Source organism: Oscillospiraceae bacterium (genome assembly GCA_022483045.1).
In the GTDB taxonomy this organism is placed as follows: domain Bacteria; phylum Bacillota; class Clostridia; order Oscillospirales; family Acutalibacteraceae; genus Caproicibacterium.
On record JAKVOA010000001.1, the window covers coordinates 658880 to 716550 of the forward strand.

Annotated in this window: 54 protein-coding genes and 2 riboswitches (2 of these 56 running past the window's edge); of the genes, 37 read left to right on the forward strand and 17 right to left on the reverse strand. The window is 52.6% G+C overall.

Annotation, left to right across the window (positions count from 1 at the left end; all coding sequences use genetic code 11):
* The 5 genes from LKE53_03170 to dhaM all read left to right on the forward strand — a co-directional run.
* Positions 1–147, forward strand: partial view of a xanthine permease gene (locus LKE53_03170; GenBank protein ID MCH3971761.1) — the final stretch only. It extends 1287 nt beyond the left edge of the window; the window shows 147 of its 1434 coding nt (coding positions 1288–1434); the start codon falls outside the window, past its left edge; it ends in the stop codon at positions 145–147.
* A gap of 293 nt (positions 148–440) precedes the next feature.
* Entirely contained in the window at positions 441–1055 is a 615-nt protein-coding gene (locus tag LKE53_03175) for an N-acetyltransferase (protein ID MCH3971762.1), read from the forward strand.
* Positions 1056–1214: 159 nt separating this feature from the next.
* Positions 1215–2204: a dihydroxyacetone kinase subunit DhaK gene (gene dhaK / locus LKE53_03180; protein MCH3971763.1), complete on the forward strand. Its 990-nt coding sequence runs from the start codon at positions 1215–1217 to the stop codon at positions 2202–2204.
* Between the two features lie 27 nt (positions 2205–2231).
* The gene (dhaL, locus tag LKE53_03185; GenBank protein MCH3971764.1) at positions 2232–2858 is read left to right on the forward strand and encodes a dihydroxyacetone kinase subunit L; all 627 of its coding nucleotides are present in this window, start codon (positions 2232–2234) and stop codon (positions 2856–2858) included.
* Between the two features lie 15 nt (positions 2859–2873).
* Positions 2874–3254, forward strand: coding sequence for a PTS-dependent dihydroxyacetone kinase phosphotransferase subunit DhaM (gene dhaM / locus LKE53_03190; GenBank protein MCH3971765.1), 381 nt, complete (start codon positions 2874–2876; stop codon positions 3252–3254).
* Between the two features lie 92 nt (positions 3255–3346).
* On the opposite strand, the gene LKE53_03195 is transcribed toward dhaM, so the two are convergent.
* Both LKE53_03195 and LKE53_03200 read right to left on the reverse strand, forming a co-directional pair.
* On the reverse strand, positions 3347–3925 hold the full coding sequence (locus LKE53_03195) for a folate family ECF transporter S component (GenBank protein MCH3971766.1): 579 nt from the start codon (positions 3923–3925) through the stop codon (positions 3347–3349).
* 78 nt (positions 3926–4003) lie between these two features.
* A riboswitch (THF riboswitch) is annotated at positions 4004–4109 on the reverse strand.
* A gap of 74 nt (positions 4110–4183) precedes the next feature.
* Entirely contained in the window at positions 4184–5008 is an 825-nt protein-coding gene (locus LKE53_03200) for a tRNA 2-thiocytidine biosynthesis TtcA family protein (protein ID MCH3971767.1), read from the reverse strand.
* Positions 5009–5176: 168 nt separating this feature from the next.
* Between LKE53_03200 and LKE53_03205 the strand changes: the two genes are divergently transcribed.
* Together LKE53_03205 and LKE53_03210 are read left to right on the forward strand one after the other, a co-directional pair.
* The gene (locus LKE53_03205) at positions 5177–5968 is read left to right on the forward strand and encodes a deoxyribonuclease IV (protein ID MCH3971768.1); all 792 of its coding nucleotides are present in this window, start codon (positions 5177–5179) and stop codon (positions 5966–5968) included.
* 82 nt (positions 5969–6050) lie between these two features.
* A complete protein-coding gene (locus LKE53_03210) occupies positions 6051–7136 on the forward strand; it encodes a Xaa-Pro peptidase family protein (protein ID MCH3971769.1) in 1086 nt (361 codons plus the stop codon).
* 114 nt (positions 7137–7250) lie between these two features.
* Here LKE53_03210 and LKE53_03215 read toward each other — a convergent pair whose 3' ends face one another.
* Entirely contained in the window at positions 7251–7775 is a 525-nt protein-coding gene (locus tag LKE53_03215) for a spore maturation protein (GenBank protein MCH3971770.1), read from the reverse strand.
* Positions 7768–8274 carry a spore maturation protein A gene (locus tag LKE53_03220; protein ID MCH3971771.1) on the reverse strand — a complete coding sequence of 169 codons (507 nt, stop codon included), beginning with the start codon at positions 8272–8274 and terminating at the stop codon, positions 7768–7770. The genes LKE53_03215 and LKE53_03220 overlap by 8 nt, the downstream gene beginning before the upstream one ends.
* A 247-nt stretch (positions 8275–8521) precedes the next feature.
* On the opposite strand from LKE53_03220, the gene LKE53_03225 reads away from it, so the two are divergent.
* A complete protein-coding gene (locus LKE53_03225; protein MCH3971772.1) occupies positions 8522–8785 on the forward strand; it encodes an AbrB/MazE/SpoVT family DNA-binding domain-containing protein in 264 nt (87 codons plus the stop codon).
* 142 nt (positions 8786–8927) lie between these two features.
* Here the strand turns inward: LKE53_03225 and LKE53_03230 are convergent, their stop codons facing one another.
* The gene (locus tag LKE53_03230) at positions 8928–9113 is read right to left on the reverse strand and encodes a hypothetical protein (GenBank protein MCH3971773.1); all 186 of its coding nucleotides are present in this window, start codon (positions 9111–9113) and stop codon (positions 8928–8930) included.
* A 129-nt stretch (positions 9114–9242) separates the two neighbouring features.
* The gene (locus LKE53_03235) at positions 9243–10025 is read right to left on the reverse strand and encodes an RICIN domain-containing protein (GenBank protein ID MCH3971774.1); all 783 of its coding nucleotides are present in this window, start codon (positions 10023–10025) and stop codon (positions 9243–9245) included.
* Positions 10026–10308: 283 nt separating this feature from the next.
* On the opposite strand from LKE53_03235, the gene LKE53_03240 reads away from it, so the two are divergent.
* Both LKE53_03240 and LKE53_03245 read left to right on the forward strand, forming a co-directional pair.
* Positions 10309–11526, forward strand: a complete 1218-nt coding sequence (locus LKE53_03240; GenBank protein MCH3971775.1) for a class I SAM-dependent rRNA methyltransferase — start codon at positions 10309–10311, stop codon at positions 11524–11526.
* A gap of 138 nt (positions 11527–11664) precedes the next feature.
* On the forward strand, positions 11665–12519 hold the full coding sequence (locus LKE53_03245) for a mechanosensitive ion channel family protein (protein ID MCH3971776.1): 855 nt from the start codon (positions 11665–11667) through the stop codon (positions 12517–12519).
* 185 nt (positions 12520–12704) lie between these two features.
* Here LKE53_03245 and LKE53_03250 read toward each other — a convergent pair whose 3' ends face one another.
* A complete protein-coding gene (locus LKE53_03250; protein ID MCH3971777.1) occupies positions 12705–13493 on the reverse strand; it encodes a biotin--[acetyl-CoA-carboxylase] ligase in 789 nt (262 codons plus the stop codon).
* Positions 13494–13656: 163 nt separating this feature from the next.
* On the opposite strand from LKE53_03250, the gene LKE53_03255 reads away from it, so the two are divergent.
* The 7 genes from LKE53_03255 to LKE53_03285 all read left to right on the forward strand — a co-directional run bounded on the left by LKE53_03255 (position 13657) and on the right by LKE53_03285 (position 20054).
* A complete protein-coding gene (locus LKE53_03255) occupies positions 13657–13860 on the forward strand; it encodes a DUF951 domain-containing protein (GenBank protein MCH3971778.1) in 204 nt (67 codons plus the stop codon).
* A gap of 81 nt (positions 13861–13941) precedes the next feature.
* Positions 13942–15024 carry a peptide chain release factor 1 gene (gene prfA / locus LKE53_03260; protein MCH3971779.1) on the forward strand — a complete coding sequence of 361 codons (1083 nt, stop codon included), beginning with the start codon at positions 13942–13944 and terminating at the stop codon, positions 15022–15024.
* A gap of 19 nt (positions 15025–15043) precedes the next feature.
* Positions 15044–16063, forward strand: a complete 1020-nt coding sequence (locus tag LKE53_03265; protein MCH3971780.1) for a threonylcarbamoyl-AMP synthase — start codon at positions 15044–15046, stop codon at positions 16061–16063.
* Complete coding sequence (gene coaE, locus LKE53_03270) at positions 16056–16658, forward strand: dephospho-CoA kinase (protein MCH3971781.1); 603 nt, start codon at positions 16056–16058, stop codon at positions 16656–16658. The genes LKE53_03265 and coaE overlap by 8 nt, the downstream gene beginning before the upstream one ends.
* Positions 16655–17359, forward strand: a complete 705-nt coding sequence (locus LKE53_03275; GenBank protein MCH3971782.1) for a lytic transglycosylase domain-containing protein — start codon at positions 16655–16657, stop codon at positions 17357–17359. Before coaE ends, LKE53_03275 begins: the two co-directional genes overlap by 4 nt.
* 17 nt (positions 17360–17376) lie before the next feature.
* Positions 17377–18789, forward strand: a complete 1413-nt coding sequence (locus tag LKE53_03280) for an aminopeptidase (protein ID MCH3971783.1) — start codon at positions 17377–17379, stop codon at positions 18787–18789.
* An 80-nt stretch (positions 18790–18869) separates the two neighbouring features.
* On the forward strand, positions 18870–20054 hold the full coding sequence (locus tag LKE53_03285) for an iron-containing alcohol dehydrogenase (protein MCH3971784.1): 1185 nt from the start codon (positions 18870–18872) through the stop codon (positions 20052–20054).
* 68 nt (positions 20055–20122) lie between these two features.
* Here LKE53_03285 and mgtA read toward each other — a convergent pair whose 3' ends face one another.
* Both mgtA and pta read right to left on the reverse strand, forming a co-directional pair.
* Positions 20123–22825 (reverse strand): magnesium-translocating P-type ATPase, encoded by a 2703-nt coding sequence (mgtA, locus tag LKE53_03290; GenBank protein ID MCH3971785.1) that lies wholly within the window; start codon positions 22823–22825, stop codon positions 20123–20125.
* A gap of 317 nt (positions 22826–23142) precedes the next feature.
* Positions 23143–23302, reverse strand: a riboswitch (M-box (ykoK) riboswitch).
* 171 nt (positions 23303–23473) lie between these two features.
* Positions 23474–24448, reverse strand: coding sequence for a phosphate acetyltransferase (gene pta, locus LKE53_03295; protein MCH3971786.1), 975 nt, complete (start codon positions 24446–24448; stop codon positions 23474–23476).
* A gap of 418 nt (positions 24449–24866) precedes the next feature.
* Here pta and LKE53_03300 point away from each other — a divergent pair, with 418 nt between their 5' ends.
* The 6 genes from LKE53_03300 to LKE53_03325 all read left to right on the forward strand — a co-directional run bounded on the left by LKE53_03300 (position 24867) and on the right by LKE53_03325 (position 33546).
* Positions 24867–25892: a LacI family transcriptional regulator gene (locus LKE53_03300; GenBank protein MCH3971787.1), complete on the forward strand. Its 1026-nt coding sequence runs from the start codon at positions 24867–24869 to the stop codon at positions 25890–25892.
* Positions 25893–26218: 326 nt separating this feature from the next.
* Positions 26219–27625, forward strand: coding sequence for an ABC transporter substrate-binding protein (locus LKE53_03305; protein MCH3971788.1), 1407 nt, complete (start codon positions 26219–26221; stop codon positions 27623–27625).
* 166 nt (positions 27626–27791) lie between these two features.
* Complete coding sequence (locus LKE53_03310) at positions 27792–28637, forward strand: sugar ABC transporter permease (GenBank protein ID MCH3971789.1); 846 nt, start codon at positions 27792–27794, stop codon at positions 28635–28637.
* Positions 28637–29509 (forward strand): carbohydrate ABC transporter permease, encoded by an 873-nt coding sequence (locus LKE53_03315; protein MCH3971790.1) that lies wholly within the window; start codon positions 28637–28639, stop codon positions 29507–29509. The genes LKE53_03310 and LKE53_03315 overlap by 1 nt, the downstream gene beginning before the upstream one ends.
* A gap of 44 nt (positions 29510–29553) precedes the next feature.
* Positions 29554–31194, forward strand: a complete 1641-nt coding sequence (malQ, locus tag LKE53_03320; protein MCH3971791.1) for a 4-alpha-glucanotransferase — start codon at positions 29554–29556, stop codon at positions 31192–31194.
* Between the two features lie 24 nt (positions 31195–31218).
* Entirely contained in the window at positions 31219–33546 is a 2328-nt protein-coding gene (locus tag LKE53_03325; protein MCH3971792.1) for a glycogen/starch/alpha-glucan phosphorylase, read from the forward strand.
* A gap of 376 nt (positions 33547–33922) precedes the next feature.
* Here LKE53_03325 and LKE53_03330 read toward each other — a convergent pair whose 3' ends face one another.
* Positions 33923–34354, reverse strand: coding sequence for a DMT family transporter (locus LKE53_03330; protein ID MCH3971793.1), 432 nt, complete (start codon positions 34352–34354; stop codon positions 33923–33925).
* Positions 34355–34560: 206 nt separating this feature from the next.
* On the opposite strand from LKE53_03330, the gene LKE53_03335 reads away from it, so the two are divergent.
* A complete protein-coding gene (locus LKE53_03335; GenBank protein MCH3971794.1) occupies positions 34561–34818 on the forward strand; it encodes a DUF4315 family protein in 258 nt (85 codons plus the stop codon).
* On the opposite strand, the gene LKE53_03340 is transcribed toward LKE53_03335, so the two are convergent.
* On the reverse strand, positions 34808–35077 hold the full coding sequence (locus LKE53_03340) for an acylphosphatase (GenBank protein ID MCH3971795.1): 270 nt from the start codon (positions 35075–35077) through the stop codon (positions 34808–34810). The genes LKE53_03335 and LKE53_03340 overlap by 11 nt on opposite strands.
* Before the next feature lie 183 nt (positions 35078–35260).
* Between LKE53_03340 and LKE53_03345 the strand changes: the two genes are divergently transcribed.
* Positions 35261–35479, forward strand: coding sequence for a hypothetical protein (locus LKE53_03345; protein ID MCH3971796.1), 219 nt, complete (start codon positions 35261–35263; stop codon positions 35477–35479).
* Positions 35480–35500: 21 nt separating this feature from the next.
* Positions 35501–38500, forward strand: coding sequence for a L,D-transpeptidase (locus LKE53_03350; protein ID MCH3971797.1), 3000 nt, complete (start codon positions 35501–35503; stop codon positions 38498–38500).
* Positions 38501–38652: 152 nt separating this feature from the next.
* Here LKE53_03350 and LKE53_03355 read toward each other — a convergent pair whose 3' ends face one another.
* From LKE53_03355 to LKE53_03380, 6 genes are all read right to left on the reverse strand, one after another.
* On the reverse strand, positions 38653–39804 hold the full coding sequence (locus LKE53_03355) for a cysteine desulfurase (GenBank protein MCH3971798.1): 1152 nt from the start codon (positions 39802–39804) through the stop codon (positions 38653–38655).
* An 8-nt stretch (positions 39805–39812) separates the two neighbouring features.
* Entirely contained in the window at positions 39813–40256 is a 444-nt protein-coding gene (gene rnhA, locus LKE53_03360; GenBank protein MCH3971799.1) for a ribonuclease HI, read from the reverse strand.
* A 162-nt stretch (positions 40257–40418) separates the two neighbouring features.
* Positions 40419–41078, reverse strand: a complete 660-nt coding sequence (locus LKE53_03365; protein ID MCH3971800.1) for a redox-sensing transcriptional repressor Rex — start codon at positions 41076–41078, stop codon at positions 40419–40421.
* A 93-nt stretch (positions 41079–41171) separates the two neighbouring features.
* Positions 41172–42380, reverse strand: coding sequence for an NADP-dependent isocitrate dehydrogenase (locus LKE53_03370; GenBank protein ID MCH3971801.1), 1209 nt, complete (start codon positions 42378–42380; stop codon positions 41172–41174).
* Positions 42381–42418: 38 nt separating this feature from the next.
* Positions 42419–43174 (reverse strand): conjugal transfer protein TraX, encoded by a 756-nt coding sequence (locus tag LKE53_03375; protein ID MCH3971802.1) that lies wholly within the window; start codon positions 43172–43174, stop codon positions 42419–42421.
* A 5-nt stretch (positions 43175–43179) separates the two neighbouring features.
* Positions 43180–45117: an aconitate hydratase gene (locus tag LKE53_03380; protein ID MCH3971803.1), complete on the reverse strand. Its 1938-nt coding sequence runs from the start codon at positions 45115–45117 to the stop codon at positions 43180–43182.
* Between the two features lie 448 nt (positions 45118–45565).
* Between LKE53_03380 and infC the strand changes: the two genes are divergently transcribed.
* The 11 genes from infC to smc form a co-directional block, all read left to right on the forward strand.
* On the forward strand, positions 45566–46150 hold the full coding sequence (gene infC / locus LKE53_03385; protein ID MCH3971804.1) for a translation initiation factor IF-3: 585 nt from the start codon (positions 45566–45568) through the stop codon (positions 46148–46150).
* A gap of 39 nt (positions 46151–46189) precedes the next feature.
* A complete protein-coding gene (gene rpmI / locus LKE53_03390) occupies positions 46190–46393 on the forward strand; it encodes a 50S ribosomal protein L35 (protein MCH3971805.1) in 204 nt (67 codons plus the stop codon).
* 76 nt (positions 46394–46469) lie between these two features.
* Positions 46470–46823 (forward strand): 50S ribosomal protein L20, encoded by a 354-nt coding sequence (rplT, locus tag LKE53_03395; GenBank protein ID MCH3971806.1) that lies wholly within the window; start codon positions 46470–46472, stop codon positions 46821–46823.
* A gap of 70 nt (positions 46824–46893) precedes the next feature.
* On the forward strand, positions 46894–47715 hold the full coding sequence (locus LKE53_03400) for an RNA methyltransferase (GenBank protein ID MCH3971807.1): 822 nt from the start codon (positions 46894–46896) through the stop codon (positions 47713–47715).
* Complete coding sequence (dprA, locus tag LKE53_03405; GenBank protein MCH3971808.1) at positions 47708–48853, forward strand: DNA-processing protein DprA; 1146 nt, start codon at positions 47708–47710, stop codon at positions 48851–48853. The genes LKE53_03400 and dprA overlap by 8 nt, the downstream gene beginning before the upstream one ends.
* Positions 48854–49077: 224 nt before the next feature.
* Entirely contained in the window at positions 49078–51213 is a 2136-nt protein-coding gene (gene topA / locus LKE53_03410; protein MCH3971809.1) for a type I DNA topoisomerase, read from the forward strand.
* Between the two features lie 15 nt (positions 51214–51228).
* Entirely contained in the window at positions 51229–52572 is a 1344-nt protein-coding gene (gene trmFO / locus LKE53_03415; protein MCH3971810.1) for a methylenetetrahydrofolate--tRNA-(uracil(54)-C(5))-methyltransferase (FADH(2)-oxidizing) TrmFO, read from the forward strand.
* Between the two features lie 27 nt (positions 52573–52599).
* Positions 52600–53634 (forward strand): phosphate acyltransferase PlsX, encoded by a 1035-nt coding sequence (gene plsX / locus LKE53_03420; protein ID MCH3971811.1) that lies wholly within the window; start codon positions 52600–52602, stop codon positions 53632–53634.
* Positions 53631–54317, forward strand: coding sequence for a ribonuclease III (gene rnc, locus LKE53_03425; GenBank protein ID MCH3971812.1), 687 nt, complete (start codon positions 53631–53633; stop codon positions 54315–54317). The genes plsX and rnc overlap by 4 nt, the downstream gene beginning before the upstream one ends.
* The gene (locus tag LKE53_03430) at positions 54314–55291 is read left to right on the forward strand and encodes a radical SAM protein (GenBank protein ID MCH3971813.1); all 978 of its coding nucleotides are present in this window, start codon (positions 54314–54316) and stop codon (positions 55289–55291) included. The genes rnc and LKE53_03430 overlap by 4 nt, the downstream gene beginning before the upstream one ends.
* A 24-nt stretch (positions 55292–55315) precedes the next feature.
* On the forward strand, positions 55316–57671 hold the 5' portion of the coding sequence (gene smc, locus LKE53_03435) for a chromosome segregation protein SMC (protein ID MCH3971814.1). The gene runs 1217 nt beyond the window's last position; 2356 of the gene's 3573 nt are visible here — the first part of the coding sequence; the start codon lies at positions 55316–55318; its stop codon lies off the right edge, out of view.

A 57671-nucleotide genomic window follows, 5' to 3' on the forward strand; every position in this document is an offset into this window, starting at 1 on the left:
TTTAACGGCAATATCCCGTTTTTCGGTATGCAGGTTCCCTGCATTGCCGGTGCTGCCATTTTTGGCATTGCGCTCAATCTGCTTTTGAGCATTGGTGACAAAAAGAGAGCTGCAGGAGCTTCTGAAGAAGCCTCCGCAAAAGAATAAGCACTTCTGCATATTTGCGCCCCGCGGGAACTAACCCCCGCGGGGCTTTGCGTTTTCTGTAGTTCACTGTACAAAAATTCCGTACAGAAAAATATACGAATGTTACAAAAGGGGACTGCACTTCTTGTTTGCGGAAAATTCTGTCCTTGTAACTTTCTGCCGAATGTTATAGAATAAAATAGAAAGCACAGCAGGGAAAGCGGGCTGCGGCCTTGGCCGCCCCGTGGGAAAAGCCCCTGCGCCGCAAAAACCCCTGACGTGCGGGTCTTTCGGCAAAAAACAGGAGGTACGGCATGGATGTAACAATCAGAAAAGAAGCTCCCGGTGACCGCTACGCCGCGGAATATATGACCAAAAAGGCATTCTGGAACCTGCACTTTCCGGGCTGCAGTGAGCATTACCTGGTGCACCGCCTGCGTCGCGACGCCGCCTATCTACCGCAGCTTTCGCGTGTGGCAGAGTACAAAGGCCAAATCGTCGGCGCCATCTACTGCGCAAAGGCTTTTGTGCGCAGCAGCGAGGGAAAACAGCTGCCAGTCTTGACCTTTGGTCCGCTGTGTGTCGAGCCGGATTTTCAGAAGCGGGGTATCGGCGGACAGCTGCTCCAAACCGTTATGCGTCTTGCCGGTGAAGCCGGGTGGAAAGGCGTTGTCATTTACGGTGAAACTTCGTACTATCCGCGTTTTGGTTTTGCTGCGGGAACCCGCTTTGGCATCACGGACGAAAAGGGCGAAAATCCCTCTGCGCTGATGGCTGCTGAGCTTATTCCCGGGGGCCTCGCAGAGATTTCTGGGCAGTTTTACGAGCCATCGGTCTACATCAATCTGCCGCAGTCGGAGGTAGACCAATACGATAAGCTGTTTCCGTATCTAGAAAAACGGGTGCTGCCGGGGCAGTGGAAACTGTAAAAAAGCGGCGCTTCCTCCTTGCTTTCAGCAACTTTCATCATAATACTGCTGTTTTACTTGCAATAAATTATGTAATGTGCTATATTCTGCTTGTGGATTTCTCTTTTTTGTGGGGAAAATAATATACGGAATGAAATGAAGAAAGAAGGAAGCACAGCGATGAAAAAGTTCATCAATGACGTTTCACAGGTCGAAAATGAAATGATCAAGGGCATGGTAAAGGCCTACCCTGAGTATCTGCGCCAGCTCCCGGGCGGCAATGTTGTCGTTCGTGCAAAGAAAAAAGAGGGCAAAGTTGCGCTTATCAGCGGCGGTGGCAGTGGGCACGAGCCTGCCCACGGCGGCTATGTCGGCACCGGCATGCTTGATGCTGCAGTGCCTGGCCCGGTCTTTACTTCACCGACACCAGACCAAATCTATGAGGGTATCAAGGCCATTGCCACCAACAAAGGCGTCCTGATGGTCGTAAAAAACTATACCGGCGATGTTATGAATTTTGAAATGGCCGAGGAAATGGCACAGGCAGACGGTATCTCTGTCAAGCACGTTGTCACCAATGACGATGTTGCCGTAAAGGACAGCCTCTTTACTGTAGGCCGCCGCGGTGTGGCTGGCACTGTTTTTGTGCACAAGATAGCCGGCGCTAAAGCAGAGGACGGCGGCACGCTTGACGAGGTACAGGAAACCGCACAAAAAGTGATTGATAATGTGCGCACGATGGGCGTCGCCATTTCCCCGTGCACCGTTCCGGCGGCGGGAAAGCCAGGCTTTGAGCTGCCCGAAAACGAGATGGAAGTCGGCATCGGCATTCACGGCGAGCCGGGCACGCACCGCGAGCCAATCAAAAAAGCGGACGAAATTGTCGACATTCTGTTAGACCATATTTTAGCTGACCTTGACTACACCAGACACGAGGTCGCCGTTATGGTCAATGGCTCTGGCGGCACTCCACTCATGGAGCTTTTCATTATCAACAATCATGTACATGATGTGCTGGAAAGCAAGGGCATCCATATTTACCGCACCTTTGTGGGCAACTTTATGACCTCTATCGAGATGCAGGGCTTCTCTCTGGCTCTCCTGCGCCTGGACGACGAGACAAAACAGCTGCTGGATGCCCCTGCGGACACACCGGCATTTAAAGTATAAAAGTTCATTTAAGAAAGGCAGAACATCATGGCAGACAGCAAACAAGTACTCAGTATTATACAGGCGATCGGTGAAAAAATCGAGAGCGAAAAAGATTATCTTACCGAATTGGACCAGCCCATCGGAGACAGCGACCACGGTATCAACATGGCCCGCGGTTTTGCCGCCGTCGAAAAAAAGCTGCCGACTTTGGCGGGAAAAGACATTGGATCTATTTTAAAAGCCGTTGGCATCACGCTGGTTTCCACGGTTGGCGGGGCTTCCGGTCCGCTGTACGGCACAGCCTTTATGCGCGCTGGCATGGCGGCGCCTGGCAAGCTGGAAATTGACATGGACGATTTTCTCAAAATGTTGGACGCCGCAGTGCAGGGCGTTGAGCAGCGCGGCCACTCCACAACCGAAGAGGCCACAATGATTGACGCCATGGTGCCCGCCTTAACGGCGATGCAGCAGGCCGCTGCCCAGGGTAAAGATGCAAAAACCGTCCTGGAGGCCGGCACAAAGGCTGCGTGGGCCGGCGTAGAGCATACCAAGGGACTGGTTGCCACCAAAGGTCGCGCAAGCTATATGGGCGAGCGCGGCATTGGCCACCAGGATCCCGGTGCCACCTCCTTTGCCTATGTTATGGAAACCATTTCCAGCAGTCTTGCATAAAGGAGGTACGGATTTTTGGTAGGAATTGTAATTGTATCGCACAGTGAAAATCTGGCGAAAAGCGTGGTCGAGCTGGCGCACATGATGGCGCCCACCGCCAAGTTTGCGCCTGCCGGTGGTCTGGAAGACGGCACGTTTGGTACCAGTTTTGAGCGTGTGCAGGCGGCCATTGAGTCAATCTGTTCCGACGACGGCGTCGTGGTGCTGATGGATATGGGCAGTGCCGTTATGACTACGGAAATGGTACTGGAAATGATGCCCGACAAAAAGGTTGTCATGGCCGACTGCCCGCTGGTCGAGGGCGCAGTCACTGCCGCAGCAGATGCCGCCGGCAATATGCCGCTTGAAAAGATCATGAAAGATTTGTCTTCGCTTTTCACAACGCACAAGTTTTAGTTGACCTACAGCCAATGAAAATAGAAAAAGGGCATTTTCCGCAAAACACGGAAAATGCCCTTTTTGTGCGCCGGGGAGAGAGGCGCTTTTTGTCAGTTGTGTCCGGCATAGGCGCTGCGCCGCGCAAAAACGGTCTGGTATGCTTTCAAGGCTACTTTGCACACAAAGTAGAGCATCAGCACCTCTACTGGCAGCAGCACCAAATTCTTTACAATGCGCAGCGGCAGAATCGCCACAAACGATTTGCCGTATACCATGGAGTTCCACAGGGTGTTCATCAGAATATTGCTGAAAACGGTGACAATACTTTTCGCCGCAATCACGCGCGGCAGACGCAGCGGCGTGTGATACAGCAGTACGCCGTACACACAGGCACTAAACATACCCGTGAGCATATAGGGCGGAAAAAAGACGCCAGTGGGGTGCATAAAGTACCCCAATACGTCACCGGCTGCGGCGGTCAGCATAGCCACGCTCGGGCCAAAGAGCATGCCGGTCACAGCGGTTGTCAAAAAGGAAAAGCTGATCCGCAGAAAGGGCAGCACGTCAATGCTCAGCCCGGCCAGAACGGTATGCAGTGCCAGCAGCAGGGCCGCAGTTACCAGTGCGGGCAGGCAGTGCAGTTCCGTGGCAGAGTCGCGGAACAGAGAGAAAAATTTACTTTTTTGCATAAAAATACCCCCAGGTTGCAGCGCGCAGAAAGGCACAGTCAGATGTACCCATCAGGTGCTGCATATCAGGAGGTATGCAGCAGCGGGATGCGAAAAACACACCGCAAGTGAAAAAGTCTCACTTTTCGTCCTGCCGACAACTCCCCGTTCGGCGGGCACTTTACGCGTGATTTCCTACTCTGCTTTGCTACAGTTTTTATTGAATAGGCATAGTATAATCCCAAAACAGGAAAAATGCAAGAGAAATAACGAATTTAATCATTTGTCGTAGGTATCCAAAAAGCTGTGCACTTGCCCGTTCTGCCGCCAACTAAGCACAGTATCTAGGTTAACCCCCTGTGCACTGCGGAAGATGTTGGTGTCTACTTGCGGGTTTTCGCGGCGCAGCGCAGCAATCAGCGCCTTTACCTCGGCACGTTTGCCGCCGCCGTTTGGCTTGTGTGCGCCCTCTTCAGTGAAGCGGCAGGCACACTGCAGAAACTGCAGGCTGTTGTAGTGCTTCCAGGCGATGATATCGCGCTCGCGCACGTAGTACAGCGGGCGAATCAGCTCCATACCGGCAAAGTTTTTGCTGTGTAGTTTGGGCATCATGGTGCGCATTTCGGCGCCGTACAGCATGCTCATGAGAATGGTCTCGATGACATCGTCAAAGTGGTGCCCCAGTGCAATCTTGTTGCATCCTAGTTCCTGCGCATAGCGGTACAGGTACCCGCGACGCATGCGTGCACACAGGTAGCAGGGCGACTTGGTGTCTTTGGCCGTCACCCGGAAAATGTCGCTTTCAAAAAGCTGTACCGGAATGTGCAGCAGCTCGCAGTTCTGCAGCAGCAGCGCACGGTTTTGTGCATTGTAGCCCGGGTCCATTGCCAAAAACTGCAGAGAAAACGGAACCTCCGTGTACTTCAGCAGGTGCTGCATACAGCAGGCCAGCAGCACGCTGTCTTTGCCTCCCGAAATGCAGACAGCAATTTTGTCCCCCGGGCGAATCATCTGGCAGTCCTTTACAGCGCCAATAAAGCGGTCCCAAATCGGTTTGCGGTATTTTTTGATGATGCTGCGCTCAACTTCCTGGTATTTCTCCATTGCAATTATCCTTACATCTTTCTATAATAAGTGTACCGCGCTTGTGCGGCAGTTCTATTGTAGCTTTTTTGGCGCGGCAGTGCAACTTTTGTGCGGCGAAGAAGCAGGAAAGAGGAATACAGAATGTTTTTGGGCACACATCTTTCCGCCTCAGGCGGATTTTTGCACATGGGTAAAGAGGCGCTCTCCATTGGCGCCGATACATTTCAGTTTTTCACACGCAATCCGCGCGGCGGCAAAGCCAAGGCGCTCGACCCGGCCGATGCGGCCGCGCTGTGCAGCTTGTTGCAGGAACACCATTTTGGGCCGATTGTCGCACACGCACCCTATACCATGAACGCCTGCGCCGCCAAGCCGGAGGTGCGCGATTTTGCCATGCGTGCCATGAAAGACGACCTTGCACGCATGGAGTACCTGCCGGGGAACTACTATAATTTTCACCCCGGCAGCCACGTGGGGCAGGGGACAGAGACCGGCATACACAAGATTACTGAGCTGCTTAATGCTGTGCTGACCCCGCAGCTGCACACAACCGTGCTGCTAGAGACCATGGCGGGCAAGGGAACCGAAGTTGGCCGCAGCTTTGAGGAGCTGCGCGCCATTTTAGACGGCACCGAGCTTTCCGACAAAATGGGCGTTTGTCTGGATACCTGCCATGTGTACGATGCCGGCTATGACATTGTAAATGACCTTGACGGCGTATTGGAAAGCTTTGACCGCGTCATTGGCCTCAAGCGCCTTAAAGCAATTCATTTGAATGACAGCAAGAATCCTTATGCAAGCCATAAGGACCGCCATGCGTCTGTAGGAGAGGGCAGCATCGGCTTCCCTGCATTGGTGAGCGTGCTGCAGCATCCGGCGCTGCGCGGGCTCCCCTTCATTTTGGAAACACCGCAGGACCTTGCCGGACATGGCAGAGAAATTGCTCGGCTGCGCGCACAGCTGCATACGCAGGCGTGAAAACTTTCATATTTTCCTTTACAAATTGTCGGTTCGTTGTATACTGAAAGAGGTTCGTTTAGCTTGTGAAAGAGGGATGGGTATGATAAAAATTCATCAGAAACGCCTAAAAGTGGTTACGGAAAATATGAAGCGCGAGGGCCTGCCGCAGATATTGGTTTCTTCCACAGCCTCGGTTTATTATTTGACCGGCCTGTGGGTAGAGCCGATGGAGCGCCTGCTTGTGCTCTATATCCGTGAAGACGGCGAGTGCGCAATGTTTGGCAACGCGCTGTTTGGTCTTACGCCCGGCGGGGACGCGCCGCTTTACGTACATACAGACGCGGACGACCCGCTCAAAGACTTAATCAAGGTTGTACGCCCGGGAGTACTGGGAATTGATAAAACATGGAGCAGCAACCATCTGCTCAGCCTGATGCAACAGCGTCCGGATGTTGCTCCGCGAGTAGGCAGTGCCCCAGTGGACGAAGCGCGCATGCACAAAGATGAAGAAGAAATTGCGGCACTGCGCAGTGCTTCTCTGATCAATGACGAGGTCATGCAGGCTTCCCTTGCTGCGGTCAAAGAGGGCGCCGCCGAAAAGGAAATGGCTGCCTTTGTTGAGCACCAGTTCGCCCTGCATGGCGCTGACCGCTCCACCGAGGGAATGATTACCTCCTTTGGTGCCAACTGTGCCGACCCGCACCATTCCCCTGACAACACCTTAGTTAAGCGCGGTGACTCTATGGTGTTTGATATTTACATTCCCATTCAGCGCTATTGGTGCGATATGACCCGCACCGCGTTTTTTAAAGAAGTGAGCGAAGAAGACCGCAAAATCTATGAAACGGTGCGGCAGGCAAATCTTGCCGCCGAAGCTATGATTCGCCCGGGCGTTAGAATGTGCGACATTGACCATACCGCCCGGCAGATTATTGAAGATGCCGGTTATGGTCCCTACTTTACCCATCGCTTGGGCCATGGCCTTGGTATTGACTGCCACGAGCCGCCGGACAATGGCGCCGCTTGCCAGCTGAAAGCTGAGCCGGGCATGGTGTTTTCCGTGGAGCCGGGCATTTACTTGCCCGGTAAAATGGGTGTGCGCATTGAAGATTTGGTTTTGGTTACGCCCACAGGCTGTGAGGTACTGAATCACTATAATAAAGATTTGCAGATCCTCTGCCGCTAAGTGCAGCAGACAGCAAAAAACAGGGTTTCCGTTTTGTGCGGAAGCCCTGTTTTTTAGTACGAAGGGTTACAGAATTTTACTGGGAAAATGCGGCCGCAAATTTTCTATTTGGTTTTATCTGTAAAAGAGGAACTGCACTGCCAGCGGGGCAGCCAAGCAGGCTGCAAGGTCGCCTGCCAGTGCTGCGGGCAGGGTGTGACGTGTTTTATGTACACCGATACTGCCGTAATAGACGGCAATACAGTAGAAAGCAGTTTCGGTGCTGCCGGAAAGTACCGAGGCAACGCGCCCTGTGTAGCTGTCCGCACCGTACTGCTCAAAAATCTGCGTTAAAATTGCCGTCGAGCCGCTGCCGGAAACGGGCTTCATCAGCACCAGCGGCGCCACAGCAGGCGGCAGACCCAAAAGGTTCGTCAGGGGAGACAGCGCCTTTGCCAGCAGGTCCAGTGCACCAGAGGCCTGCAGCATGGCGACGCCGGTGATCAGGCCGATGAGCGTCGGCAGAATGTCAATACTGGTTTTTAGTCCTTGTTTTGCCCCCGTGAGGAATGCGTCAAAGACCGGCACCTTTCGGAAAAGGCAGAAAACAACAATCCCCACCGCAGCTGCCGGTAAAATCAGCGTACCAAGTTTATCCACAAAAGCGCCTTTCCAGCAGCTTTGCCGCGGTTACAGCGGCGAGCAGTCCGCAGACCGAGGTGACCCACACTGCAGGCAGAATATCAAACGGCTGCGCTGCACCGTATTTGCCGCGCAGCGTCGCCAGAAATGTAGGTACCAGCTGCAGCGAGGCGGTGTTGAGCACTACAAACAGCACCATGGCGTTGTCGGCGGTGCCATCGGGCGCGGTGCTTTCTTTTTTTAGCTCCTGCATAGCGGCCAGTCCCAGCGGCGTTGCGGCGTTGCCCAGCCCCAGCAGATTGGCGGTGATATTCATGCACATGGCGCCAAAAGCGCCGCCATGCTTGTTCTTGGGAAACAGACGCCCCAACACAGGCGAGAGCACCTTTGCCAAAAGGCGGGTCAGCCCGCCCGTTTGGGCCGCATGCAGCAGGCCGGTCCAAAAACACATCATGCCCAGAGTGGAAAAACATAATTTTACTGCAGTGGAAGTTCCATACAATATTGACTCTGTCAATTTATCGACACGCCCTGTGCAGATTGCACAAGCAAAACTGAGTATCAACATGCCTGCCCAAATGAAATTAAGCGTTTTTACCACCTCTTTACTCATGTATACTGCAAAAAAAATGAATTATTCGAAAATTTTTTAAAAAAATGAATTGTAAATATTGACTTCTTTTGTCGAATCGACTACTATTATGAAATGAGGGCATTACATTCTTAACATTTATTGTCTTTTACAACAGAAAGGAAGTCAACTAATGAAATCTACGGGGATTATGCGTAAGGTCGACGAGCTTGGCCGCATTGTTCTGCCAAAGGAACTGCGGAAAGCCCTCGATATTAAAGAGAAAGATCCGCTGGAAATTTTCGTGGGCGAAAGCGGAGAAATTATCCTGCGCAAATATCAGCCTGCCTGCATTTTCTGCAACGGCATGGATGGCATTATCACCTATAAGGGCCATAATGTCTGCCGCCACTGCATGGAAAAGCTTGCCCGCCGCCTTGCGGAGGACGACGACTAATTTTATTAGCCGCAGCTTTTTGCGGGGGCTGTCAGGGCTAGGCAGTTTCTGCAGAAAGCAGGAACCAACAAAAACCTCAAAAAGGGCCACTGTTCCGTTTTTTTAAGACGGACAGCGGTCCCTTTTTATGCTGTTTTGTGCTTCAGTGGTCACCACGTGTCAGGTTTTCCGCGTAGCTGCGCATACTTTCAAAGGAATTTACACGAAACGCGCGGGTGCTCATCTGCTCGCGCACCGGCGGGGGCAGCTCCTCAAAGTAAGCCTTGGCCTGCGGCTCTTCCCTCATCAGTGTAAACATGTCGCGGTACGTTTTGTTTTGCTGTTCCATATTTGTCACCTCTGCCAGTAGTGTTTCCGCCCACAGGGAAAATATGAAAGGTTCAGCTGGAAAGTACAGAAAAATAAGCAGCCTGCCGCAGGAATTTCCCGCAGCAGGCTGCTCTATAGAAAATTGAAATTATTTCTTTTTCTTGTTTTTCTTTGCAGTGCTCTCAGCTGTGGTCAGTGTTTTCTGCGGCGCTGCCGGTTTCACCATCGCTTTTGGTGCTTCCTTGACAACGGGGAAAGAGGACTTCACGGCCGGTGTTTCTTTAGCTGCTGCAGGTTTTGCGGCGGTTTTTGGCGCTTCTTCGGTGGCTGTGGGCTTTGCAGCCGGCACAGTTTTTGGTGTTGCAGCAACTGTTGGTGCAGCGGCCTTTTTCGCAGCGGATTTGTGAGCAGTGGAGCGGCGGGCGCGCTTTGCTGCCGGCGCCTTTTTCTCTGGCTTGTCCTCAGGCAGAGCAGAGAACTTCCATTCCTGGTTTTCACCGTCTACTTTTTCCCAAATCTGCAGGTGTGCGCCGATTTCGCTGGAAATGCCGACTACGTCGACACAGCGGCCGCTTGCCTTGGAAACAATCTTGTAGTACCCCACCGAGGCAGGCTCCAGAGTCCACAGCTGGGTGTCTGTGTCGCAGGCAGCCCACTGGTGCAGCCAGCTGCCGTTTTCGGTGCCGCCGTCCACAATATCCAAGTAGCGGTTGGTTGCGGTATTTAAAATACGGCAGTAACCATTAGCGGCGGGGGTCACTTTCCAAACCTGCTCTGCTGCTTTCTGGTCAGGGGTTTCCATTGTCAGCAGGGCGCCGTCATCTGCATTGCGGTCCTCTACACTCATTGCATTGCCGCTTTGGCGGGAAAGAATTAGATAAGAACTGCTGCGGGAAGTAAACTTTTCAGTTGCGGTCTTTTTTGCTGCCATAAACGTAAACGCTCCTTTTTCCAGATGATAATTCTACAAAAACAATATTTTCTCTATCTCTCTGTTTACAAATTCTGTAAAGCTTAATGTAATTATAGCATCAATCGAATTGAAGTCAACATTCGCACGGAAAAACGGCGATTTAATGGCAATCGCTAAAGAAGAGGGGGCGCTTTTTGTTGCAATTTTCATCGATATCCGCTATCATAGCTAAAGCAGCAGCCACAAAAATCGGGCGGGCTGCGTTTCTTTCACCTTTTTTAAAAAACCTAGGGGGCACAAAATGAAAGACAGGGGCTTTGTGCAAGTTGTCGTTTCCAAAAAAGCAGAGGCGTCCGTAGTAAACGGACACCCGTGGATTTATGATACAGAAGTAACACCCATTGGCGCGGTGCCGCAGGATGGCGCCTTAACCGATGTTCTTTCACAGAAAGGGCGCTTTTTGGGTACAGGCTTTTACAACAGTCACAGCAAAATTCGCGTACGGCTGATTTCCCGCAACGCCAACGATACTTTTGACCAGGCGTTTTTCACCCGCCGTGTGCAGTATGCGTGGCAGTACCGCAAGACCGTTATGGGGCCAGATACCGACTGCTGCCGCGTAATTTTCGGCGAAGCGGACCAGTTTCCAGGCCTTACAGTAGACCGTTTTCACAATATATTGGTCGCCCAAACACTTTCTTTAGGGATCGAGCGCATAAAGCCTATGGTGTTTCATGCGCTGTACCAGGTGCTTACTCAGGACGGCCAGCAGATTGACGGCATTTACGAGCGCAATGATGTCGCTATCCGCGAGCTTGAGGGAATGCAGCAGGGGAAGGGCTTTTTTTCGCTGCCGGGTGTTCCCCTGCCCCAAAGCACCAAAACTGAGATTACCGAAAATGGCATTCGGTATATCGTCGATTTTGAAAACGGACAGAAAACCGGCTTCTTTTTAGACCAGAAGTACAACCGCCGCGCGGTGGCCCGTTTGGCAAAGGGCCGGCATGTACTGGACTGCTTCACGCACACCGGTTCGTTTGCCCTAAACGCCGCAAAGGGCGGCGCCGCGCATGTGCACGCGGTGGATATTAGCGCCGATGCTGTAGCTATGACCAATGAAAATATCCGTCGCAACGGAATGCAGAACGTGGTCGACTGTGAAGAGGCCAATGTCTTTGACCTGCTGCCTACGCTGCAGCCAAAACAATACGATTTTATTATCTTAGACCCGCCTGCTTTTACAAAAAGCAGGCGCACTGTGCACTCTGCTGCGCGCGGCTATAAGGAAATCAATCTGCGCGCCATGCGGCTTCTGCCGCGCGGGGGTTACCTTGCCACCTGCTCTTGTTCACACTTTATGACCGATGAGTTGTTTCGTAAAATGCTGCACGATGCTGCCGCGGACGCGGGCGTTTCTCTGCGTCAGATTGAGGCGCGCCAGCAGGCACCGGACCACCCGTTTTTGTGGAACGTGCCAGAAACCGACTACTTAAAATTCTATTTGTTTCAGGTCGTATAATCATCTATTTATCATACAGAATCAGAAAGTGCTGTATATCGTCATGATGTCCTTTTGCGCCAGAGGCCGTTAGGCCAAGTTTCGCAGCTTGAGTACGATTTGTGTATGAATACAATTAATAAAATGCAGGAGGAAGCCATGAACACACTCAGCTTTTGGAGCAGCTTTTCGCAGAGCGCCTTGACATTTCTGCCAAAGTTTTTAGAGGCCGCTATTGTCTTTGCCGTGGGCTGGTGGCTGAGCAGTCTTGTCCGCCGCCTTTGCAAAAAAGCCCTGCAGCGGGCAGACCGTGGCACTGCTGTGGCTTCATTTCTTTCGTCTGCTGCTTCGGTGGCAATCAGGGTCTTGGCAGGCATTATGGCGCTGTCATCGCTGGGACTAAATACCAGCGTCATTGTGGGTGCGCTCAGCGCTCTGGGCCTAGGCGTCAGCCTTGCTATGAAAGATAATATGGCAAATGTCGCCTGCGGCCTACAGATGCTTTTTACCAAGCCGTTTCACGCCGGCGATTATATTGCGGCAGAGGGGGTAGAGGGCACGGTCGAGCGCATGGAGCTGATGTTTACCACGCTGCGTACTTATGACAATAAAGAAGTCGTCTTTCCGAATGCGCGCCTGTGCAGCAGTATTGTCACCAACTACACCGCCATGGAAAAGCGCCGTGTAGACTTGGAATTTGGTATCAGCTATGACGATGACTTAAAAGGCGCCAAAGAGCTGCTGCGTCAGGTTGCGACAAACGACAAGCGGGTGCTGCCTGAGCCGGCGCCGCTGGTGGCGGTCAGCAAACACGGTGACAGTGCCCTGCTGCTCACCATGCACCTGTGGTGTAAAACAGAGCAGTACTGGGACGTCTACTATGCTATGCAGGAAAAAGTTAAGCTTGCCTTTGATGAAAACGACTACCATATTCCGTTCCCGCAGGTAGATGTGCATACCCAGCCGGACGTGCCGGTAAAGCTTGCAAAGGCAGACGCCGCCGGAAAAGATTAAGTACAAAAAAGCCTCTTGCCGTGTTTTGCGGCAGGGGGCTTTTCAACTGCCTGCAATGGAATCTTTTTGGTACTGAAAATTTTATAATTTTATATCAGAATAGTATTTACAGGATTTTGCTGCATGGTTACTTCGCCAGAGCCGACCGCTTTCCTGCCGGCAGGCGGTATCCGCACAACGTGCTGCTATTCGCCATAGATGCCCTGCACGGTTACTTCGCCGGAGCCAACCGCTTCCGTACTGCCGCCGGGCAGCTGTACCAGCAATTCCCCTGCCGGGGTAATGCCGCAGGCGGTGCCGGTCTTTTTCTGCTGTCCACGAAAATAGGAGACCTGCCGGCCAAGAGAAACGCACAGCCGCGTGTAGCTTTCCGGCAGGGAGCCGCTTTCCAGAAGCGGCTCCATTTTTTCGAGGATGCGCTGCAGCACAACACAGCGGGTGCAGGTCCTGCCGGTTTCCAGCAGCAGAGAAGTTGCCCGCACGGCGAGTTCCGGCGGAAAAGCAGAGTTGCCTACGTTGATGCCGATACCCACAGCTGCCCAGGTACAGCCGCTTGGGTCTGTGCCCGCTTCACATAAAATGCCGCAGACTTTCCGGCTGCCGATGACCACGTCGTTTGGCCACTTGATGTGCGCGTCCGTGCCAAAAGATTCCCGCAGCGCCGTACAGACGGCCAGACCCGCAAGCAGCGGTGCGTTTGTCACAGGGTTTGGTAGGTGGCGCCCACGCAGCAGTACTGTAAAGTACAGACCGCCGCCCTGCGGGCTGTGCCAGCTGCGGCCCAGCCGCCCTTTGCCGCCGGTCTGTCGTTCAGCGGTCACGGTGGTGCCATCCGGTGCGCCGGCGCGCGCCATTCGTTTGATTTCTTCATTGGTAGAGCCTGTTTCTGCCAGACAGTACAAATTTTTTCCGAGTGTGTTTGTGTGCAGTCCCCGCAAAACAGCGGGGGCATTCAGCGCCGCTTCCTGCTGCATATATTCTGTCTCCTTTTTGTTCTTTTTATTATCTTAAACGCAAAATACGAAAACGGCAAGCCCTCGCTGCGGTGTGAAAGAAAAAGCAAAAAAACAGGTTGTTTCTATGCCAATGGAATGCTATACTAATATTATATGCGTACGCCTGAAAGGAGCGGTAAAAATGGATGTTCGCCCCGGCGATGTTCTGCTGATGAAAAAGCCGCATCCCTGCGGCTGCAGTACCTTTCTGGTTTTGCGGGCCGGCATGGATTTTAAAATTCGCTGTACCCGCTGCGGACACGAAATTATGCTGCCGCGGCGCAAATGCGAAAAGAATATCCGAAAAATCACACGCCCCACAGCAGAAAAGCAGCCCCACAGTTGAAAGGATTTTGTACCTTTCAGACAGCAGGGCTGTTTTTCCGTCGGTCCGCTGTACCTGTTTCCAAAGGAGTAAATCGCATTTATGTTTGAAAACCTTGAAGTCTTTTCCAGACGGCTGGAAGAATTAAATGTCCGCCTGTGCGAGCCGGCCACGGCGTCGGACCCGGCGCTTTATGCGCAGCTGATGAAAGAATACGGCGAGCTTGAGCCGCTGGTTGTGCACTACCGGCAGTACTGTGCTGCCGAAAAAGACCGCAGCGAGGCACAGGAGATTTTAGCCGACAGTGCTAGCCGCGACCTGCACGGCTTGGCGCAGCAGCAGCTTAAAGAGGCCGAGCAAAAGCTTGTACAGCTGACCGAGAAAATTAAGATTCTGCTGCTGCCCAAAGACCCCAACGACGACAAAAATGTAATCGTCGAAATCCGTGGCGGTGCGGGTGGGGAAGAGGCAGCCCTGTTTTCGGCTGTTCTGTACCGTATGTACACCATGTATGTACAAAACCGCGGCTGGCAGACCGAGCTTTTAAATGTCAATGAAACTGAACTTGGCGGCTATAAAGAAATCAGCTTTATGGTTACCGGCGCAGGCGCGTGGTCACGCCTCAAGTACGAAAGCGGCGTGCACCGCGTGCAGCGCGTGCCCGAAACTGAGGCGCAGGGCCGCATTCATACCTCCACTGCCACAGTTGCTGTTCTGCCCGAGGCAGACGAGGTAGAGGTGCAGATTGACCCCAAAGACCTGCAGATTGATACGTACCGCTCTAGTGGCGCGGGTGGCCAGCATATTAACAAAACCAGCTCTGCCATCCGCATTACGCATCTGCCTACCGGTTTGGTGGTTGAGTGCCAGGATGAACGCAGTCAGTACAAGAATAAAGACAAAGCAATGCGGGTGCTGCGCAGCCGCCTGCTGCACATGGAGCAGCAGAAGCACGACGACGCCATTGCTTCCGAGCGCCGCAGCCAAGTGGGCAGCGGCGACCGCAGCGAGCGCATCCGTACCTACAACTACCCACAGGGGCGCGTCACCGACCACCGTATCGGCTTAACGATATACCGGCTGGAAGATGTGCTTAACGGCGCGCTGGACCAAATCATCGACCCGCTCATTGCGGCGGACCGTGCCCAGCAGATGAAACAGACAATGAATGATGAATCAGACTGACAGAAAAGAGGGGGTTCCTTTGCAGACAGAATCCTTAAAAACAGATGATGCCGGCTTTGCTCGCGCAGCAGAAATCCTGCAGCACGGTGGTTTGGTCGGCATGCCTACAGAGACGGTCTATGGTCTTGCGGCAGATGCCAAAAATAGCGAAGCAGTAAAAAAGATCTTCGCGGCAAAAGGCCGCCCAGCGGACAATCCGCTGATTGTGCATATCGCGAAGTTTGAGCAGATTTACGGCCTGGTGGCACAGGTACCGCCGGCGGCAAAAAAACTGGCAGAGGCCTTTTGGCCCGGCCCCATGACCATGGTCCTGCCCAAAGCCGACTGCATTCCCGATGTCGTAAGCGCGGGTATGCCCACGGTTGCTATACGGTTTCCATCCCACCCGGCGGCACAGCGGCTGATTATGGAAAGCGGGCTGCCGCTTGCGGCACCCTCGGCCAACACCTCTGGCAGGCCCAGCCCCACCACTGCGCAGCATGTGCTGCACGACTTAGGCGGCAAAATTGACGCCGTACTGGATGGCGGCCCCTGCGGGGTTGGTGTTGAAAGCACGGTCATTACTCTGGCCTCAGACCCGCCACGCCTTTTGCGTCCGGGCGGCATTACGCTGGAGCAGCTGCGTGCTGTTTTGGGCCGGGTTGATATGGACGACGCTGTGCTGCATCCGCTGAAGCCCGGCGTACGCGCCGCTTCTCCTGGTATGAAGTATAAACACTATTCTCCTAAGGCAGACGTGATTATTCTGGATGGCACCGACAAACAGTACGCCGATTACGTCAATGAACACGCCGCCGTGGGAGTTATGGCACTGTGCTATGACGGCGACGACAAAAATCTACGGGTGCCTGCCATCTGCTACGGCGGCCGTTCAGACGATGCTGCCAAGGCACACGAACTGTTTGATGCCCTGCGCTCCTTTGATGAGCGCGGCGCCAAAACGGTCTATGCCCGCTGCCCGGCACCAAAAGGCGTAGGCCTCGCCGTTTACAACCGCTTGATTCGTGCTGCCGGCTTTGAGGTGATTCATCTTGGCTAGCTTTGTCATCGGCCTGACCGGCCCCACCGGCGCCGGAAAGTCAACATGGACGGCTGCTTTCCGTGCACTGGGCTGTGCGGTCATTGACTGTGATGCGCTGGCAAAAACAGTCACCGAAAGTCCTGCAGTGCAGCAAAAGCTGCAAGGTGAGTTCGGTACAGATATTTTACAGAATGGTATTTTAAACCGCCGGCTGCTAGCGGCGCGTGCTTTTGCGGATGCTGCTTCTGTGCAGCGGCTGAATGCCATTACCCACCCGGCCATCGGTGCCGAGATTGCCCGGGAAATGCGGCTGTACGAAAAGCAGAATGTGCGGGCGGTCGTTATCGACGCCCCACTGCTTTTTGAGGGCGGCCTTGAAAAACTCTGCCGGGTCACAGCGGCGGTGCTGGCCCCGCGGCAGGTGCGCCTGGCGCGCATAGAAAAGCGCGATGGCATTACCCCAAAAGAGGCAGAGCGCCGTATGGCTTCGCAGCATGATGATGCCTTTTTTCGGCAGCACGCCGATTGTATTTTAGACGGTGCTTTGCCGCAGGCGGACATTCCCGCCCGTGCACAGGTGCAGCTGGGTCTTTGGCTTGGTGAAAACGTATGAACAGCACAAAAAATACAAAAAAAAGAGAGAAGGCCCACCGCAGGCACAGCTTTGTTGTGCTGCGCAACCGTGCTCTGCTGCTTTTGCCGCTTGTTGTGATTGTCGTGCTGGTGGTTTACTTTTCTGCCGGCTCTCTGCAGCACGCCAAAAGGCGATTTGATTCCTCTGTGTACCCGCGTACCTACGCGGCTTATGTGGAAAAAGAGTCTGCTGCCTATCACCTGGAACCCTCCATGGTCTACGCCGTCATCAAGCAGGAAAGCAACTTTGACCCCAAGTGTGTGTCGCGGGCGGGTGCCATCGGCCTAATGCAGCTTATGCCGGATACATTTTCCTGGCTGATACAAAACGACAGCAGCAGTGTCGCTTCGCAGAAAACGTATACCGACGAAGATCTGTATGACCCGCAGATAAACATTCATTACGGCTGCAAGTACCTCTCAATTTTGTTTAAAACCTATTCTGACAAGTCCACAGCCCTTGCCGCCTACAACGCCGGCATGGGCAACGTGAGCGGATGGCTCAAGGACAAGTCGCTCTCTGCCGATGGCAAAACCCTGAGTCAGATTCCTTTCCCCGAAACCAGTGCCTACACCAAGCTTGTCATGCAGAATTACGCAGCCTATAAAAAGCTTTATGATACAGACAGTACCCGGAATGAGATTTCGCTCTCATCCGTTTCAGATTCATCAAAAAAATGATAGGAGGATTTACTACAGTGGCAAAAAAGAATGAAAAACAGTCCGCAAAAGAACTGGCCGAGCAGCTTTTGGTCAACCGTAAAAACGGCTTTTTCTCAGTCAGTGATGCAAGAGTAAAAAAGGCAGATACCTTTTGTGAGGGGTATAAAGCCTTTCTGCAAAATGCAAAAACCGAGCGCGAGGCCGTCATTGCCGCACTGAAAATTGCGCAGGACGCTGGCTTTACCGCGTATGACCCTGCCAAGACCTATCAGGCGGGCGACCGTGTCTATGTAAATAACCGCGGCAAGTCCCTGATGCTGACAACCTTTGGTACAGAAGGCTGCAAAAACGGTGTGCGCATTGAGGCTGCCCATATCGACTGCCCACGGCTGGATTTAAAACCCCATCCGCTTTTTGAGCAGGACGACTTGGCCCAGCTCAAAACCCATTATTATGGCGGCATTAAAAAGTACCAGTGGACCACAATTCCGCTGGCTATGCACGGCCGCATCTGCCGCAAAGATGGCACAACTGTAGATATAAGCCTCGGCGAAAAGCCCGGCGATCCGCTGTTTACCATCAGCGATTTGCTGCCGCATCTTGCCCGCGAGCAGGAAGCTAAGGCAATGAGTAAAGCCATTGAGGGCGAGAAGCTGAATGTCCTGGTCGGCAGCCGCCCAGTACGCGATGAAGAGGGCAAGAACCTATTTAAGCTCAACACCATGCGCCTGCTCAATGAACAATTCGGTATTACCGAGGAAGATTTCGTTTCTGCTGATATTGCTTTTGTTCCGGCATACCACCCCTGTGATATCGGCTTTGACCGCTCCCTGGTTGGTGCCTATGGTCAGGACGACCGCTCCTGCGCCTATGCTGAGCTGATGGCTGCAGTCAAGGTAAAGAACCCAGCCCAGACCAATATCACTATTTTTGCCGATCGTGAAGAAATCGGCAGCATGGGCAACACCGGCATGCAATCACACTTCCTGTATGATTTTGTAGAGGACCTTGCCGAGGCAGAGGGCACCAAAGCGCGCTATGTCTTTGCAAAATCCCGCTGCTTGTCTGCAGATGTCACTGCGGCGTTTGACCCGAACTACGCCGATGTGTACGAAGCAAACAACGCGACTTACTTAAATAACGGCGTTGGTGTCTGCAAATACACCGGTGCTGCCGGAAAGTATGATACCAGCGACGCACGTGCGGAGTTCGTTTCCGAGATCCGACGCCTGTTTGACAAAAACGAGGTTCTCTGGCAGATTGGTGAAATGGGCAAAATCGATGCCGGCGGCGGCGGAACAGTTGCCATGTATATTGCCAACCTTAATGTAGACGTTATCGATGTTGGCGTGCCGGTCCTTTCCATGCACTCTCCATTTGAGGTTGTCAGCAAGTTGGATGAGTACATGACCTATCAGGCTATGAAAGTATTTTTTGAAGCGGAATAAAAAAGATACGGAAAAAACCAAAGCGGCCGCGGGCCGCTCTGTACAAAAAAGCTTGTACAGGAAGCTGGAGGGATAGACTGATGCAGAGTTTCGAGTTTCATTGCCCCACGGAAGTCCTCTTTGGAAAAGAGGCAGAGCTGAAAACCGCGGAGGAGATTCAAAAGTACGGCGGCAGCCGTGTCTTTCTTCTCTATGGTGGCGGCAGTGCGGTGCGCAGCGGGCTTACCGGCCGCATTGCCAAGGAACTGGTCAACAAGGGCCTTGCCTATGAAATGATGGGCGGGGTGCAGCCAAACCCCCGGGTCGCCTTTGTACGCGAAGCTGCCAAGCGCGCTGTCGCCTTTGGCGCGGATTTTCTGCTGGCAGTGGGCGGCGGCAGCGTCATTGACACTGCCAAAGCAGTCGCGGTGAGTTTAAAGGATCCGCAGAGCGACATTTGGGATATCTGGTGCAAAAAGGTACCTGCTGCAGGCGCTCTGCCGGTGGGTGTGGTACTGACCCTGCCGGCTTCCGGCAGCGAGACCAGCGACTCTGCGGTTTTGACAGACGAAACGACTAAGTGCAAGCGTGGCCTCAGTGCAGATTTTAACCGCCCCCGTTTCGCGGTGCTTAATCCGGAGCTCACCTACACGCTTCCATCGTTTCAGCTTTCCTGTGGCATTACTGATATGCTGATGCACACGCTTGACCGCTACTTTACTGTGGACCACAATAACCAATTGACCGACGAACTGGCCGAGGCTGTTATGCGGGTCATTATCCGCAACGGCCAGGTGGCCCACCGCAACCCGCACGACTATGATGCCATGAGTGAGCTGATGTGGTGCGGCAGCATTTCACACAACGGCCTTACGGGTCTTGGCAATGAAAAAGACTTTTCTGTGCATCAGCTGGGGCACGAGTTGAGCGCGATGTTTGATGTTGCGCACGGCGCCAGCCTTTCTGCAGTGTGGGATTCCTGGGCCAATTATGTTATGTCCAGCGGCATGCCGCGTTTTGCCCGCTATGCCCAAAATGTATGGGGCGTACATAGCGGTACAGAAGAACAGAAAGCGCGCGCCGGCGTGGCGCTTACCGTACGTTTCTTCCGCTTTTTAGGTATGCCTACCTGTTTTTCTGAGCTGACCGGCGTTGGTATCCAGCCGGAGAAAACGCTGCACCAGCTTGCAGAAAACTGCATGTATGGCGGCCAGCGCACCGTGGGTACGTTTTGCAAGCTGGATGTTCCGGCGGCTTACGATATTTACAACAGCGCAAATTATTAAATCCAATACATAGAAAAAGGCCGCTGCACTTTTTTGGTGCAGCGGCCTTTTGTAACGTTTGTTTTATTTTACAGCAGTTCGCCATAGCGGCGTACATATAGGTTCTTTGCAAAGGTTGCCAGCAGCATGTAGCATACCACTACTAAGATAAGCCAGGCAAAGTAAACGGCCGGCAGCTGCGTAAAGCCAAGCAGTGCACTCAGCGGGGTGTAGGGCAGCAGCGTGACCACCGCAATGCCTGCGGCTGTCATCAGCATGACTGGGCGGGAAGCGCGGCTCTGTACAAACGGAATTTTCGGTGTGCGAATCATGTGAATCACTGAGGTCTGGGTCCACATCGACTCGACGAACCACCCGGTCTGGAATACAGAAACAAACAGCGTTTTCACAGCCGGGTCGGTAATGGCGCGGTAGGTCTGCCCGCCGCATACAGCTGGGCAGAGGATAAAGTACAGAATGCAGTACGTCGCAATATCAAAGACCGAGCTGGTCGGTCCCATCCAGGCCATAAAGCGCCCGATTGACGAAGCATCCCATTTGCGCGGCTTTGCCAAAAACTCTTTGTCAACATTATCCCACGGCAGAGAGATGCAGGTGATGTCATACAACAGGTTTAGAAGCAGCAGGTGCACCGCTCGCATGGGCAGAAACGGCAGGAAAGCGCTTGCCACCAGTACCGAAAAAATGTTGCCAAAGTTGGAGGAAGAGGACATTTTAATGTACTTGATCATATTGCCGTAGGTTTTGCGGCCCTCTAAAATGCCCTGTTTTAAAATCATCAGGTCTTTTTCCAGCAGGATAACGTGGGCACTCTCTTTTGCAATATCGACAGCGGTATCTACTGAAATACCTACATCAGAAGCTTTCATAGCTGCGGCGTCATTAATACCGTCACCCATGTAGCCGACCGTGTGTCCGTCTTCCCGCAAAAGACGCACAATGCGTGCCTTTTGCGTGGGGGTCAGCTTTGCAAAGACAGAGGTGGCCTCGGCGCGCTTTTTCAACTCATCGTCAGACATCTGCTCAATCTGCTCGCCCAGCAGAATCTTGTCAGTGGGAATGCCTACCTTGCGGCAGACACAGCAGGTGACCCGGTCGTTGTCGCCGGTAAGCACCTTTACGCTGACGCCATACTTCTGCAGCGCGGCGACTGCCGCGCGCGCAGTTTCTTTGGGCGGGTCCAAAAAGGCTAGGTAGCCGATTAAGACCATGCTGCTCTCGTCCTTTACGGAAAACGCGCCGACAGGGGAGGGATTGGTTTTTTGCGCGACAGCAATGACTCGCAGGCCGGCGGCGTTTAGTTCGCCAATTTTGCTGCGTACGACCGCTTTCATATCCTCAGTCAGCGGCACCACTTTGCCTTCATACTCGGCAAAAGAGGAAACGCTCAACATTTCCTCTACAGCGCCCTTTGTAATCATCTGTGTTTTGCCGTTTTTGTCCGCGACCACCACGCTCATGCGGCGGCGGTCAAAGTCAAAGGGAATTTCGTCTACTTTTGTGTAGTTTTTTGCAATTCCCTGCAGCACTGGGGTGTTGCCCTCCAGCTCGCGGGTACGGTCGATAATCGCCAAGTCCATCAGGTTTTTCAGCCCGGTCTGGTAGTAGCTGTTTAAAAAGCCATGGCGCAGCACACGCGGGTCTTCCTGCCCCTGCAAATTGAGGTTGTACTCCAGGGCAACTTTGTCCTGGGTCAGGGTGCCGGTCTTATCTGTGCAGAGAATATCCATCGAGCCTAAATCCTGTATGGAATTTAGATTCTTAATAATGACTTTCTTTTTCGACATGGCCATGGCGCCGCTTGCCAGGCAGGTAGTCACCAGCATTGGCAGCATTTCGGGGGTCAGGCCCACTGCCACTGAGATTGCAAACAGCAGAGCACTCATCCAGTCGCCTTTGGTAAAGCCATTGATAAACAGCACGATAGGCACCATCACCAGCATAAAGCGAATGAGGACCCACGACACGGAGTCAATGCCTTTTTCAAAGCTGGTCTTGGGCGGCTTTGCGGCGAGCTCCTTTGCCATGCTGCCCAGCATGGTCTGGTTGCCCACGGCGCACACCACACCGCGCGCCGCGCCGCTGATGACGGTGGTGCCCATCAGGGCGGCGTTTGGGTTTTCAGTAATGGATTGGCTGCCAGTGGTCTGGCACACGTATTTTTCCACTGGCTCGCTTTCGCCGGTCAGGGCAGACTGGCTGACAAACAGGTCTTTCGCAACGATAATGCGCATGTCGGCTGGAATCATGTCGCCGGCGCTCAGATGCACAATGTCGCCCACAGCCACTTCGTCCAGTGGGATTTCCTGCCGGCCGTTTTCCACACGCTCGACGCAGGTGGTTGTACGAATCATTTCAGAGAGCTTTTCGGCGGCGCCGCCGCTGCGGGTTTCCTGTACAAAGCGAATAATACCGGAAAGCAGAATAATACTCAGAATAATAATCACCGTGGCCGGGTTTTTCTGGCTGGCCGGTGGAATTACGATATCCGTAAAAACAGACACAATTACCAGCAGAATCAAAATGCCAGTAAACGGGTCAGCAAATGATTTTAAGACACGCAGCAGCAGTGGTGTCTTTTTGCCATGCGTAACTACGTTGGTGCCAAATTCATCGCGGGCCTGCTCCGCCTGCTCTTCTGTCAGGCCGCGGTCGGTGGTGTGCAGCTGGCGGCAGGCTTCTTCCGGGGTCTGCTGTACAGCGGCAGTGAGCCGCTCATTAACCGAGTGCACCTTTGTTGCGGCGGTGCGGGGCTCTAATTTCTTTTTCATAGGTCTGTACCTCCATTTCTTGCTTACTGTAGAACTAACTGCATGGAAGTACGACACGTCGGGTTGGGGCAAAAAACAGTGTTACTGTTTTAAAAAGTGCGTGCAGAAGAACAGGCCGCGGGAAAAGGGCCTGTTCTCTGCGGTACTTCGCCCGCCAGGTTTTGTGCCGCCATTACTTCCTGCGTCCATTCTTCTCACCTCACAATTTTGCTCTGTTATTATCAGAATAATCCGTCATCGGTACACTGGTGCACAGCAGAATAAAAAAACCATGCAAATGCCCAAAGCACCTGCATGGGAAAGAGAACACAGCCATTTTCCGCACCGATGTTTGAGCTTTAGCTTTACAGGGCGGTGAAACTGCATTATGTTATACCTTGTTGTCGATATAACCTGTTCAGACCTTCTCATAGTGTCTCCACCACTCCGCGGCAGCAGCCCGTATCCCTGTAGGAGCCTCACCTACCAGATATCGAATCCGTTTTTAATTATAGGCAAATCAAGCGCTTTGTCAACACTTTTTGCGAAAAAGCGAAGAAAAAAGCAAAAAAGTGCGTTTATCGCCCAAAAGCGCAGCAAAAAGCGGGCAGAGCGCTGTTTGCGCATTTGCCCGCAGATTTGTAGAAATTTTATTTTTTCCTGCTGCTCTTACTTCTGTGCAGCGGTGATAATTGCCATCTTGTACACTTCTTCGGCGTTGCAGCCGCGGGAAAGGTCGTTGATTGGGGCATTCAGGCCGGCCAGAATCGGGCCCATTGCCTCAAATCCACCCAGGCGCTGCACCATCTTGTAGGCGATGTTGCCGGCGTTGATATCCGGGAAGATATAGACATTTGCTTTGCCTGCTACTTTAGAGCCGGGCGCTTTCAGTGCGGCCACTTCCGGCACAACAGCGGCATCGAACTGCAGCTCGCCATCCGCGGGGAAGTCCGGGTTGGTTGCCAGCAGCTTTTCGGTGGCTGTGCGCATTTTGTCAACACTTTCGCCTTTGCCGGAGCCTTTGGTGCTGTAAGAAAGAATGGCGACCTTCGGGTCAATGCCAAAAAGACGGGCGGTTTCGGCGGTGCCCTGTGCAATTTCGACCAGTTGGTCTGCATCCGGGTCAATGTTGATAGCGCAGTCGCCCATGGCGTAGGCTTCTTCTCCGCCTTTTCCGTCAGGACGGTCCAGAACGAAGCAGCTGCTTACAATCTTGTGGCCGGGCTTGCATTTAATCAGCTGCAGCGCCGGGCGCACGGTATCGGCAGTAGAGTAGGTGGCGCCGCCCAGCAGGGCATCGGCATAACCCATCTTTACCAGCATGGTGCCGAAGTAGTTGGACTTTTTCAGGTTTGCGCGGCAGGTGGGCTCGTCCATTTTGCCGCGGCGCAGCTCGACCATCTTAGCAACCATTTTTTCAAAATCGGGGAATGTATCAATGTCAATGATCTCAATGCCGTCAATATCCAGCCCGGCGCCCTTTGCGGCGGCCTTTACATCGGCCTCTTTGCCGACCAGCAGGGGAGTGAGGAAGCCGTCTTTTTTCAGCCGGCTGGCTGCGGTCAGGATTCGGACATCGGTGCCCTCTGTAAATACGAGTTTGCGGGGATTTGCTTTTAGGGTCTCAATCATTTTTTCAAGCATGTATCGTTTCGTCCTTCCATATAATATGTATTATCTGGCCTGAAAGAATCAGGCGGTAAACGAATTTGATTCTTTCCATATTATACACCCTGCATCAAATAAAACAAAGAGAAAAGAGTTAAATTTTGTGAAAAATTGCGATGATTATTTGTGTATTCTACTAAAATACTAGTGGAAAACCAGCACATCTCCCCAAGAAAGGGTCGGACCTGTGTGCCTTTGCAACGCGTTTTTTGCTGCCTGTACAGAGGCGCTGTTCCAGCGGGGCGGGGCCACCCGCACGGGGCCGCACAGCGGGTTTGACATGCGTAACAGAAGATGATACTATAAAACTAATTTTCAGCGGGCATTATTCAAAAAATTCGTGCATTTTTGCAGGCCTGCCCGCTGCTGCCTGCAGACAGGAAGTATATGCGTTATGAGTTCACTGAGTATAAAAGATATTGCAAAAATGGCTGGCGTGTCCGTCACAACTGTGTCGCGCGTTTTAAATAATTATCCCGATGTAAGCGAAACTACAAAAGAGCGCGTGCAGCGCGTCATCGAGCAGTGCGACTACCAGCCAAACAACGCTGCCCGCAACCTGAAGCGTACCCACAGCAACTCGGTTGGGCTGCTGATGGAGGGCAGCGCAACTCCCTTTGTTACCGACCTTTCCGATATTATAGAGTCAGAAATCAACCACTACGGTTATACGCTGGTGCCTCACCGTGTGACAAACGGGGTCAGCGGCGTCGATACGGCGGTGCAGTTGGTTATGGAAAAGCGCCTGCAGGGGCTTATCATCTGCGGCGGCTATTTTATCCGTACACTAGAGCAGCTCAAGCGCCTGCCGGTGCCCACCGTTTTCTGTACCACAACTCTTACCGATATTGAGCACAGCGAATATTCCAGTGTGCATGTAGACGACCGGCAGGCCGCGTTTGAGGCAGTGAATTACCTGTGCTCCATTGGTCACCGCAAAATTGCGATTCTTGGCGGTATTGAAAACGATGCCGGCGGCGTTTCCGGCCAGCGTCTGCGCGGGTATCAGGATGCACTCACGGCGCACGGCATTGCTTTGGATCCCGCTCTGGTGCGCTACTGCGGGCTGTTTACCATGCAGCGCGGCTATGATGCGGCCTGCGAGCTGCTTGCGAGCGGCTGCCGGCCAACTGCGGTTTTCGGCGTGGCGGACCAGCTTGCCGTGGGCGCCTGCAAGGCAATTTTTAATGCCGGCCTGCGTGTGCCGCAGGACATTTCCGTTATGGGCTTTGATGGCACCGATATTGCTCGTTTTTATGAGCCCTCCATTTGTACAGTGCGCCAGCCTAAAGAAGAGATTGCAAAAAAGACTGTCGAGGTGCTTGTCAGTTTAATGGAGAAGAAAGGACCCAACCGCCATATCATTTTCCCTACTGAAATCGTTACCGGAGGATCGTGCATTTCCCCGGGAAATCTGTGATTTTTGGGCAGAAAGCGGATTGTACGGAAAAGAGCAGATTGCATAGTTTTCAGCGGCAGCATTTGCTGCCGCTTTGTTGCTTTTTGGCGGATCTCAAAAATAATAGCAAAAAACAATAGACAATCAAAATATTTTTTTCAAAAATTTCACAAAAACTATTGCATTTGCAAAAAGGCTGTGCTATTATGTAGTCAATCCCGAAAACGTTTCCGAAACCGTTTCTTACAAACAGGCATTTCCGCAAACAAAAAGCGATTTGAGGAATGAAAAAGGGAGAAAGAGGAAAGAATCTTTGTTGCAGTTGTAATTGAAAAAGGAGAGTGTGAATGATGAAAAAGAACGCAAAACGAATTTGTGCAGCTGTATTGGCAGCTTCACTGGCAGCGGTTTCGTTTGCCGGGTGCGGCTCCAGCTCCAGCAGCTCTGCTGCAGGCAGTACTGCTTCTGCTGCCGGCTCCACCGCAGCAACCGGGAAAGGGCAGGTCTATTACCTGAACTTTAAGCCCGAGCAGGCAGACCAGTTTACCGCCATTGCCAAGGCCTACACTGAAAAGACCGGCGTGCAGGTAAAGGTACAGACCGCGGCAAGCGGCACTTACGAGCAGACCTTAAAGTCTGAAATGGCTAAGAGCGATGCCCCAACCATCTTTATCTGCAACGGCCCTGTCGGCTACAAAACCTGGGGCAGCTACTGCTCTGACCTGACCAGCTCCGACTTAGCAAAGCACCTGACAGACAAATCCTTGGCACTAAAAGATGGCAGCAAGATTGTTGGCCTGCCGCTGGCAGTAGAAGGCTACGGTATCATTTATAATCAGGCGATTATGGATAAATACTTTAAGCTTGACGGCGCCAAGGCAAAGAGCGTGGACGAAATCAACAACTTCACAAAACTCAAGGCTGTTGTCGAAGACATGACCGCCAAAAAGAGCAAGCTCGGCATCAAGGGCGTCTTTGCAAGCACTTCCTTAAAGAGCGGCGAAGACTGGCGCTGGCAGACTCATCTGGCCAACGTGCCCATTACCAATGAGCTGCTGGACAGCAACACCGACGTCAACTCTGACGTAAAGGAAATTCAGTTTAAGTACGCAAATGAGTACAAGAATATTTTCGACCTTTACCTCAACAACTCCGTTACCGACAAAAAGATGCTGGGCAGCAAGAGCGTTGGCGACTCCACCGGTGAGTTTGCACTGGGCCAGTGTGCAATGATGCAGAACGGCAACTGGGTCTGGAGCGATATCGGCAAGGTAGACGGCAATGTCGTTGACAAAAACGATGTCAAGTTTATGCCAATCTACACCGGACATTCCGGTGAAGAAACGCAGGGCCTGTGCATCGGTACAGAAAACTTTGCCTGCATCAACAGCAAGGCTTCTGCAGATGACCAGAAAGCTTCCCTTGACTTCCTCAAATGGCTGTACACCGGCGACGGCATGGACTATGTGACAAAGAGCTCTACCGATGGCGGTCTGGGCTTTATCGCCCCGTACGATACCTTTAAGGGCAAGGCCCCCGATGATCCGCTTGCACAGCAGGTTTCTGAGTGGCAGAACAAGTCCGGCATCAAGACCGTGCCGTGGGACTTCACCTGCTTCCCGAGCCAGAACTTTAAGAACAAATTCGGCGCTGACCTGCTCTCTTATGCACAGGGCCAGAAGACTTGGGACGACGTAAAGAGCGATGTCGTCAAGACCTGGAAGACAGAAGCAGCCGCCTCCGCACAAAGCTAAGACTTTGCAAGCAGCCGTCTGTCAGCTTGATAGGCTGTGATAAAATAGTGGGTGCAGTTGCAGAACTCACTCACTATTTTTTTGCCTAAAGAGTTTCGCGCCCATTCATCATTCCTTTTACGTATTTCACTTTTCGCTTATTCGATTCTTAAGGGGGAACTGAACCATGCAAAAATCACTGCGAAAATACTGGGCAGTCTTTACCTTGCCGACACTCATCTGTTTCGCAATTGCATTCCTCATTCCGTTCATCATGGGCTTTGGCCTTTCCTTTGCAAAGTTTACGACGGTAACGGATGCAAAATTTGTTGGCTTCTCAAACTACATCCGGGCTTTTTCCGGAGATGACACCTTTCTGCCGGCGCTGGGGCGTTCGTTCCTTTTCACGATTGCCTCAGTCATTCTCATCAATCTGTTTGCTTTCATTTTCGCGCTGCTGCTGACCCGTAAAATGCGCGGCACCAATGTTTTCCGTACAATCTTTTTTATGCCAAACCTTATCGGCGGCATTGTACTGGGCTATATCTGGCAGCTGATCTTCAACGGCATTTTGGCCCGCTATGGCCTGACTCTGACCAGTGACGGCAAGTACGGCATTTTTGGCCTGATTATCCTGATGTGCTGGCAGATGACTGGCTACATGATGGTTATTTACATTGCCGGCCTGCAGAATGTCAGCCCAGACCTTATCGAGGCCGCCGAAATTGATGGCGCAACACCGTCGCAGATTTTGTTCCGCATTAAAATCCCGATGGTTATGCCTTCCATTACTATCTGCATGTTTATGACCCTGACCAATTCCTTTAAGCTCTTTGACCAGAACCTGGCTTTGACCAACGGCGCTCCGGGCAACGACTCTGCCTTGGTTGCACTGGATATTTTCAAGACCTTCTACAACCGCCCAGGCTATGAGGGTGTCGGACAGGCAAAGGCAGTTGTGTTTGCGGTGATTCTTGCAGTCATTGCTATGATCCAGCTCCGTGTTACCCGCAGCAAGGAGGTTGAGAGCTGATGCAAAAGAAACGTAAAACATCAAATGTTGTTATTATGATTATCCTCATTGCGATTTCCTGCCTCTTTATTGCCCCTATTCTGATTGTTTTGATGAACTCCTTTAAAGGTAAGCTTTTCATCTCCGATCAGCCGTTTACTTTCCCAACCTTTGCGAAGCAGGACCTCGGCGAGGCGGGCATTCAGCCAAAGACCTTTGTCGGCTTTAAAAACTACGCAAACGGTATTGAAAAGATTCACTTCTGGGGTGCCCTGGGCCGTTCTATTTTCATCACTGTGTTTGCAGTCCTGCTGATTGTGTTGTTTACCTCCATGACCGCATGGTTTATTACCCGGGTAAAAAACAAATACACCAATGGTCTCTATTACCTTTTCGTTTTCTCTATGGTTATTCCATTCCAAATGGTTATGTACGCTATGACAAAGGTCGCCGATGTGCTACATCTCTCCAATCCAATCGGCATTTTGGTGTTGTATCTGGGCTTTGGCGCGGGCATGTCCGTGTTTATGTTTTCGGGCTTTGTCAAAGGGATTCCTATTGATATTGAAGAAGCGGCCACCATTGATGGCTGTAATCCGCTGCAGTGCTTCTTTAAAATTGTGCTGCCAGTTATGAAGCCTACTGCTATTACCGTTGCTATTTTAAACGCCATGTGGGTCTGGAACGACTACCTTATGCCGTACCTGGTCATGGGCAAAGATTATCCGACCGTCCCGATTGCCATTCAGTACCTGCAGGGCGGGTATGGCAGCATTGATATGGGTGCCATGATGGCTATGCTGATTTTGGCAATTATTCCAATCATCATTTTCTATGCGTTCTGCCAGAAATACATTATCGAGGGCGTTGTTGCCGGTGCAGTAAAAGGCTGAGCCTTGCTGTTGCCCGCACAAAAGCCGGGGAAGAAGGAAGAAATATGCCAATTATGAAAAAGCAGAAATCACTTGGCCGCGGCGCGGGAGTGCTGCTGCCGGTGGCCAGCCTGCCCTCGCCGTATGGCATTGGCGCGTTTGGCAAAGAAGCCTATCAGTTTGTCGATTTTCTGCAGGCTGCCGGGCAGAGCTACTGGCAAGTGCTGCCGCTGGGGCCGACAAGCTACGGGGACAGTCCCTATCAAAGCTTTTCTGCATTCGCCGGCAACCCGTATTTTATTGATTTAGATACCTTAGTACAGGAGGGCCTGCTCACTAGGGAAGAGGCTGCCGCTCCCGATTGGGGAAGCAACCCTGCCGATGTTGACTATGCAAAGATTTACCAAAATCGCTTTGCAGTGCTGCGCAGGGCAGCAGAGCGCAGCGGCTTCCGCCAAAAGGAAGGCTACCGCCGTTTCTGCCGCGAAAATGCAGATTGGCTCGAGGACTACAGCTTCTATATGGCGGTGAAAATGCACTTTAGCGCGCATGAGTGGCTCAAGTGGCCCGAAGATATCCGTACCTGCCTGCCCAAAGCCGTAGAGAGTTACCGGTTTATGCTGCAGGAAGACATCGCTTTTTGGAAATTCTGCCAATATAAATTTTTTGAGCAGTGGTATAAACTGAAAGCATACGCGAATGCACGCGGCATCCGCATTATCGGCGATATTCCCATTTATGTTTCGCTTGACAGTGCAGATGTGTGGCGGCACCCAGATCTGTTTCAACTGGACAGTCAGCGCCGGCCCACGGCGGTTTCCGGTGTACCGCCGGATAACTTCAGTGCCACTGGCCAACTGTGGGGCAACCCGCTTTACCGCTGGGACGAAATGGAGAAAGATGGCTTTGCATGGTGGAAAAAGCGTATGGCGTTTTCCGCGAAACTGTACGATATCGTGCGGGTCGACCACTTCATCGGCATTGTCCGCTACTATGCGATTCCATACGGCGAAACGACTGCGGTCAACGGCGAGTGGCGTCCCGGTCCGGGCGAAGCGCTGGTCAGTGCTATCGGCGGGGCTATGGGGGACTCTCAGGTCATTGCAGAGGACCTCGGCTGTGTTGTGCCAGAAGTGGAGCAACTGCGTGACAAAGCTGGCTATCCGGGCATGAAAATTTTGGAGTTTGCGTTTGACAACGGAAGCAAAAACACCAACCTGCCCTGTCACTATGTCAAAAACTGTGTGGTATACGGCGGTACGCATGACAATGAAACACTGGTTGGTTTCTTTTCCCATATGCCGCGCAGCGTTCTGCATTTCGCGTGTGATTACCTGCATGTCAAAAAGGCAAAGCATCTGCCTGCTGCCTGTATCCGCGCAGCCTACGAAAGTGTTGCTGACACAGCGGTCATTCAGCTGCAGGACTTGCTTGGCCTTGGCAATGAGGCCCGCATCAACTACCCCTCGACCATTGGTACCAACTGGCGCTGGCGTTTGCAGAAAGGCCAGTTGAGCGAGGCCCTCTCCACCCGTATGCACGACATGAGCGAGCTGTATGCCCGCCTACCCCAAGCGCCCGAAAAAGAGGAAGACGAAGACAAAACAAAAGACAAAGCGCAAGATGAAACGAAAAAGAACGCTGCTGCGCCGGAGAAAAAGCCCGCTTTCTGTGCCGCAGACGCCGATACATCTGTACAATCTTGAGAGATATTAAAGGAGGATTTGCGAATGCTGCCATTTCAGGAAGCGATCGTTCATAAACTGCAGGAAACTTATCATACAGACCTAAAGAATGCGTCGACCAAGCAGCTTTACAACGCTGTTTCACAGGCGGCCATGGATACCTGCTGGGATACCTGGCAGAAGCCCGTACAGGGAAAAACAGCCTGTTACCTTTCGGCAGAGTTTCTGCTCGGCCGCGTGGTTCACAGCAACCTGCTCAACCTAGGCCTTTTGCAGCAGGCAGAGGAACTGCTGCAGTCGGCAGGCATTGACCCCAAGGTGTTTGAGGATGTCGAAGACGATGCCCTCGGCAATGGCGGCTTGGGCCGTCTTGCGGCATGCTTCCTTGACAGCGCTGCCACACAGGGCGTGCCGCTGATGGGCTATGGTATTCGGTACCGCTATGGCCTGTTTAAGCAGCGCTTTGCCTATGGCTGCCAGGAAGAGGAAGCCGATGACTGGCTTTCCTGGGGCGACCCGTGGAGTGTCCGCCGGGAAGACCGGAAAGTGCGCGTCGATTTCGGCGGCCAGAGCGTCTGGGCAGTGCCGTACGATATGCCGATTATCGGCTATGGTGGAAAGATGGTAAACACCCTGCGCCTGTGGCAGGCAGAGGCCTTAAAACCCTTTGATTTTCACCTTTTTAATGACCAGAAGTACGATGCAGCTTTGCAGCAGAAAAACGATGCTGAGGATATTTCCGCAGTCCTTTACCCCAATGATGAGACAGATGCCGGCAAGCGCCTGCGCTTAAAGCAGCAGTATTTCTTCTCCAGTGCTTCGCTGCAGAGCATCTTTGCTGACTACACAAAGCGCTTTGGCACTGACTATAGCAAATTTGCCGACCAGTATGCCATTCAGCTGAATGATACCCACCCGACGGTCTCTATTCCAGAGCTGCTGCGTCTGCTGATGACCCAGGGCCATATGACCTTTGAGCCGGCTTTCCAGATTGTGCAGAAGACCTTTGCTTATACCAACCATACCATCATGGCAGAGGCGCTGGAAAAGTGGAATCTCAGCCTGTTCCAGTCCGTTCTGCCAGAAGTTTATCCGTATGTCGTGCTGCTGCAAAACCGCCTTTCCAATGAGTTGGCGGAAAAGAAAATCGATGATACCTGGAAGTACAACATCATTCAGGACGGCATGGTGCACATGGCGCGCATGGCTATTTATGCAACCCACTCGACAAATGGCGTTGCAAAGATTCATACGGAAATCATTAAGCACAGCGCTCTGCCCGAGTGGTACGCGCTGTACCCAGAGCGTTTTAACAACAAGACAAACGGCGTCACTCAGCGCCGCTGGCTTGCCCTGTGCAACCAGGAGCTGGCCCGCTTTATTACCGAGCGCATCGGCAGCGGTTGGATTACCGACTTCGCGCAGATTGCAAAGCTCAAGCCCTACGCGAATGACCCGGCTTCCCGTCAGCAGTTTATGAAAATCAAGCGCGAGAAAAAGAATCAATTGGCAGACTATATGTACCGAAAAGACGGCTTTGGGCTGAATACGGAAAATGTTTTTGACATTCAGGTCAAGCGTCTGCATGAGTACAAGCGCCAGCTGCTCAACGCATTCTCTATTCTTGATACGTACTTTGGTTTGAAAGACGGCCGTATCAAAGATTTCACCCCTACGACCTATATTTTCGGCGCAAAGGCTGCCCCAGGCTATTACCGCGCAAAGGGCATTATTAAATTCATTAACGAAGTAGGCAAATTGGTCAATTATGACGATACTGTCAACCGCAAAATGCAGGTTGTCTTTGTCAGCAACTACAATGTTTCCTATGCGGAAAAGCTTATTCCCGCCGCGGATATCAGCGAGCAGATTTCCACCGCCGGCACGGAGGCTTCTGGTACCAGCAACATGAAATTTATGATGAACGGCGCCGTGACCATGGGAACCTATGATGGCGCGAATATCGAAATCGTGCAGAATGCCGGGGAAGAGAACAACTACATCTTCGGTGCACGTGTGGAAGATTTGGAGAAAATCAAAGATACCTACGACCCGGTAAAGCTGTACCAGAGCGAGCCGCGTATTCACCGCGTGGTGGATACCCTCATTGACGGCACCCTGACCGATGGCGGCGCCGGCTGGTTTCAGGAACTGTACAATTCCCTGCTGAAAGGTGCCAGTTGGCATAAGCCGGATAATTACTATCTGCTGCTTGATTTTCTGCCGTACTGTGACGCCCGCCTTAAGGCAAACCATGACTATACAGATAAAGACACTTTTGCAAAGAAGTGCCTGCTGAATATCGCGGCGGCCGGTCCCTTTACCAGTGACCGCACTATCCGCCAGTATGCCGATGAAATTTGGCATGTATAAGCGCATATAAAAATATACAGAAACGTGTTCCTGCTGCGCTTTTGCGGCCGGGGCACGTTTTTTGCGTTGCTTTTCCATGGCTTGCGTTAATGTATAACCAGAGGCGGAAAACACTATCGTAACCGTTTTGTGGCATGGTACAGTACAGGTGAAAATCCGGACTGCTTTCTGTCGAAGAAGCGGTGCTTTTCTGCCTGTATATGCGAAAAAGGCGCTTCCCAATTTCATCCGTCAGGAAAGCGCACTTTTGGCCCTATATAAAAGTTAAAGAGCTGTAAGGTGGGTTACAAATTCGTATATTGACAATTCAGTGGTTAGGTTGCTATAATCTAACTAGAAGAGAAGTGCCAAAATTTGTAGCTTTTTTGCCCTGCTTTTACGTATGGCACTTAAATAGCATCACTCCGCCAATCATCAGCGCGGTACCGGCGTATTTCTGCCAGCCAAACACCGTTTGTGCTGTACCAAACCAGCCGAAAGCGTCAATCAGCGCGGCCGTCACCAGCTGTGCAATCAAAATGATGCAGACGGCCACGGTCGGTCCCAGTCCTTTCATGGCGAGCATTACCGTCAGGGTAATGACCATACCCAGTACGCCGCCCAAAAGATACAGTCGGTTTGTGTGCGCCAGTGCGGCAAAGCTGCCCTTTCCCAAAAGAAGTACTGCCGCCGCAGACAGCCCGAAAGCAATCCCCTGCACCAGCAGATTTGCTTCGTACAGGCCGATTCGTTCGCCCAGGCGCGTGTTAAAAACGCCTTGTATACTCATGGCGGCCCCGGCCAGCAGGCTGCAGATGATCCCAATCATTGTGAACGCCTCCCGTGTAAAAATGACAGAAAAGGCGCAGCCTTTCCTACCAGACAATTTTCCCACGGAGAGCAGAAAAATACAGAATGCTTTCACTGAAAAGGCTTATTTTCCGCAATTTTTTAGATTCGTCAGTTTTTGCATGAAAAGCCGCATATAATTTTGTATTCTTAAAAGTACAAAAAACAATGAAAGGCGGCTAAAAAATGCCACGCAGAAAAAAAGAAGAAAATATGAGTTATGAAGAGCGTATCAGCCAAATCAATTCTCAAATCGAGCAGTGTAAAGAAACTGTTTCTCAGCTGAGAAGTCAGCGCCGGCAGCTGCAAAAAGAGCAGGATGAAAAAGCCATGCAGCAGATTTACGATTATATCCGTGCCTCTGACATGAGCCCCGAGCAGTTTTTAAGCCAGTTGCAGCAGGATGAAAAACATTCGCCCTGTGTAGAGCCGTTCAGTATTTGACGTGAAAGCTGCTTTCGCCGCTGCACTCTGCAATGCGCCGGTGTTCCAAATGGTCAATATCGGCCCAGCGGCTGCGCTCTTGTATTTCCCGCAGAAAACGCTCTAAATTCTGTATCTGCCCCTGTGCCTCAATCGAGACACTGCCGTCCCACTCATTTTTGACCCATCCGGTCAGTTTTTCCTCCTCGGCGGTCCGGCAGACTGTGTACCGAAACCCAACCCCCTGCACAATGCCCGTTACCCGCACAGCATACCGCATTTTGCTTTGCACTTCCTTTTTAATGTTTTCATTATACGCGAAGGTGGTGTCCCTTTGCAAGCGGCTGCTGTGCTGTTTCTTATAGATGCAGATTCGGTGAAAAATAGAAAGAGCCCAAATGGCGCACACAGCTTTTCGTGCGCTTGCCCTGCCAGCCGACAGGGTGGAAAGGAGAGAAATTTTATGAAGCAAAAGAAGAAAGCCTGTACGTCGCTGCTTTTGACCGCAATGGTAACAGTGTGCACCGTGTTTTTTACAGCTGCGGTGCCTGTGCATGCGGCCGGTGAAACGGCCTTGAAGGCGTCTTCTCAGGCTGCGGCGTCTTCACAGCAGAGCACGGCATCTTCCGCTGTACAGAGCAGTTCTTCAGCGGACAGTGTTTCCGCTGCGCCGGCACAGTAGCTGTCCCTCAGTACACGGTCAATGACTTTTCAGAAGAACGGCCTTATCCTGCCGCTTGTCATCAAGGATGATCCAACAGCAAAAGTGACAGTCAACAGTGGGGATCAGACAGTCGCCGCTGTTTCCAGTAGCAGCTGGAACAGCCAGAAAAATGCCTTTGTTTACGATGTGAAATCCGTTTCTGCCGGCACCACTATGCTGAGCATTTCAGACGGCACTACGACAACACAAATTCCTGTCACTGTGGCAAAACAAGTACAGATTACACTGGATACTCCATCGCCCTACACATTTCAGCAGGTGGGGAAAAGCTATACTGTCCTCATTCACACAGACTATGACCAGGCCCCTGCGGTTTCCAGCAGCGACACGTCGGTTATGACAGCCGCTGCGCCGCAGTATGATAAAACCTCCGGCGGGTATCTCTGCACCATGAAAGCAGTGGGCAGTGGCAGTGCAACCCTGTCAGTTACAGCCGGCAGCACAACAAAATATCTGCAGGTGTCAGTGCCGCAGATAACCATTTGGGCAGATACATCTTCCTATACATTCAATAAGACCGGACAGCAGTATACGGTCCTGATTCGCACGGTACCGAATGCTGTGCCAACTGTTTCCAGCAGCAATTCTTCAGTTGTCACAGCGGGTCCGGTACAGTGGAAGACCGGCTTGGCAGGATATCTGTGCACCCTGACCGGCCAAGGCGGCGGCACAGCAGATGTTACGATTGCTGCCGGAAAAAGTGTGCAGATTATTAAAGTGAAGTTTGCTGCAACAGTTTCCTGTGACACAGGTTCCTACACATTTCAAACGTCCGGGCAGGAGTACACCATGCTGGTGAAAACTTCTACCGGCGAAAAGCCACAGCTTTCAACCTCGAATGCAGAGATTGCTTCGATAGGCGCTGTTCGCAAAAACGGCAGCAATGGCTATCTGTGCGTGCTGCGCGCCGGACAAAGAGCCGGTACGGCAGATATTTCCATTTGGGCAGGCGGCACGACTGTCCATGTACCGGTTTCTTTAACTCTGTCCCAGACCAACCTGTGGGTAGATACCGCTTCGTATTCTTTCTATAAAGTGGGCCAGCAGTACACGGCATTGATTCGCACCAATCCTAAGATTCAGCCGATTGTTACCAGCACCAATCCTTCTGTGGTGACCGCAGACACGCCTGTGTGGAACGCAAAAAGCGGCGGTTACCTCTGTAAAATGACAGCTGTCGGCAGCGGCAGTGCAGACCTCATTGTGCGGGCCGGCAGCCAGGAAAGGCGAGTCGCTGTGAAGTTTGAGCCAAAACTCACCTGCGACACATCTTCTTATACGTTTTATACGTTTGGCCAGGAATACACAATGCTGGTGACTACCACAGCAAATACAAGCCCGAATATAACACTTAAAGATCCCAATATTGTAACAGTTTCTTCAGAAACACTTGACGGCACCGGCCGCTATCTGATTAAATTGCAGGCAGGAAACACAGCTGGCAGTACACAAGTTGTCATTTCCTCTGGTACAGCGCAAAAAATAGTATCAGTCACATTAGATCCGGCAAAAGTCGTTATGTGGGCCGATACTTCTACGTATACGTTCCGTCAAAACGGCCAGCAGTATACCGCATTGATTCGCACGACTCCCAATGTTCGGCCAGTCGCCACCAGTAGCAATACCGCTGTTGCGACCGCTGACACACCGGTTTGGAGTGCAAAGAGCAATGGCTATCTCTGCAAACTGACCGGCAAAGGCGACGGCGATGCCACGATTACTCTACAAGCAGGCAATGCTGTACAGACCATTCGGGTACAGTTTATTACCACCATTTCCTGTGATACGGGTTCATACACATTTTTAACCCGTGGGCAGGAGTACACCATGAAAGTGGACGCCTCCACTGGTGCAAAGCCTTCAGTTACCTCTGGCAATACATCAGTTGTGCAGGTCGTTTCGCTTACAAAAGACGGCAGCGGCTATCTTTGCAAGCTGCGTGCAGGTGACACATCTGGCAAAGCGTCTGTCAGTATTACTTCCGGCAAAGGAAAAGTATCCGTTCCGATTACGGTAGCCCTAAAGCCGGTTGCTATTTCCCTGGATACTTCTTCGTATACTTTCTACTACAAAGGCCAGCAGTACACAGCACTTGCAGTGATTGCCAACTCTACACCGGCAGTTATTTCCGCTGACGGCAGCGCTTCTTCTGTACAGATCAGCAAACAGAACGGCAACCGCTACTTTATGAAACTGACTGCGCAGCAAAACGGCACAACCACACTGCGTGTGCGTGCAGGCAGTAGTGAAAAAACTGCTGTCATTAAAGTTTCTCTTGAGAATATCAGCATTACCGCAAATGCTTCAAGCCATTCTTTTACAAATGTACAGCAGAGTTACGAATTCGTTTTTTACACTTCGCACAATTTCGCACCGCAGTTCAAGACCTCAAACAGCCGCGTTGCTTCTGTACAGAATTTGGGATGGAGTGCTTCGCAGAAAGGCTATCGCTGCAAAGTCACTTCGATTAGTTCCGGCTCTGCTACGATAACCGCATACATAGGAAGTGCTGCACAGCGGTCTGTCAGCGTCAAAGTGAGCACGCCGATTTCCTCCCTTGACAATTCCATGCTGCAGCGGGCACAACAGTACACCAGCCCTACCAGTTACCTGTTTTTAGTAGACACCTCTAATCATCACGTCTGTGCCTATTCTGGCAGCCGCTATAATTGGAAACTGATTCGCAGCTTTGCCTGCACCAATGGAGCGCCTGCGACACCGACCATTAAAGGTACGTTCCACACGCAGTCCCGCGGGTATTATTTTGATTCCGGTGTGGCGCGCTGCTTCTACTACACCCAGATTTACGGTGGCTATATGTTCCACTCTGTACTGTACAGCCAAACGCCTACACCGACCACAATCATTGATGGCCGCTTAGGGCAGGCACTGTCTCATGGATGCGTCCGCTTAGCACTGGATAACGCAAAGTGGATTAACAAAAGTATTCCTTTGGGCACTACTGTAGTGATTTACTAAGAAATACATAAAAATGGAATAAGAAAAATGGCACTGCAGAATTTGCAGTGCCGTTTTTTATGTGAATTTTCATAAAGCAGTCAACTTTTGGCATTGTGTTTTGCGCATCACGCTGCTCAGACCAATGGCCCGCAGCATGACACGGTGAAACTTTAAAGCGCCTGCAGACGTTTGACCGCGGCAGGAATGCAGGAAAGCATGCGTTCAATTTCTGCAGGGGTATTTTGTACCCCAAGCGAAAAGCGCAGAGAACTGCGTGCCAATTTGTCGCTCAGGCCAATGGCCCGCAGCACATGGCTGGGGTCGATGCTGCCGGCAGTGCAGGCAGAGCCGGAAGAAGCACAGATGCCCACCTGGTCAAGCATTAGAAGCAGAGCTTCGCCATCAATGCCCGGCAGGCACAGGTTTAGGTGGCCCGGCAGACGGCGGGTACCGCCGTTTCGAAAGCTGCCGGGAATGGCGGCCAGCAGGCCATTTTCCAACTGGTTGCGCAGGGAAGAAATGCGTACGGCATCCGCCGGTAAAGAGTCCGTTCGTTCTTTGAGCGCTGCAGCCATGCCCACAATTCCTGCGACGTTTTCGGTGCCGCCGCGTTTTCCCTGCTCTTGCGCACCGCCGTGCAGCAGCGGGGCAGGGTGGAGACCACGGCGGATATACAAGACACCAGTGCCCTTTGGGCCGCCAAATTTGTGTGCCGAAAGCGAGAGCAGGTCAATTCTCTCTTGATGTACGTGAATCGGTAGATGTCCCGCTGCCTGCACCGCATCCGTGTGAAACGGCACCTGTGCCGCGCGGCATACAGCAGCCACCTCATCGATCGGCTGAATCGTTCCAAGTTCATTGTTGGCATACATAATGCTGACCAGCGCCGTGTCAGGCGTAAGAGCCGCGCGCAGCTCCTCAGGACACACATAGCCGTCTTTATGCACAGGCAGGTATGTTACAGAAAAGCCCGGCAGAGCTGCACAAGTGTGCAAAACCGCGTGGTGTTCAAAGGCAGAGGTGACAATGCGGTGACAGCCGCTCTTTGCCCGCTGCTGTGCCATGCCATTTATGGCCCAGTTGTCGCTTTCTGTACCGCAGGAGGTAAAATAAATTTCTTCCGGGTCAGCGCCCAGGCAGGCGGCAATGCAGTCACGTGCCTGCTCAACAGCTTTGCGCGTGCGGCGGCCTAAGCTATACAGGGCAGAGGCGTTTCCATAGTCCTCAGTTAAGTATGGAAGCATGGCCGATAGTGCTGCTTTAGAGAGCGGCGTTGTTGCGGCGTTATCGGCGTAAATCACATTCCGTATTTCGTTTTTCAAATGCTGTTTCATTCCTTTTTTATGCGCATCCACTGCGAAACGGCCAGTTTGTCGCAGCGCTCGTTTTCCGGGTGGCCGGCGTGGCCCTTTACCCACACAAACTTGACTTTATGCCGCTGCAGAAGAGGCAGCAGCTGCTGCCATAGGTCGCGGTTCAGAGCGGGTTTGCCATCGGCTTTTTTCCAGCCGCGCCGCTGCCAGGCGGCGAGCCAGCCTTTGGCGACAGCATCGCACACATAGCGGCTGTCAGTAGTCAGTGTGACCTCACAGGGTTCTTTCAGGCAGGTCAGCGCCTGTATGACTGCGGTCAACTCCATGCGGTTGTTGGTTGTCTCAGCTTCGCCGCCGCTTATCTCTTTTTCTGCCATTTTATAGCGCAGCACAGCGCCCCAGCCACCCGGGCCCGGGTTTCCGGAACAGGCGCCGTCAGTAAAAATATCCAAATGCTTCATAGCTGCAAACTGCCTTTCCTTTTTTGTATGATTCTTTTAGTATAACACAGCAGCAAGTCCGTTTCCAGCGAAAAAGGGAGCCAGGCACCGCCACAAAACGTGCATAAAAAACGGCTCGCAGCCGAAAGTGTGTTTCGGGCGAACCGCTTTGATGTATCAGCATTATTTTACAGGCTTTTTTACGGGCTTTTTCTGGTTGCTGATTTGGTAGCACAGGGTCAACAGACTGTCATTTAGGTGCACGTTTTCAACTACAGCATCCGGATACTTCATGGAAATGTCATAGTGGCTGAAATTCCAGTAATTGCGAATGCCAAGCGCGTATAGGCGTTCAACGGTTTCCTTCATGGCCGAGCGCGGAATGCACAGAATAGCCATTTCCGGCAGATGTTTCTGATAAAACTCATCAAAAAGCTGCGTATCCAGTACTTCAATACCATTGATTACGCTGCCAATTTTTGCGGGGTCGTTGTCAAAAATTCCGGTCAAATGAAACCCGAGTTCTTCAAAATCCATGTGTGCTGCAATGGCGTGGCCGATGTTTCCGGCACCGAAAATAACGGTGCGGTAGCGGTGCTCAATTCCCAGAATGATTCCAATTTCCTGCGCCAGCTGATGTACCATATAGCCGTAGCCCTGCTGCCCAAAACCGCCGAAGCAGTTTAGGTCCTGCCGAATTTGGGAGGCGGTCAGTCCCAGCCGAGCTGAAAGTTCTGTTGAGGAAATACGGGTTACGCCGTCGCGGTCCAGCTGATTTAAAAAGCGGTAGTAGCGTGGCAGCCGCCGAATGACGGACATGGAAATTTTAGAGCGTTTTGGCATGTTGCATTCACCTTCTTTCTGCAGGCAGCGGCCTGTTGCCCCAAATGATTTATTGCATAAAACAGAATGCATAAAAAGAATTTTGCAGGTGCTTTACAGCATTGGCTGCAGGCGGGTGTTGACTGCCTGTAAAAACTCTTCTGTACCCACTTTTTCTTTGTGACGCAGGGTAGACAGCAGGTACATGTCGCCGGTCATCACGCCGTCTTCAATGGTCTGGATAGAGGCCTTTTCCAGCTTTTCTGCAAAAGAGATAAGGTCGGGCAGGCAATCTATTTCGCCGCGCTTTTTCAGCGCGCCGGTCCAAGCAAACAGAGTGGCAATGCTGTTGGTACTGGTCGGCTCGCCCTTCAGGTATTTGTAGTAATGCCGCTGCACAGTGCCGTGTGCGGCCTCGTACTCATACACACCAGTGGGGGAAACCAGCACACTGGTCATCATGGCAAGGCTGCCGAAAGCTGTGGCAACCATGTCGCTCATCACGTCGCCATCGTAGTTTTTGCAGGCCCAGATAAAGCCGCCGTTGCTGCGGATTACGCGCGCGACCGCGTCATCAATCAGGGTGTAGAAATAGGTAATGCCAAGTGCGTCAAACTTTTCCTTGTATTCTTTATCAAAGATTTCCTGGAAAATATCTTTGAAGCGGTGGTCATAAATTTTAGAAATAGTGTCTTTCGAGGCAAACCAAAGGTCCTGCTTGGTTGCCAGGGCGTAGTTAAAGCAGGCGTGCGCGAAAGAGGCAATGGAAGCATCCAAGTTGTGCATACCCTGCACTACGCCGGCACCGTCAAAGTCGTGAATGGTCTTGCGGGTCTCTTTGCCGTCTTTGTCGGTGACTACCAGCTCTGCTTTTGCGCCGGCCGGTACAGTCAGCTCTACATTCCGGTACAAATCCCCGTACGCATGGCGGGCAATGGTGATCGGCTTTTTCCAGTTTGGCAGAAAAGGCGTCACGCCCTTTACCAGAATCGGTGCACGGAAAACCGTTCCATCCAAAATTGCGCGGATGGTGCCGTTGGGGCTTTTCCACATCTGGTGCAGGCCATATTCCTCTACGCGGGCTGCATTTGGTGTGATAGTGGCGCATTTTACACCAACACCGTACTTCTTAGTGGCCTCGGCGGCCTCTATCGTTACGTGGTCCTGCGTTTCATCGCGATGCTTAAGGCCCAAGTCGTAGTATTCGGTCTTTAAGTCGATGTAAGGGGTCAGCAGGATATCTTTAATCATTTTCCAAATGATGCGGGTCATTTCGTCGCCGTCCATTTCAACGAGCGGCGTCTTCATTTGAATCTTTTCCATGAGTACCTCCTAAATATACAATTCGTTTTGTCGCAGTTTCAAGTAAAAACCGAATAGCGCAGAAATCCTAGCACGAGCAGATGCGCCGGATAAAAAACATAGAAAAACCATTTGTGAAAAGCTGGGTGTTTTTCGCCGCCGCGTTTGCCGCTGTAGCGGGAAAGCGGCAGCAGTGCCAGTAAGACGCTCAGCTGCATTACAAAATACAGAAGCATGTGTACGCCGGCGGAGCTGCGTGCTGCAAGGGAAACGGCTGTAAACAGGGCAGCCGCCGAAAAATAGAGTGCCTGCCTGCGAAAGTTACCGTGCCATTTCCAGAAAATCAGGGTAAATAGAACACTGTAAACCGGCCAGTCGCCCACTGTGGTTGCCAGCATGCAGCCGGCAGCAGCCAGCACCTTGAGCGGCAGGTTTGGCAGCCTGTCGCAGGCAAGCACCGCCAGCAGTGAAAAGAACAGCGACCAAATCATACCGGGCTTCAGCGCAACAGTACCCGGACCCATCTCAAAGTAGGTAAAACAGGGCCATGAAAGCAGAGCAAATACGCCCAGCCGCAGCAGGTAGCGGCGGATGTCGTGCGTATGCAGATAACCCTCGGCCAAAAAGAAGCACATACACGGCGCGGTGATGCGACCCAAGGCATGCATGACAAAGCCAAGCGGGGAAAAGGTGGGGACAAACGCCCACGCAATGTGGTCGGCCAGCATACACACAATGGCAAAATATTTGACTGCACAGGCAGAGATACCGCCCACAGAGCCGCGGCGGGGCGGGGCAGTACGACTGTTATCCATAAATCTTATTTCTGATGCTTTGCTTTGGTGTAGTTCAGCAGGCCGCCAGCTAAAATCATCTTCTGCTGACGTGCGGTCAGCGGAGCTTCCGCTTTAAATGTAAAGCCTTTGGTTTTATCCGAAACAGTTACGATCAGGCCGTTTTCCAGTTCCGTACGAATATCCGGCAGAGAGAGCTCGTCCATCTGGTCGATGCGGTCATAGTCCTTTTCGTCGCGGAACACCAGCGGAACGATGCCAGCGTTGACCAGATTTGCACAGTGAATGCGGGCAAAGCTTTTTACTAGTACCGCCTTAATGCCTAGATACAGCGGCACCAATGCCGCGTGCTCACGGGAAGAACCCTGTCCGTAGTTCTGCCCGCCTACAATGATGCCTTTTTTGTATTTGCGTGCCCGTTCCGGGAACTCCGGGTCACAGACCGTAAAACAGAAATTGGAAAGGTAGGGGATGTTGCTGCGGTAAGGCAGAATCTTTGCGCCGGCCGGCATAATATGGTCGGTTGTAATATTGTCACCGACTTTTAACAGCGCTTTGGCGTCTACAGAAGCTTCCAGTGGGACAGTTGACGGGAAAGGCTTGATGTTTGGTCCGCGCAGAATTTTTACATTCTTTGCGTCTTCCGGGGAGGCAGGCGCAATGACCATGTTATCGTTGATTAAGAAAGTCTTTGGCATAGCAATCGCGTTTTCTTCGCCCATGGTGCGCGGGTCGGTCAGTACGCCGGCTAGTGCGCTTGCCGCGGCGGTTTCCGGGCTGACAAGGTAGATCTGCCCGTCCTTTGTACCGGAGCGTCCCTCAAAGTTGCGGTTAAACGTGCGCAGAGAGATGCCGGCACTGTTGGGGGACTGCCCCATGCCGATGCACGGCCCGCAGGCACATTCCAGTACGCGCGCGCCTGCGCCGATAATGTCGCCCAATGCACCGTTCTTAGCCAGCATATTGTAAACCTGCTTGCTGCCAGGGGCAACGGCAAGGCTCACATTGTCGGCAACGGTTTTGCCCTTAAAGATAGAGGCAACACGCATCATGTCCAGGTAAGAGGAATTGGTGCAGGAGCCGATGCAGACCTGGTCAATCTTCATGCCGGCCAGTTCGCGTACAGTGCGCACTTTGTCCGGGCTGTGCGGGCAGGCGGCCATTGGCTCCAAAGAGGAAAGGTCAATGGTGATTTCTTCATCGTATACCGCATCCGGGTCAGAGGCGAGCGGCTTCCAGTCCGCTTCGCGGCCCTGTGCAGCCAAAAATTCCCGTGTAACCTCGTCGCTCGGGAAGATACTGGTTGTCGCGCCAAGCTCGGCACCCATGTTGGTAATAGTTGCGCGTTCCGGCACAGTCAGAGTAGCGACGCCTTCGCCGGCGTACTCCACAATTTTGCCCACGCCGCCTTTTACGGTGAGTACCTGCAACACTTTTAAGATGACGTCTTTCGCGCTGACCCAGGCGGGCAGCTTTCCGGTCAGATTAACGCGCAGCATTTTCGGCATATTGATATGATAGGCGCCGCCGCCCATTGCCACGGCCACATCCAGTCCGCCGGCACCGATAGCCAGCATGCCAATGCCGCCGCCGGTTGGGGTGTGGCTGTCAGAGCCAATAAGCGTTTTGCCGGGAATACCAAAACGCTCCAGGTGCACCTGGTGGCAGATACCGTTGCCCGGGCGTGAAAACCAGATGCCGTGCTTTTTGGCGATACTCTGAATAAAGCGGTGGTCATCGGCATTTTCAAAGCCGGTCTGCAGGGTGTTGTGGTCAATGTAGGCCACACTTTTTTCTGTTTTTACGCGGTCAATTCCCATTGCTTCAAACTCCAGATAAGCCATGGTACCGGTGGCATCCTGGGTGAGTGTCTGGTCAATTTTCAGGCCGATATCACTGCCGACAGTCATACTGCCGGAAACGAGATGTTCTTTGATAATTTTCTGCGCAATCGTCAGGCCCATAGAAAGATCCCCCTTTGTGTTTCACGCACAGCCCCGGTGTCAAAAGCGCCCGGGAGCCGCTGACGCGGCCAAAGCATTTTTACGGAATGTGTATTTCTATACAATTATTAAGTATAAAATCACCTCTTATTATCCACAAAAAAGGCCGCTTTGTCAATCCATTCACAAAGCGGAAACGCCCCCAAAGCAAAAATTTCCCCGCAGCCCGCCGCTAAAAAAGAGAAAAACCGAAAAAGCGGCAAAGCAGCTTCTTTTGTACTTGACATCTTCTACAGCTGTGTTATAATAACTTAGTCAAAACAAAGCGGGGCAGTTCTGCCCACACCTAAGCGGTGCCGTCCGCCTTGGGTCAATATCTCGATCCGAACCTTTTGGGGATTGTTGTGTTGCGCGCGGGCGGAAGTTTCTGCCTGCGCGTTATTTGTTTTTATGAAAACAGACTGTCTTTTTGTGGAGGTGCTTAACAATTAGCAACAGGGAACTGCAGATCAATGACGATATCCGCGACCGCGAGGTCCGCGTTGTCGACGCAGAGGGCAACCAGATGGGCATTATGCCGGCTGCCGAGGCACGCAGGCTTGCTTATTCCAGGGACCTGGATTTAGTCAAAATAGCGCCGCAGGCAAAACCGCCTGTGTGCAAGCTGATTGACTATGGCAAATATCGTTTTGAGCAGGCAAAGCGGGAAAAAGAGTCCCGTAAAAATCAGCATATTGTCGAAATTAAAGAAGTGCGCCTGTCTTTAAATATTGACACGCATGATTTCGACACTAAGGTAAACCACGCCATCCGCTTTCTGAAAGAGGGCAATAAGGTTAAGGCCTCCATTCGCTTCCGCGGCCGTGAAATGGGCCACCCTGAGCAGGGCTATACCATTATGAAAAAATTTGCCGAGACTTTGACAGAATATGCCAGCGTAGAAAAGCCTGCTAAGCTGGAGGGGCGCAATATGCTGATGTTCCTTGCCGCAAAACCGGCCGCCGCAAAGACTGCAAAGGCCCCAAGCGGCAAGCCGCAGAAAGCAGCTGACTAACAGGGAAAAACCCCAGAAAATCAAGGAGGATCCTTTATTATGCCTAAGATCAAAACGCATTCCGGCGCAAAGAAGCGCTTCAAACTCTCTAAAAGCGGAAAAGTTATCCGCTCTCATGCAAACATGGGCCATTTCCTCAACGGCCATGACAAGGGCGCAAAATTTAAGCGCAATATGCGCGGCACCTGTGTTGCAGACAAAGCCAACACCGCTACTGTAAAGCGCTTGATTCCTTACAAATAAGCTTTCTTGTTTGTAAAGCAAGCTGTATTTCATTTGTGTTTTTGAGTATTCCCGTGTAATATGGAGGTTATATAAAATGGCAAGAGTTAAGGGCGCACTCGCTACGCGTAAAAGAAGAAAGAAAGTACTGAAACTGGCCAAGGGCTACTGGGGCAGCAAGAGCCGCCACTTTAAGATGGCCAAACAGGCCGTTATGAAGTCCGGCAACTACGCTTTTGCAGGACGCCGTGCCCGCAAGCGTGACTTCCGCCGCCTGTGGATCACCCGTATTTCCGCAGCCTGCCGTGCGGATGGCATGTCTTATTCCGCTTTCATGAATGGCTTGAAAAAAGCCGGCATTACCCTGAACCGCAAGATGCTTTCTGAAGTTGCTATCAGCGATGATGCAGCATTCAAGGGCCTTGTCGAGCAGGCTAAAGCAGCTTTATAATTTCGCTTTTTCTGCGTCCGGGATTCTTCCGGACGCATATTTTTTATTTTGCCGCAGGAGGAGGAGCTTCATGGAACATATCACCAGCCGAAGGAACGAAACCGTGCGCGCCGCGGCCGGGCTGCGCAGCGCTTCTGCGCGGCATGAGCAGCAGTCTTTTTTGTGTGAGGGCGCTCGCCTGTGCGCAGACGCCGCGTCGAGCGGTCTGCTGATAAAATCTCTGTTTTACACCGAAAAGGCTGCGCAGAAATACCCGCAGTACCTTGCAGCCGTAAAGGCTTGCCTGCAGGGGGAAGCATACCTGGTGGAGCCCTCTGTCGCGGCGCTCTTGGCCGACACCAAAAGCAGCCAGGAGATTTTCTGTACCTGTGCTTTTCCGGCGGATGCTTGTGTTTCGCAGGCAGCATTTCTGCAGTGGCCGGCCGCCGGTGCCTGCCTCGCTTTAGAGCAGCTGCAGGACCCTGCCAATCTGGGTACAGTGCTGCGTACAGCAGAGGCACTGGGCGTTGGTTGTGTCCTGCTGTGCGGTCCCTGCTGTGATCCGTTTTCGCCCAAAGCCCTGCGCGGCGGCATGGGTGCCGCATTCCGCTTGCCGCTTGTTCGTGTGCCGTCCTTTGTACAGGCTGCCCCAGCTTTTGCAAAGGCAGGCTGGCAGACCATGGCGGCTGTGCCGGACCACACAGCAGAGCCGATTACCCGGGCCAATTTTTCCCGGCCGACCATCATGGCGGTTGGCAACGAGGGAAACGGCCTGCTGCCGGAGACTGCCTCGTCCTGCGCACACCGGGTGACGATCCCCATGCTTGGCCGGGCAGAGTCGCTCAATGCTTCCGCGAGCGCTGCCATTCTGATGTGGGAAATGATGCGCAGCAGGGGGCAGAGTAATGGATGACCGCGTCTGGTGGGTTTGGCTGCAGCACGGCCTCGGCCCTGGCGCTTCCAAACAGCGCCGCATTTTTGAGACCTACCGTTCTATAGAGGACTTTTACCGTGCCGGTACAGAAAGCTGGCAGCTCGACGGCTATTTTACTCAAAGGGAGCTGCTGCGCCTGCAGTCTTTTCCAATTGAAAAAGCGCAGGCACAGCTGGAGTATACCCTGAAACTCGGCCAGCGGATCATTACCCCGGAAATGGGCGCTTACCCGCAGTGCCTGCGGGAAATCCGCAATTATCCCTGTGTGCTGTACGTCAAAGGCACTCTGCCGCCGGTTGACTTTTTGCTGTCGATTGCTATGGTCGGCACCCGCAAAGCTACCCGCAGTGGATGCACCGCTGCGCACACCATGGCTTATACGCTTGCAAAAGCCGGTGCGGTTATTATCAGCGGCGGTGCACTAGGTATAGATACCCAGTCCCACCGCGGCGCGGTGGAGGCCGGCGGACGCAGCATCTGCGTACTTGGCTGCGGAATTGATTCGGATTATCTTTTGAGCAATGCCTCTCTTCGGCAGGCCGTCGCCGTAGACGGTGCCCTGGTTTCCGAGTATCCGCCGGGCACCCCGGCGATGTCCTCCAATTTTCCGATTCGCAACCGTATTATTTCCGGTCTTTGCGACGCAACTGTTGTTGTGGAGGCCGCCGGAAAAAGCGGTTCGCTTATCACCGCCGGCTATGCGGTGGACCAGGGCCGCGATGTCTTTGCAGTGCCGGGCAGTGTACAGAACCCCAAAGCAAAGGGAACTAACGAGCTTATCCGTGACGGCTGCGCGCCTGCAACCAGTGCATTGGATATTCTGCGCTGCTATGTAGATAAATACCGCGTGATTCTGCCCGATGATCCTGGTGTCAATGTGACTGTCAACGAAGAAATGAATGAAACGCCAGAGCCAAAAACGCACAAATCCCTGCCGCCGGAGACTTCCACAGCTGCGGGGTGTCTGTATCAGGCACTGACTTCTGCCCCGGCGCCCATTGATGAACTTTGCAGTAAGACGGGCTTAGAGCCTGCACGGGTGCTTGCCGCTGCAACCGAGCTGGAGCTTGGCGGCTTTGCCAAAGCCTGCGCCGGGCAGTGCTATGTCCTTATATAAGATATAAGGTAAAAGTACTATATATATAAAATTCAGGTAAAATAAGTTTATTAATAATTGGAATTTATTTTATTAAATTCAAAAAAATTCAAATAAAATGCGGCTGACCGGTAATGAAAACATTGCATTTTTACAGCACTTTGGTTACAATTAGGTTTTAGACCGGCGAAAAGCAAGAATCACAGCCGCCCTGAATCTGTCAATTCCGTGAAAGAGGTGTTCCTATGTCGAAATTAGTAATTGTGGAATCGCCTGCAAAAGCGAAGACCATTCAAAAATATTTGGGAAAAGAGTATACGGTAGTTGCCTCCATGGGGCATGTGCGCGACCTGCCTCAAAACCGCCTGAGCGTAAAGGTCAGCGACAACTTTAAACCGCAGTACGCGATTATTAAAGGAAAGGAAAAGCTGGTAGATGAGCTGAAAGCAAAAGCCGAAAAAAGCGATGGCGTTCTGCTGGCAACGGACCCCGACCGCGAAGGAGAGGCCATTTCATGGCATCTTGCATATATTCTCGGCCTGGATGTTAAGGATACTAACCGGGTTACATTTAACGAAATCACCAAGACCGGCATACACAACGGCATGACCCACCCGCGCACTATTGATATGGACCTTGTCAATGCCCAGCAGGCCCGCCGGATTCTGGACCGCCTGGTCGGTTACAAGCTCAGCCCGTTCCTTTCCCAAAAGATTCGCCGCGGTCTTTCCGGCGGCCGTGTGCAGAGCGTCGCGGTGCGCATTATTGTTGATCGCGAAGAAGAAATCAAAGCCTTTAAGCCGGAAGAGTACTGGACAATCGACGGAAAATTCGCCCCGGCAAAGGGTACTTCCCGCCGCCAGTTTTCCGCTAGCCTTTATGGCACAGCCGATGGTAAGCTGAAAATTGAAAACAAAGAGCAGGCAGACGGCATTCTTGCTGAGCTGCAGGACGCCGACTATGTTGTAACCAGCGTAAAAAAAGGCACCCGCCGCAAAAGCCCTGCGCCGCCGTTTATCACTTCTACTTTGCAGCAGGAGGCCAGCCGCCGGCTCGGCTTTACGGCACGCCGCACCATGCAGGCTGCACAGGAGCTTTACGAGGGCGTTGAAATTGAGGACATGGGCGCTGTGGGTCTTATTACCTACATGCGTACCGATTCTCTGCGCCTGAGTGAAGACGCGGTCGCCGCGGCAGCTGAATACATCAAGGGGCGCTGGGGTGACAAATACCTGCCGGATACGCCCCGCCACTATAAGGCGCGCGCCAATGCACAGGACGGCCACGAAGCTATCCGTCCGACAAACCCGAGCCTTGACCCGGAGAAAATTAAAAGCAGCCTTTCCAATGACCAGTACAAGCTTTATAAACTGATTTGGGAGCGCTTCCTTGCCTGCCAGATGAGCAACTGCCTGCAGGCCACTACGCGTGCGGAAATCACCGCCGGCGGCAAGTACATTTTTAAAGCAAGCGGCTATACGGTCACATTTGATGGCTTTACAGTTCTATACGAAGAAAAGACAGAGGACCCGGAAAAAGAAACCGCCGGTGTTCTGCCGCCTCTGGAAAAAGACATGCCCCTGCGCTGCAAGGCAGTTGCCGGCAACCAGCATTTCACACAGCCGCCGGCGCGCTATACCGAGGCAAGTCTTATCAAGGCACTTGAGGAAAACGGCATCGGCCGCCCAAGCACATACGCCACGACGATCAGCACCATTCTCAACCGCGAGTATGTTGTGCGTGAGGGCAAGGCACTGAAACCCACCGAACTAGGCGAAGTAGTGACCAAGCTGATGAAAGAGCGCTTTCCAAAGGTCGTAAACGTCAAATTTACGGCGCAGGTAGAAAATGAGCTTGATGAGGTGCAGAGCGGCAAAGTCGAGTGGGTGCAGGCAGTTCACGATTTCTATGATGACTTTGCAGAAACGCTGAAAAAAGCCAAAGAAGAGATGAAAGATGTCAAGATTCATCTAAAAGAAGATGAAACGGATATCATCTGTGAAAAATGCGGCCGCCGCATGGTGATTAAGACCGGCCGGTATGGCAAATTCATCGCCTGCCCGGGCTATCCCGAGTGCAAAAATATTAAAAAGTACGTGGAGAAAAACGGCGCCAAGTGTCCTAAATGTGGCGGTGACGTTGTTATTAAGCACACCAAAAAAGGACGCATTTTTTATGGCTGCGAAAATTACCCCAAGTGCGACTTTGTTTCGTGGAACGAGCCGACCAAGCACCTGTGCCCCAAGTGCGGCAAAACGCTGCTGCGCAAAAAGGGGAAAACCCCGCGCTATTACTGCGTGACCCCCGACTGCGGCTATGAGCATCTCGGAGACGACTTTGACGAAACGGAAAAGCCCAAAGAAAAAGAAGAAAACAAATAAGGAACAGGTGTTTCCATGGGTATTACTGTAATCGGCGCGGGCCTTGCCGGCTGTGAGGCTGCCTGGCAGATTGCGCAGGGCGGCGGGGAAGTACAGCTTTGCGAAATGAAGCCGCAGAAGTACACACCAGCCCACAAAAGCCCGAATTTTGCAGAGCTGATTTGCTCCAATTCCTTAAAAGCAGAGCGCACAGACAGCGCCGCGGGCCTTTTAAAAGAAGAGATGCGGCGTATGGGTTCGCTTTTGGTTCCTTGTGCGCTCAAGACCCGCGTGCCTGCCGGCGGTGCACTGGCAGTGGACCGCGTGCGCTTTTCAGAACTGGTGACCGAGAAAATCCGCAGCAATCCGCGCATTCACTGCGTGGAAAAAGAATGTCTGCAGATTCCCGAAAGCGGGATTGCTGTTATCGCTACAGGCCCGCTTACCAGTGAGGCGCTTGCCGCGGAGATTAACCGCCTGTGCGGCGGCTGCCTGCGCTTTTACGATGCAGCTGCCCCTATTGTAACGGCGGAAAGCCTTGACCGCAGCCGCATCTTTGCTGCCTCCCGCTACAATAAAGGCAGCGGGGAAGATTACCTCAACTGTCCGATGAATAAAGAGGAGTACGAGCATTTTTACGAAGAATTGCTTCACGCTGAGCGCGCACCGCTGCACGGCTGTGATGTGCGGGACCCCAAAGTTTACGAGGGCTGTATGCCGGTGGAGGTTATGGCCCAGCGCGGGCCGGATACCATCCGCTTTGGTCCGCTGAAACCGGTGGGCCTGCGTGACCCCGCTACCGGCCACCGCCCGTGGGCCGTGGTGCAGCTGCGCCGCGAAGACGCTGCAGGCACTCTTTACAATCTGGTCGGTTTTCAGACCAACCTAAAGTTCGGCGAGCAGAAGCGTGTGTTTGGCCTGATTCCTGGTCTTGCCCATGCCCAGTTTGTGCGTTATGGTGTTATGCACCGAAACACCTTTTTAAATGCACCGCAGGTTTTAAACAGCGCGTATCAGCTCAAAAAGGAACCGCGCCTGTTTTTTGCCGGCCAGATGACTGGCGTCGAGGGTTATATGGAGTCCGCTTCCTCTGGCCTTTTGGCGGGCAGAAATGCTCTGCGGCTGGAGCAGAGCCTGCCGCTGCTGACCCCACCCGAAACCACAATGACGGGTGCACTTGCCCGCTGGGTGCAAAACGGCGGCCAGGGGGATTACCAGCCCATGGGTGCCAATTTCGGGATTATGCCGCCGGTTTTGCCGCATATCCGCGACAAGCGAGAGCGCTACGCGGCAATTTCCGCACGGGCACTTCAGGACCTTGCAGGTTTCCAAAAAGAGAATAACTGGTGCGCAGCAGACGCGGACCAGCTGAGTGAATGATAGATATTGAGGAGGCAGCAATTCAATATGAAAGTTATTGTAGATGCTTTTGGCGGCGATAACGCCCCACTCGAAATTTTAAAGGGCTGTGCACAGGCTGTGCACAGCCTGGGGCTGGAAATCATTCTTACCGGCCGCAAAGAAACCATCGACCATGTCGCGCGTGAAAATGCAATTTCTATGGATCACATGGAAATTGTGGACTGCCCGGACGTGATGAGTATGAACGACGCCGGCACGGACATCCTGCGCGCCGGTAAAAATTCCTCTATGGCCGTTGGACTCAAGCTGCTGGCAAAAGGGGAAGGCGATGCCTTTTTGACAGCCGGAAACAGCGGTGCTGTTACCGTGGGCGCAACTTTTTTGGTCAAGCGTATCAAGGGCATCAAGCGCATTGCGTTTGCGCCGGTCATGCCCTGTAAAAAGGGCTTCTTTATGCTCATTGACGGCGGCGCCAATGTCGACTGCAAGCCCGAAATGCTCAAGCAGTTCGGCGTAATGGGCTCTATTTATATGCAGAAAGTCATGCACGTCAGCAACCCGCGTGTCAGCCTGCTTAATGTCGGCACAGAAGAGCACAAGGGCGGCGACCTGCAGCACGGCGCCTATGCACTGCTCAAGGACAGCCCACTCAATTTTGTCGGCAATACCGAGGCGCGCGATGTGCCGGATGGTATCACGGACGTTTTGGTGGCAGACGGCTTTTCCGGCAATGTCTTCCTCAAATCGTTCGAGGGTACCGCAATGATGATTATGAGTATGTTTAAGGGTGTCCTTACAAAAAGCGTAAAGAATAAGCTTGCCGCAGCCATGGTTTTGGGCGACCTCAAAGGCCTGAAAAAGACTATGGACTACAACGAATACGGCGGTGCGCCGCTTTTGGGTTGTACAAAGCCAGTCTTTAAAGCGCACGGCAGCGCAGAGGCAAAGACTTTTTACAACGCCCTGCGCCTTACAAAATCTTATGTTGAGGGCAATGTTACAGAAGAAATTGCAAAGAGCGTAGCAGCCTATAAAGACGAAGAAGATACCGAAGCGTCCGAAACGGAGGCGGCGGAATGAAGGACCTTTCCGGATTAGAAGAAAAACTGGGATACACCTTCAAAAACAAACTTCTGCTGCTCAATGCTCTTACACATTCTTCCTTTGCAAATGAGACCCACGCACCCGGCGGCAGCAATGAACGCCTGGAATTTTTGGGCGACAGCATTTTGGGCTTTGTGGTGGCAGATTATCTGTACCGCAATTTTCCAGAGTGGCCTGAGGGGCACCTGACCAAGACCCGCGCCGCCCTGGTGTGCGAGCAAGCTTGCTGCGACTTTTCCAAAGAGATGGAGGTCGGCAAATACCTGCGTCTGAGTCATGGCGAGCAAAACAACGGCGGGCGTACCCGCACCTCTCTGCTTGCAGATGCGTTTGAGTCAATTACAGCCGCCATCTATCTGGACGGCGGCTTTGAGCAGGCGCGCACGTTTATTCTGCGTTTTACGCTGCCGGTGCTCAAGACTCTGCGCAGCAAAGCACCGTTCCACGATTATAAGACCAAGCTGCAGGAAATCATTCAGCACAACCCCGGCGAAAAGCTTTCTTATATTCTCACGGGTGAGAGCGGGCCGGACCATGACAAACACTTTACAGTGGAAGTACACTTAAACAGCAATGTCATCGGTAAAGGCGGCGGCCATACGAAAAAAGACGCCGAGCAGCAAGCTGCCCGTGAAGCACTGGAACTGATGGGATATTGAGACACGCAAATGTAGCGGTCTTTGTGCCGCATGTGGGCTGCCCGCACCGGTGCAGCTTTTGTGACCAGCGGCTGATTACCGGCGAAACCAGCCTGCCCGGCCCGCAGGAGGTGCGTGCTGCAGCAGAAACTGCGCTCGCTTCTCTCGGTCCCGCGGCGGCAAAGGCTGAAATTGCCTTTTTCGGCGGCAGCTTTACCGCGGTCGATGACGCCTACCGCAGAAGCCTTTTAGAGGCGGCTTATCCGTATGTCAAAAGCGGGCGCTTTGCCGGTATTCGGCTCTCTACACGGCCGGATGCCATTGATGATGATATTTTAGAGGAACTTTCCGCTTACGGCGTTACCACGATTGAGCTTGGCGCGCAGAGTATGGACAACGCGGTACTTCAAAAGAACGGCCGCGGCCACACAGCGGAGCAGGTGGAGTCAGCCACCCGGCTGATTGCTGCCCGCGGCTTTCATTTGGGCCTGCAGATGATGACTGGCCTGCCCGGTGATACGCCTGCAGGTGCCAGGCACACTGCCCGCTGCTTTGCGGCGCTTGGCGCTGAGGAAGTCCGTATTTACCCGACGATTGTTTTGCCGCATACGCAGATTGCCGCATGGTATCAGGCGGGCAGCTATGTGCCGCAGACTTTGGAGGAAGCCGTTTCGCTTTGTGCAGAGCTTCTTACCTTTTTCGAGCAGCGCGGCATCCGCGTGATTCGCTTGGGTCTGCACGCTTCCCCGCAGCTAGAGCATGAGCGGCTCGGGGGGCCGTGGCATCCCGCTTTCCGGGAGCTATGCGAAAGCCGCCGCTGGCTTGTGCGAATGCAGCAGCAGCTTTTTAACAAACCTTTTGGCCATTACACATTCACAGTACCGGCAAGGTATCTTTCCCAGGCAAAGGGGCAGAAAAAGGGTAATCTTTCGGTGCTTTCGGCGCAGGGCTATGCGGTCACTGTGGTGCCGGGGGAAGCTTTCCGCCTGGTATAAGTGCAGCAAAGGAGTTTTATAGAAATGCTTGTCCGTTCCCTTGAGATCCAGGGATTCAAGACATTCCCGGATAAAACGGTTTTACAATTTCATAACGGCATTACTGCGGTAGTCGGCCCAAATGGAAGCGGCAAAAGCAATATCAGCGACGCTATGCGCTGGGTCTTGGGTGAGCAGAACGTTCGCACCCTGCGTTGTACTAAAATGGAGGACGTTATTTTCAACGGCACCCCGCAGCGCAAAGCCCAGGGCTATGCCGAGGTGACACTCAATATCGACAACAGCGACCGCAGCCTGCCCTTTGACAAAGACGAGGTCGCCGTGACCCGCCGCTATTACCGCAGCGGAGAGAGCGAGTACCTGCTCAATAAGATTTCTGTACGGCTTAAGGACATAAACGAATTATTTATGGACACTGGCCTTGGCCGCGACGGCTACTCAATTATCGGGCAGGGTAAAATTGACGCAATCGTTTCCGCAAAAAGCGAAGACCGGCGCGAGATCTTTGAGGAAGCAGCCGGCATTTCGCGTTACCGTTACCGCAAAGAGGAAAGCGAGCGCCGCCTTGCCGCCGCCGAGGAAAATCTGGTGCGTTTAAACGATATTCTTTCTGAACTCAAAGACCGCGTCGGCCCGCTGAAAGATCAGAGCGAAAAAGCACAGAAATTCCTTTCTTACGCTGCGGAGCAGAAAAATCTGCAGATAGCGCTTTGGCTGCGCCAGATGGAGCAGGCAGCAAAGCTGCTGCATACCCATGATGATAAGATCACGCTTGCGCGCACTCAGCAGGAAGCAGCCGAAAAAGAGCTGGAGGAGCTGGACCGCGCGGCGGAGCAGAATTTTAAAGACATCACCGGCTGTGCCGCGCAGATTGATCGCGTGCACCAGGAGAGCAGCAGAAAAGAAGAAGCTGCCGCTCAAAAAGACGGCCAAGCCAATGTGCTTGACAACGATGTGCAGCACGGGCAGGCTGCTGTTAAGCGCCTGACCGAAACACTGACTTCTTCTGCGGCTGACCGCGGCCGTATGCGGGAAGAAGCAGTGCAGAAAGAGCAGCAGGCCGCTGCTCATACACAAAAAGAGCAGGAGTATCTGCATTCGATAGACGAATACAACCAGAAATTAGAGGACTTGCGTGCGCAGGTCAGTGCTTCCTCTGAGCAGGCAGGAAATCTTGCCCGGCAGCTGTCGCAGCTTTCTTCTCAGGCAACGGAAAGCCGGGTGGCCGAAATGACCGCCGCTTCCGCAATTACTGAAATTGGTATGCGCGTTTCCCAGGCAGATGAGAATATCCGCGGCAAAGAGGACCTGCTCAAGAATTTACAGAAATCCAAAGAAGACAGCGCAGCCATGCTGTCAGAAATGGAGACACGCCTTGCGTCCTTAAAAAATACCGGGCAGGGCTATGGCATGCGCCTGCAGGAGCACCGCAAAAAAGCAGAGGACCAGAAAAAAGAAGCAGACCGCTTGCTGCTGGATGCGAAAGAAAGCTTTCGGCGGGTCTCTTTGCTGGAGTCACTAGAGCGCAACTTAGAGGGCTTTCATAAAAGTGTAAAAGTCGTTATGCAGGAAGCCGAGCGCGGCAGGATTTCCGGTGTCTGCGGTCCGGTTTCGCGGCTTATCACCGTGCCAGAAGCATATACAGTCGCCTTAGAGACCGCCCTGGGTGCTTCTATGCAGTACGTTGTCGTACATACAGAGCAGGACGCAAAAAATGCGATTCAGCTTTTAAAGCACCGCGATGCCGGCCGAGCAACTTTTCTGCCGCTCAATACCATTCATGGCCGCACTTTGCAGGAGCCGGGCCTGCAAAGTTGCCCCGGTTTTGTCGGCATCGCCAGCGAACTGTGCAGCAGCGAAGAGACCTACCGGGAGGTGCGGGAAAACCTTTTGGGCCGCATTGCGGTTGCAAAGGACCTTGACGCCGCCGTGAAGATTGCGCGCCGGTTCCATTACCGTTTTCGTATTGTTACCCTGGACGGCCAAGTCGTCAACATGGGCGGGTCGCTTACCGGCGGGTCGCTTGCACGCAATTCTGGTCTGCTCAGCCGCCGCAGCGAAATCGAGCGCATTTGCCAAAAAGCGAAAGAGCAAAAAACCGAGTCAGAAAAAGCTTCTGGTGTCTTAAAAGCCTGTCTGCAGGAAATTTCCAAAGACGAGGCAGCGCTTGCCGCTGCCCGCGGCGAGTACGCTTCTGCACAGGAAGATTATATCCGCATGAAAGCGGACCGCGAGCAGCTTTTAAAAGACCTTGCCGGCGTTACAGCTGATGTGCATACGCTGCATGAGGAGCAAAACAGCTCCGCGCAGCGTATGGCGCACCAAAAACAGCTGCAGGAAACAGCGCAGGCAGAGGGCAAAAAAATCGCCGCACAGATTG

Excerpts from the sequence above, each read along its gene's own strand:
- LKE53_03175 (MCH3971762.1), top strand. The coding sequence starts at position 441 with ATGGATGTAACAATCAGAAAAGAAGCTCCCGGTGACCGCTACGCCGCG.
- dhaK (MCH3971763.1), top strand. The coding sequence starts at position 1,215 with ATGAAAAAGTTCATCAATGACGTTTCACAGGTCGAAAATGAAATGATC.
- dhaL (MCH3971764.1), top strand. The coding sequence starts at position 2,232 with ATGGCAGACAGCAAACAAGTACTCAGTATTATACAGGCGATCGGTGAA.
- LKE53_03195 (MCH3971766.1), bottom strand. The coding sequence starts at position 3,925 with ATGCAAAAAAGTAAATTTTTCTCTCTGTTCCGCGACTCTGCCACGGAA.
- LKE53_03200 (MCH3971767.1), bottom strand. The coding sequence starts at position 5,008 with ATGGAGAAATACCAGGAAGTTGAGCGCAGCATCATCAAAAAATACCGC.
- LKE53_03205 (MCH3971768.1), top strand. The coding sequence starts at position 5,177 with ATGGGTAAAGAGGCGCTCTCCATTGGCGCCGATACATTTCAGTTTTTC.
- LKE53_03210 (MCH3971769.1), top strand. The coding sequence starts at position 6,051 with ATGATAAAAATTCATCAGAAACGCCTAAAAGTGGTTACGGAAAATATG.
- LKE53_03225 (MCH3971772.1), top strand. The coding sequence starts at position 8,522 with ATGAAATCTACGGGGATTATGCGTAAGGTCGACGAGCTTGGCCGCATT.
- LKE53_03230 (MCH3971773.1), bottom strand. The coding sequence starts at position 9,113 with ATGGAACAGCAAAACAAAACGTACCGCGACATGTTTACACTGATGAGG.
- LKE53_03235 (MCH3971774.1), bottom strand. The coding sequence starts at position 10,025 with ATGGCAGCAAAAAAGACCGCAACTGAAAAGTTTACTTCCCGCAGCAGT.
- LKE53_03240 (MCH3971775.1), top strand. The coding sequence starts at position 10,309 with ATGAAAGACAGGGGCTTTGTGCAAGTTGTCGTTTCCAAAAAAGCAGAG.
- LKE53_03245 (MCH3971776.1), top strand. The coding sequence starts at position 11,665 with ATGAACACACTCAGCTTTTGGAGCAGCTTTTCGCAGAGCGCCTTGACA.
- LKE53_03250 (MCH3971777.1), bottom strand. The coding sequence starts at position 13,493 with ATGCAGCAGGAAGCGGCGCTGAATGCCCCCGCTGTTTTGCGGGGACTG.
- LKE53_03255 (MCH3971778.1), top strand. The coding sequence starts at position 13,657 with ATGGATGTTCGCCCCGGCGATGTTCTGCTGATGAAAAAGCCGCATCCC.
- prfA (MCH3971779.1), top strand. The coding sequence starts at position 13,942 with ATGTTTGAAAACCTTGAAGTCTTTTCCAGACGGCTGGAAGAATTAAAT.
- LKE53_03275 (MCH3971782.1), top strand. The coding sequence starts at position 16,655 with ATGAACAGCACAAAAAATACAAAAAAAAGAGAGAAGGCCCACCGCAGG.
- LKE53_03285 (MCH3971784.1), top strand. The coding sequence starts at position 18,870 with ATGCAGAGTTTCGAGTTTCATTGCCCCACGGAAGTCCTCTTTGGAAAA.
- mgtA (MCH3971785.1), bottom strand. The coding sequence starts at position 22,825 with ATGAAAAAGAAATTAGAGCCCCGCACCGCCGCAACAAAGGTGCACTCG.
- pta (MCH3971786.1), bottom strand. The coding sequence starts at position 24,448 with ATGCTTGAAAAAATGATTGAGACCCTAAAAGCAAATCCCCGCAAACTC.
- LKE53_03300 (MCH3971787.1), top strand. The coding sequence starts at position 24,867 with ATGAGTTCACTGAGTATAAAAGATATTGCAAAAATGGCTGGCGTGTCC.
- LKE53_03305 (MCH3971788.1), top strand. The coding sequence starts at position 26,219 with ATGATGAAAAAGAACGCAAAACGAATTTGTGCAGCTGTATTGGCAGCT.
- LKE53_03310 (MCH3971789.1), top strand. The coding sequence starts at position 27,792 with ATGCAAAAATCACTGCGAAAATACTGGGCAGTCTTTACCTTGCCGACA.
- LKE53_03315 (MCH3971790.1), top strand. The coding sequence starts at position 28,637 with ATGCAAAAGAAACGTAAAACATCAAATGTTGTTATTATGATTATCCTC.
- malQ (MCH3971791.1), top strand. The coding sequence starts at position 29,554 with ATGCCAATTATGAAAAAGCAGAAATCACTTGGCCGCGGCGCGGGAGTG.
- LKE53_03325 (MCH3971792.1), top strand. The coding sequence starts at position 31,219 with ATGCTGCCATTTCAGGAAGCGATCGTTCATAAACTGCAGGAAACTTAT.
- LKE53_03330 (MCH3971793.1), bottom strand. The coding sequence starts at position 34,354 with ATGATTGGGATCATCTGCAGCCTGCTGGCCGGGGCCGCCATGAGTATA.
- LKE53_03335 (MCH3971794.1), top strand. The coding sequence starts at position 34,561 with ATGCCACGCAGAAAAAAAGAAGAAAATATGAGTTATGAAGAGCGTATC.
- LKE53_03340 (MCH3971795.1), bottom strand. The coding sequence starts at position 35,077 with ATGCGGTATGCTGTGCGGGTAACGGGCATTGTGCAGGGGGTTGGGTTT.
- LKE53_03345 (MCH3971796.1), top strand. The coding sequence starts at position 35,261 with ATGAAGCAAAAGAAGAAAGCCTGTACGTCGCTGCTTTTGACCGCAATG.
- LKE53_03350 (MCH3971797.1), top strand. The coding sequence starts at position 35,501 with ATGACTTTTCAGAAGAACGGCCTTATCCTGCCGCTTGTCATCAAGGAT.
- rnhA (MCH3971799.1), bottom strand. The coding sequence starts at position 40,256 with ATGAAGCATTTGGATATTTTTACTGACGGCGCCTGTTCCGGAAACCCG.
- LKE53_03365 (MCH3971800.1), bottom strand. The coding sequence starts at position 41,078 with ATGCCAAAACGCTCTAAAATTTCCATGTCCGTCATTCGGCGGCTGCCA.
- LKE53_03370 (MCH3971801.1), bottom strand. The coding sequence starts at position 42,380 with ATGGAAAAGATTCAAATGAAGACGCCGCTCGTTGAAATGGACGGCGAC.
- LKE53_03375 (MCH3971802.1), bottom strand. The coding sequence starts at position 43,174 with ATGGATAACAGTCGTACTGCCCCGCCCCGCCGCGGCTCTGTGGGCGGT.
- LKE53_03380 (MCH3971803.1), bottom strand. The coding sequence starts at position 45,117 with ATGGGCCTGACGATTGCGCAGAAAATTATCAAAGAACATCTCGTTTCC.
- rpmI (MCH3971805.1), top strand. The coding sequence starts at position 46,190 with ATGCCTAAGATCAAAACGCATTCCGGCGCAAAGAAGCGCTTCAAACTC.
- rplT (MCH3971806.1), top strand. The coding sequence starts at position 46,470 with ATGGCAAGAGTTAAGGGCGCACTCGCTACGCGTAAAAGAAGAAAGAAA.
- LKE53_03400 (MCH3971807.1), top strand. The coding sequence starts at position 46,894 with ATGGAACATATCACCAGCCGAAGGAACGAAACCGTGCGCGCCGCGGCC.
- dprA (MCH3971808.1), top strand. The coding sequence starts at position 47,708 with ATGGATGACCGCGTCTGGTGGGTTTGGCTGCAGCACGGCCTCGGCCCT.
- topA (MCH3971809.1), top strand. The coding sequence starts at position 49,078 with ATGTCGAAATTAGTAATTGTGGAATCGCCTGCAAAAGCGAAGACCATT.
- trmFO (MCH3971810.1), top strand. The coding sequence starts at position 51,229 with ATGGGTATTACTGTAATCGGCGCGGGCCTTGCCGGCTGTGAGGCTGCC.
- plsX (MCH3971811.1), top strand. The coding sequence starts at position 52,600 with ATGAAAGTTATTGTAGATGCTTTTGGCGGCGATAACGCCCCACTCGAA.
- rnc (MCH3971812.1), top strand. The coding sequence starts at position 53,631 with ATGAAGGACCTTTCCGGATTAGAAGAAAAACTGGGATACACCTTCAAA.